Genomic DNA, 46,701 nt, shown 5'->3' with positions numbered 1-46,701 from the left:
GAACCCGCCAAGTCGGGCCCTGCCCCCGAAGCGCCCCGCCGCGGCGGCGGTTCGAAGGGCGGAGCCGGAGCGAAACCCGCGGCCAAGGGAGCCAAGGCCAAGAAGGCCGACGCCACCCCCAACGTGGCCGGGGCGTCCCCCGAAGCAGGCCTGCGCACGGCCTCACGGCTCAAGCCCCACCAGGCGCTCAAGGTGATGGGCGGCGTGGACAGCGCCGTCGACCGGACCGTGGGTGACGAGCACCAGAAGCTCTCCTCCGAACCACCGAACACGCAACGCCCGTCCGGTGCGCCGCGAACCCTCGAGGGCAAGCCGAAAACCGATGCACCCGCGGAGTACTCGAACGCGCCCGCGCAGAAGACCAACGCTCCTGAGAAGAAGAACGCCGAGGTCAAGGACCAGAAGAAGCCCGAAGGCAAGATCCCGGCCGAGGAGGTCGAGGAACCCTCCGGCTGGGACACGCTGCTCATGGGCCTCGGGTACGCGATCGGCAAGTTCGCCAGCTTGTTCGACTCCGACGTCAAACCCGAGGACCTCGCGGCCACCTTCGCCGGCATGCCCACGCAGGACGAGGCCCTCAAGGAGGCCAAGGCCGGAACCGCGCCCGGCGTGGAGATGAAGGGCAAGTCCGACGAGAAGACCCGCGACCAGGACAAGAAGGTCGACGGCAAGGGCGAGGAGACCGTCAAGACCGCCCGCGACGACTCGGGCCGTCGCATGGGCGAGGACCAGGTCTATCCCAACGCCCCCAAGGAAGAGCTCAAGGGCAAGGTCCCCGGCCGCGAGCGAAGCAAGGGCGGCGCCAAGCCCGAAGGTGCCGGTACCGGCGCCGTGCCGGAGGACGCCGCCTCCGAAGTCGCCGAGCACGAGCGCGGCAAGCAGTTCAAGTCCTCGTTCAGCAAGGGCGAGCAGGGACTCGCCGATGCCAAGCGCAACAAGGACAAGAACACCCGCGAGTCCAAGCGCAAGCACCAGCAGTCCGTCGACAGCGAGACGACGAAGAACACCGGCAAGCAAAGCTCGCAGCGGCAGAAGACGACCAGCGAGGTGTCCGGCCAGCGGGACAAGTGGCGCACCGATCAGGACGAGGAGCTCAAGAAGCTCGGTTCCAAGAAGTCCGACAAGCGCACCAAGGCCGAGCGGGACGTCGACAAGCAGGAGAAGGACACCGACGACAAGGCCGACAAGCGCAAGAGGGACGACGGCGACAAGATCCGGAAGAAGGGCCAGGACGCCGAGTCCAGCGCCAAGACCAAGCGGACCGAGACCAAGAACGAGTCCGGCAACTGGGTCGAGGAAGCCTTCGAATACATCAAGCAGAAGTTCATCGAACTGCGCGACAAAATCTTGTCGATCCTGCGGGAAGCGCGCAACAAGATCATCGAGTTCGTCGAGAACTTCAAGTTCGACATCGAGAAGATGATCAACGACATCCGCGACGCGATCATCAACCTGATCACGAAGGTCATCGAGGAACTGGTCGAGCTGGCCAAGGCCATGGTCCGCGCGATCGTCGAGCTCGCCAACAAGATCCGCAAGTTCATCACCGATCTCATCGAAGCCGCGATCGCCCTGGTCCAGAAGCTGGCCGAACAGCTCAAGCAAATCATCACCGATCTGCTCAACGCGATCGCCAAGCTGCTCAACGACATCCTCAACCTGCTGAAGAAGGCCTGGGACGCCGCCGTCAAGGCGGTGAAGGACGCGGTCAAAGCCGTCATGGACTTCGCCTCGAAGCTGCTCAGCGGGCTCGGCCAGTTCATGATGATCGCCGCCGACTTCCTCCGCGACCCTGGCGGCTGGCTGTCAGGTCTGAAGGGCTCCGCCGAGGACGGCGCTCAGAACCACCTGTTCAAGCAAGTGGTCGGCGCGGTGAAGAACTGGTTCAACCAGAAGATCGAAGAGATCATCGGCCTGCCGAAGGAGATCTTCAACCGCCTCATCAAGGGCGGAGTGACGCTGGCGTGGATGGCCAAGCAGGTCTGGGACGCGATCGTCCCGCAGCTGCCGTTCATCATCGGCGAGATCGTCATCACCAAGGTCGTCGCCAAGCTCATCCCAGGCGCCGGCTGGGTCCTGGCGGTCATCGACTTCCTGCAAACTGCCATCGGAGCCCTCGGCGAGATCATGCGCGCCTTCGGTGCCGTGCTGACGTGGCTGAAGAACGTCCGCAAGGGCGGAGCAGGCGTCCTGTTCGCCAAGGCAGTGGCCGCAGGCATCGTCGCCGTGCTGGAGCTGGCGTATGAATTCCTCCTCGACGGCATCGGCAAGTACGTCGGCAAAGTCGGCGACCGCCTGAAAGGCATGGCCGAGAAGATCGCCACCAAGGGCCGTCGGAAGAAGAAGCCCGGCCACGGCGCCGAAGGTGAAGACTCTTCCCGCGGCCACCAACGTCCCCGCCAGCGCACGAACAGCTCCGGGCCCGACAACACCCGCCCCGGCGAAGGCCGCCGCGACAGCAGGGGGCGACGTAGCGACGAAGGCGACAACGGGGATCGACGCACTGACGAGCGCCGAAACGACACCGGCCGCCGAGACAACAGCCGCGACGAGAAGGACCGCGAGCGCCAGGACGACCGAACCTCCCCGAGCTCAGCCGCCCGCCAGGCCGCACACAAGCCGGGCGGCAAACCCGGCCCGGACCGAGACACCGCGAAGCCCGAACGCACCCACAACGACCGCGGCAGAAACGAGAACGACCAAGACCGCCGACGCCGCGAGGACAACGACCGAGACCAACGCCCGGACAAGGACAACCCGGACTTCCGAGACCGCAAACCCACCGACCGAGACGACTCCCCAGCAGCCAAGGACAAGGACGGCAACCCCAAGGGCAAGCGCGACGAAGACAAACCCGACACCAAACCCACCCCCAACGCCAAACCGAAGCCCAAGGCCGACAAACCTCAAAAACCGCGGGAGGACACGGGCACCACAAAGGACCGGCAGAAGAACGACAGGAACGAAGACGACACCGGACCGAAGAACGACGATAAGGGCACCACCAACCGCAAGGACGATGACGACCCCGGACACGAGGCCAAGGACAAAGACTCCAACGAGCGCAAAAACGACGACTCAAACGACAAAAGGGAAAGAGACAAGGACGACGACCGACGCGACAAGCGCAAGAACTCCAACAGCAAAGACAACACGAACAAGACAAGACCCCCCAGGAGAGACAACCGAAACAAAGCCAAAGAAGACGATCGAGAAAGGCGCAGGATAAAGGAAGATAGAAGAGGCGAGGAAGAATCGAACGGATTTAAATCCGCCCGACTTGCCCTAATCGTCGCACGCATCCGGCGCGCCCTGCGCCCGCGACTCTCCCAGGGCCTTCCACAGCCACTGCACAAGGGACTTCTTCGAGCATTTCGTCGATGGTATCGACTCACTTCACTCGTACGAGCCGGGTCCACCAGATTCCAGGACGTCGCCACACTCAACCCAAGTCTGCCCGTGACGTCCGGCGAACACTCAGCCACCGACGAGAAGGACTACCTCAAGATTCCAGAAGATCCAGCACTCCCTCCAACAAGGATTCCAGACTTTTCCGACAACAAGCTTGCGCGCAACTTCAAGGCCGAGTACATCAGCAAAAGATTCGTCGGAAGCCACGGCCAGACGGCCGGGAAGGCAAATAAGCAGCTGGAGCCAATCGGGTTTCGACACCTGAACAAGTACGACCTGAACACCGATAGCAGCAATCGCTGGGTTCGAATGCACCTACTAACAGAAAGGCTCGGAGGACCCGCGAAGGGTTCCAACCTTGTTCCAGCCAGAAGCAGAATAAACACGAACTTCAAAAATAGTATAGAAAAATTTCCAGAATCGCACGTGCGCTCCGGCAGCAAGAAGCCCGCGTGGTACAAGATCGACGTCAATTACCACAACGGAAGTGTTCCGGGATTCCCTAGCCATCTTCGAGCCGAATGGGGCGTATACGAACCCGATCCAGATAAGCAAAAGTGGAAAGAAAAACCCGCACCACACCACCGCAGCCACAGCAGGAGCGACCTCGAAAAGCCACCACAGCCAAGCATCGAGAACAGGTGCTACGTCAACCACGACGGAAAGAACCGAATCCGGCGGATGCTTGACGTTCCGGATTCCTTTGCCAAACTAATCGTCGCGGCAGTCAAGAGCAAGAACAGGAACCTTAGAAGCACCACCCAGCTCCTACGTGCCATGGACGACGTCCACAAGAAGCGGAAACGCTCGTTGCCGAACTACACGAACAACAAGCAGAATGTAATCGATGCAGCAGCCAACCGACACTTGATATTCAATAAGAAGCCGTAAGGACGAGCAGCCACAAGGAAGCACAATGCGCGACCTGACCGACACCGAACAGGCGCATCTCGAATCATTCAATGAGATCCGCGAATGCGAATACGTCGTTGTCGATTTCGAACACGAGGGAGTATGGGGAGAAGAATTCGGCGACCTTGCCAGCGTCTTTGAGGACCTCCCGGACTGGGAAGGCACAATACTGGATCCCAGCCTCGCACAGGGGGTGGTCGGAATCTCGGAGCTGTCATCCTGCTGGCATACGGTTGACACGCGACGACACCTCAGCGGAGAATTTTCGATCACGGAGTTCTATGAATGCCTCCTTCGGCGTCCGCCTGACCTCGGATGGGACGGCTCACCTCCAGACGAGATTCGGTTCTTTTCAGAACTCCGAGTAATCGACGACACTCCACGCGCCGCAAACGGGCTGATGGGAGCCGTCCGCATCCAGAAGGACGTCAACCCTCTGGAAATATGGTATTACGACAAGGATTTGAGTCGAACCCCGGGATTCGACCTTGATTACCTGCGCATGGATCTCGACTATCACGGATACCTGGACGCCCTCCTGCTCACCAAAGGGACATTTGGCTGGCAATATCTATTCACTGAAGCACCCCTGCACAACGAACGCTTTCGAGAAATAGCCGCAGACCTGAAGTACATGCTCGAATTGTTCCCCAACATTTTCCCCGATCACGACTACACGGATCTGGCCAAACGTCTGGAGGATCGACTGTGACCCGGTACGCCGACATACCCAAGCCGATCCGATCCGGGATCGTGGTCGTCGATCCTGAGCGGGGGACGCCGCAGCGGGTGATCGTGTTGCAGTTCAACCCCGACTCGCTGGAACGCTCCGTGTCGCCGCAGTCTGCCGGAGGTGAAGGGGATTCCGGCGGTGGGGGCAGTGGGAGCGGGGACAAGAACGAAGCGCTGCGACTGAAGGGGCCTGCTCAGGAGTCTTGGAAGTTCACTGCTGAGTTGGATGCCACCGATCAGCTGGATGTAACTGCTCCCCACGGGATTCATCCTCAGCTGGCCACGTTGGAGATGCTGGTGCAGCCCTCGACCGCTCAGCTTCGGGAGCACAGTCGGTTGGCGAAGAACGGGGCGATCGAGATCAGTCCGATCGAGATGCCGTTGACGTTGTTCACCTGGGGGAGCAAGCGGGTGGTGCCCGTGAAGCTGTCCGAGTTCTCCATCAACGAGTCGGCTTTCGACGTCAACCTGAACCCGATCCGGGCGAGCCTGAGCTTGAGCGTGAAGTTGCTGACGATCAGCGACCTTCCCGCCGGGCACAGGGGTGCCGAGTTGTACATGGCGCACCTGGCGCAGAAGGAGCGGATGGCCGGTGTCGCGGCGCCCGGGTCGTTGGGCGCGTTGGGGCTGAGCACCGCGGACATGGGAAGGTAGGCCGTGATCGAGCCGTTCGAGAGCGCACTCGACGACATTCCCGGGTCGCACCCGTACCCGCGCTCCAGCCGGTATCACGACGCCGAGGTCGCCGTGCACCGCCGGCCCGACGGGACCGAGGTGCGCTACGTGAAGCGCCGGCTCATCCCGAAGAACGACGACAGCACCTCGCCGCACGTGGTCGCTGACGGGGAACGGCCGGATCACTTGGGGCAGCGGTACTTCGGCGATCCCGGCCAGTGGTGGCGGATCGCCGACGCCAACCCCGTGCTCGACCCGCGCGAGCTCACCGACGAACCCGGCAAGGTCATCGGCGTACCGGACGGGTTGGGCCATGTCTGAGATCCCCATCGGGCGCGGACCCGTGCACCTGAACCTGCTGATGGGCCCGAAGCTCGCGCGCCCCGTGCCCGGCGAGGTGATGCAGGCGCTGCTGTCGGCGCAGATCACCAGCACCGCCGGTGAGCGCAGCGGTTTTCAGCTGGCCTTCGACCTCACCAAGAAGGGCCGGATCATCGAGCGGCTGCTGCCGGAGGGGTTCTTCGGCCCGAAGACCCGCATCATCGTGGTCGTCACCATCAAGGGCACGCCGTTCGTGCTGCTGGACGGGCTGATCGTGCGCAACGAGGTCGGGTCCAGCAACCAGCCCGGCCAGTCGACGCTGACCATCACCGGCGAGGACCTCACGCTGCTGCTCGACCTCGAAGAGCGGGCCGAGCGCTACCCGAACCTGGCGCCCTCGCAGCGGGCCGAGCGGATTCTGGGCCGCTACTCCGATTACGGCATCGAGCCGCGCATCGTGCGCGAGCAGGTGCACCAGCCGCCGCGAGAGCAGCTGCGGGTCGACTACCAGTCCAGCACCGACCTGTCCTACATCAACGATCTGGCGCACGCCAACGGCTTCACCTTCTACCTCGAACCCGGCCCCCGACCGGGCCGCTCCACCGCCTACTGGGGGCCGGAGAAGCGGCTCGGGCAGCGGCAGCACGCGCTGAGCGTCAACATGGGTGCCGATTCCACTGTGGACCAGCTGACGTTCGCCTACGACGGGACGGCGCGCGAGCAGCCCGAGGCGCGGGTGCAGGATCCGCGGACCCGGGACGTGACGCTGCTGCCCGACCCCGACATCGGTCCGCTGCGCCCACCGCTGGCGCGCCGCGCCTCCCCCGCGCTGAAGCGAAAGGCGTTGCCCGGCACCGCCAAGATGGATTTCGAGCGCGCCCGCGCGCGGGCGCTCGCGCAAGCCGCGACCTCGGCGGACGCGATCAACGGGTCCGGTCAACTCGACGTCAACCGGCACGGCTACCTGCTGCGGCCCCGTGAACTGGTCGGGGTGCGCGGGGCGGGTGTGACCTACGACGGCGACTACTACGTCAAGTCCGTCACCCACAACATCCGGGTCGGTTCCTACCAGCAGAACTTCACGCTCTCCCGCGAGGGACTCGTCGCCGACAGCGACCGGGTCCGCCCCTAGGAGGACCGCACATGGCCGACGCACCCAACGCCCGCTTCCTCGGCAAGTTCCGGGGTCGCGTGATGGACAACGCCGATCCGCTGGGCATCGGCCGGATCACCGCGCAGGTGCCCGACGTGCTCGGGGACCTGACCTCGACGTGGGCGTTGCCGTGCCTGCCGTTCACCGGGCGCGAGGCCGGGCAGTTCGTGGTTCCCGAGGTCGGCGCCGGGGTCTGGGTGGAGTTCGAGCAGGGCGATCCGAGCTTCCCGATCTGGACCGGCTGCTGGTACGGCGAACGCGCGGAACTGCCTCCGGACGCCCAGAACCAGGACAAACCCGTGGTCCTCCAGACCCCCGGCGATCACAAGCTGCTCATGTCGGACGTGCCCGGCGGCGAGGGAATCCTGCTGCGGGCGCCGGGCGGGGCGTACGTGCAGATCGACGAGAAGGGCGTGACGATCGGCAGCGGTCGCGGCGCGCTCATCGAACTCGTGGGGGACGAGGTCATCATCAACCAGGGCCGGCTGACCGTGCCCAGAAGGCAGTAGGGGGACGCCTTGACCGGGAATCTCATCGACGCCACCACCGGATTGCAGTGCCCGCACGGCGGCCGGATCGTCACCGCCAACTCCTCCTCGACGGTGCTGGTCGACGGCCGGGCGGTGCGCACCGCGTCGGACGCCTTCACCGTGGTCGGCTGCCCGTTGGTGATCGACAGCACCCGCGATCCGTGCCTGACCGTGCGCTGGAACCCGCCGTCGCAGGCGGTTCTCGTCGACGGCGTGCCGGTGCTGCTGGACTCCACCGACGGGCAGTGCTTCGGCGCGAACCTCGTCCCGCGCGGCAGGCCCGTGGCACGCGGCGGATCGGGGGTGAGCTGCCGGTGAACCGCATCGACATCGCCTTCCCCTACCGGCCGGATCGGCGCGGGCGCACCGCGCGGGCCGGCCACGACGAGCACGTGCGCGACCTCATCGAGCAGCTGCTGTTCACCAACCCCGGCGAGCGGGTGATGCGGCCCGACTTCGGCTGCGGCCTGCTCGACGCGGTGTTCGCGCCGAACAGCCCGGAACTGACCGCGACGCTGGAGCTGTCGGTGCACGCCGCCGTGGAGCGCTGGCTCGGTGACCTGGTGGAGGTCGAGTCGCTGGACATCGTGCCGGACGCCGAAACCGTGCGGGTCGGGCTCCGCTACCGGGTGCGGGCCACCGGGACGCGCCGCGACGAGGTCTTCGAAGGGCGGGGTGCGGGATGAGCGGCGCCGACGAACTGCTCTGCCGCGGGGACGGCAGGCGCGAGAAGGTCCGCGAGCGGCACCTCGGCGGCGTGGACGCGGTCGAGGTCGCCGACGACGGGCGCACGCTGGTGGTGACGTTCATCGGCAAGGCGCCGCGCGGTGTGGGCCCGGAGAACGTGCGCATCGACGGCGGCCGCCGCATCACCGGGATCACCGCGGTGCGGGTGTCGGTGCGGCGCGAGGAGGACCCGGAGCTCGACGACCTGATGCACGTCGTGCTCGACCGCACCGGGGACACCACCCGATACCGTCTGTCCATCGTGGACACCGATCCGCACGGGCGTCCGGGAACCGAGCCGTTCCCTGGTTTCGACCAGCGCTACTGCGGCGCCGAGTTCTCCTTCCGACCGGGCGGCCCCACGCCTTTCGACTGCGCCGGGGAACCGCCGTGCGAGCCCGACGTGCCGGCCGCGCCGCTGATCGACTACACCGCGCGGGACTACGACGCGCTGCGCCGCGTGCTGCTGGACCGGCTCGCGCTCACCACCCCGGGCTGGACCGAGCGCCTGGCTCCCGACCTGGGGATGACGCTGGTCGAGCTGCTCGCCTACACCGGTGACCAGCTCGGTTACCAGCAGGACGCGGTCGCCACCGAGGCCTACCTGGACACCGCGCGGCGCCGCATTTCGGTGCGCAGGCACGTGCGGCTGATCGACTACCCGATCCACGACGGCTGCAACGCCCGCGCGTTCGTGGCCGTCGAGACCGCCGAGGACGTGGTGCTGGAGAGCGGAACGTTCCGGTTCGCCGCCATCGACCCGTGTCCGCGCGGACCGCACGACCCGCCCGAGCCCGGCCCGGTGCTCGACGAGGCGGGTCTGGCCGATCTCGACGACCGGGACGCGGTGGAGATCTTCGAAACGGTCGGCGACGATGCGCTGCCGTTGCGCCGGGCGCACAACGAGATCCGCTTCTGGACCTGGGGCGATGAGCTGTGCCGGATCCCCGCGGGCGCGAGGTCGGCGACGTTGCGCGACGAGTGGGCCGACGAGGACCGCGCCGAACGGGCGTTGCGGCTGCGGCCCGGTGACCTGCTCGTGCTCGAAGAGGTCCGGGGCGCGCGCACTGGAACACCGGGCGACGCCGATCCGGCGCACCGGCAGGCCGTGCGGCTGACCTCGGTGACGCCGGTCGTCGACGAGCTGCTGGACCAGCCGGTTCTGGAGGTGGGGTGGGCGCGCGAGGACGCGCTGCGCTTCGCCCTGTGCCTGTCCATCCGAGCCGGTATCAACTGCGAGCCGGTGAGCGACGTGAGCGTGGCGCGCGGCAACGTGGTGCTGGCCGACCACGGGCGCCGCGTCCGCCCGGACACCGTCGTGGTGCCGCCGGAACCGGCGGTGCCTGCGTCCTGCGAGCCCGGGTTCGGCTGCTTCGACCGCACCGACGGCAACGAACCCGCCGAGCTGGTCGCGGCGCTGGTCGACAAGACCCGGCGTCGCACGCTGGTCGCCAAGGACGTCCAGGCGCTGCACGAGATCTTCGGGGAACCGGCGACCACCCGCGCCGGGATCGGGCTGGAGAACGCCGGACGCCGCCGCCAGCGGGTGGTGCCCAGCACCGCGCACGCGCAGGCCGACGCGCTGCGCCGCCTGCTGGCGCAGTCGGTCTACCCAGGCATCCCGCCGCGCTTCCGGGCCGCCCTGACCCGCTCCCCCGTCGTGCAGGCCGCACCGTTCCCCGATCCAGCGCACATCGCGGCCGGGCAAGCCTCGCGCCTGGCGGCCATCCCGGGCCGGGTCCGGCGGCGGCTCGTGGAGTTGTGGCGCAGCGCCCGCGAGAACGGTCTCTCCGACGCCGAGATCGAAGAGATCACGACGCTTTTCGGCGGCCGCTTCGCCGAACCCCTTCGGGAGCACCCGGTTGCGGTGTTGCGTGAGCTGCTGCACCGCGACGACGAGCTGCTGGCCGTCAAGCGGCGCCGGCTGGAGGTGCTGACCGCGCGGGCTCGGGCGGGCACGGTGCTCGGCGCCGACATCGCCTGGGAGATCGCGCACGACTGGGGTCTCGCCCACGCCGAAGGCCTCGAACCGGCCGAGCCGGTGCTGCACGGTCCCGCCGCGGCCGTCACCCAGGACCCGCGGGCCGCACTGCCCGCCGTGCGCGTGCACGACGGTGAGCGGGTGTGGACACCGCGGCGCGACCTGCTCGACTCCGGTCCGCGCGACCGGCACTTCGTCGGCGAGCTCGACGACGACGGCAGGCTGGTGCTGCGCTTCGGCGACGGGCGCTGCGGTGCGGCGCCGAAACCCGGTGCACGACTGGAGATCCACTACCGCCTGGGCGGTGGGGCCGTCGGCAACCTCGGCGCCGAGGCGATCAACCACCTCGTGCTGCGCACCCCGGAAACCGGGCGACTGCCTGCGGCGACGGTCCGCAACCCGCTCCCGGCGGTCGGCGGCACCGAGCCGGAACCGGTCGAGCAGGTCCGCCAGCTCGCACCGCTTGACCTGCGCCGCACCCGGCTGCGCGCGGTCACCGCCGAGGACTACGCCGCGCTGGCCGCCGAGGTTCCCGGGGTGCAGCGGGCGGCGGCCGAACTGCGGTGGACCGGCGCGCGGCAGCAGGTGCACGTCGCCGTCGACGCGCTCGGCAGCGGCGACCCCGGCGCTGACCTGCTCGCCGAGGTGCGCGATCACCTGCAGCGCTCCCGCCGCATCGGGCACCAGCTGATCGTGCGGCCCGCGGTGGAGGTGCCGCTGGACATCGCGCTGCGGGTGTGCGCGGCGCCGGGACATCAGCGCGGGCAGATCATCGCCGACCTCAAGCGCGCCTTCGGGCGCGGCCGGACCGGTTTCTTCCACCCCGACGCGCTCGGGTTCGGCGAACCGGTGCGGCTGAGCAGGATCGTGGCGACCGCGACCGCCGTGCCCGGGGTGATCGACGCGCGCGTCACCCGGCTGCGGCGGCTGTTCCACGCCGACGCCGGGGAGCTCGAGGAAGGCCTGCTGCGCGTGCGCGGCCTGGAGGTCGCCTGCTGCGACAACGACCCCGAACACCCCGAGAACGGTGTGTTCGAGCTGGAAATCGGAGGTGAGCGATGAGCTGCGCCTGCGGCTGCGGCGGTCACGACGAGCGCCGCGCACCGGCCCCGCCGCACAACCCGCCGGGACGCACCGCCCTGCAGCTGCGGGTCGGTGAGCACGGCACGTTCCTGGCCGCGATGCTGGACCGGCTCGCCTCGCCCGCTCACCCGGCGCTGCGGGCGCTGACCGTGCGCACGCCCGACGACCCGTCGATCGGCCTGCTCGACGCCTCGGCCGTCCTCGGCGACCTGCTGACGTTCCACTCCGAGCGCTTCGCCGACGAGGGCTACCTGGGCACCGCCGACGACGAGCGTTCCCTGACGCTGCTGGGCAGGCTCGTCGGGCACCGGCCCCGGCCGGGCGTCGCCGCCGACACCTACCTGGCCTACACCGTCGATCGGGATCCGCGCGGCGACGACCCGCCGGTGCTGATCTCACGGGGCGCGCGCAGCAACAGCGTGCCCAGCGCGACCGAGGGCGATCCGCAGACGTTCGAGACGAGCCGGGACCTCACCGCGCGCTGGTCGTGCAACCGGCTGCGGGTGCGCCGCCGCAGGCCCGGCCTGCTTACCGCGGAGGACCTGCGGACCCGCTCGGAGTTGTACGTGGCCGGCACAGCGAATGCGCTGCGGTCCGGGCAGAAGCTGCTGTTCGACTTCGGTCAGGAGCGGTTGCTGCTGCCGGTCGGCGAGGTGCGGGTGGACCGCGAGGAGGACATCACCGCGATCACGCTGCCGCGGTCGCCGAAGCCGACACTGGCCGAACTCCTCGCCGAACTCGGCCAGTGGCTGGCCCCGGCGACGGGCGAGCCCACGCCCGATCATCCGAACCCGCGCCCGGTCAGCGCGCTGGTCGACGCGGTCGAGGTGCAGTTGCTGGCGCCGCTGCGGTCCGAACTGCCGGGCATCATCTCGCCCGCCCAGCTCGCCCAGCGGCTGGTCGCTCCGCTGGAGCGGCTCACCGAGGCCGAGGTGCTGGCCGACCCGCACCCAAGGGTCGCCGACTGGTTCGCCCGGCTGCGCGCGATGGTCGCCGAACTGCGCGAACGAGCCCTCGACCTGGCACCGGTCGCGCCACCTCCGCCCGGCCCGGACATCCCCGACTCCCCCACCGAGCGCCTGCTGCGGGCGCTTCCCGCCCGCGAAGCCGGGGAAACGGTCTCCCGGACCGCACCCGAACCGCGCCGAGGGGCTGTCCGGCACGCGCCGCCCGGTGTGCTCGGCGAACTGCTGGCGATGCGGGTGACGGCCACGCCGTTCGGGGCGACCGCACCGCTGCAGCCGGTGCAGGACGAGGGCGGCCGGGTGCTGCGCCAGACCGACTGGCCGCTGCCCGGCGCGACCCGCACCGGCGTTCGCATCGCGATGGACGCGGCCGGCAAGGAGCTGGTGCGCGCGGAGTTCCAGCGCACCGAGCCCGCAGGCTCGTGGCAGCACGTCGAATCGCTGCCCGCCGAAGACGTCTCGTTCGACCTCGGCGCCGGGCGGGTGGAGCTCTCCAGCAGGCGGGAGACGATTCTGAGCCGGTTGCGGCCGGGAGGCGGCGAGCAGCGGCCCGGTGTGCTGGTGCGGTTGCTGCCGCAGCTGCCTGCGTGCGCGCTGTTCGTGTCCCGGCCCGACGAGCAGGGGCGGGTGCACGTCAGCGTGCGCAACGGGGCTCCGCTGGAGCTGGACCTGGCGCCGCAGGAGGAGAAGACCACGCCGTTCGGGCCGTACCAGGTGACGGTGCGCTACGGCGCGGGCAGCGAACCCGCCAACGTCGAGATCGCCCTGTCGACCGGCGCCGATGCCGGTGGCCGCACCGCGCTGCCGCTGGACGGGGTGCACGACGAGATCGCCGTGGGCAGCCGGGTGGTCGTGGAACGACCCCGCAAGGGCGCGCCCGGCGGCGTTCCGGGTGACGCGCGGCTGGCGTTCGTCGTCACCCAGGTCGTCGCGGTCGGCACGATGTCCTATGCCCAGTACGGCATCACCGGCCGGGGAACGGTGCTCACCCTCGCCGACCCGTGGCTCGACGAGCACGACACGCAGCTGTCGCACATTCGCGACACCACCGTGCACGCCGGTGGGCAGCCGCTGCGCCCGGCGGACGAGCCGGTCGAGGAGGACCTGCACGGCAACACCGTCGAACTCGCGGACCCGCACGACACCCTCACGCCCGGCAGGCACATCATCGTCGCCGGTGAACGCGCCGACGCACCCGCGCGGGCGGTGGAGGTCGCGGTGATCGCCGAGGTCGAGCACTACTCGGACCCGGCGCTGCCCGGCGACCACCGGCACACCGTGCTCACCCTGACCGAGGACCTCGCGCACCGCTACCGGCGGGATTCGGTGGTGGTGCACGGCAACGTCGTTCCCGCCACGCACGGCGAGAGTCGCGACGAGACCATCGGCGGTGGCGACGCGGCGCGCACGCACCAGAGCTTCACGCTCTGGCAGGCGCCGCTGACCTGGCTGCCCGCCGACAACCCGCTGGGTGCCACGCCGTCGTTGGAGATCCGGGTCGACGGGCTGCTGTGGCACGCCGTGGACAGCCTCGCCGGGCGGGGTCCCGACGAGCGGGTCTACGTCACCGGCAGCACCGCCGACGGCCGCACGACGGTGACCTTCGGCGACGGGGTGCACGGCGCACGGCTGCCCACCGGGCACGAGAACGTGCGCGCCCGCTACCGGTTCGGCACCGGCCGGGCCGCGAACGTGGGCGCCGACCGCATCACCCAGGCCGTGACCCGGCCGCTGGGGGTGACCGGGGTGACCAACCCGCTTCCCGCCACCGGTGGGGCCGACGCCGACGGTCCCGCGCTGACCCGGCGCACGGTGCCGCTCGCGGTCTCGGCCCTGGACCGCCTGGTGTCGGTGCGGGACTACGAGGACTTCGCCCGGTCCCGGGCCGGAGTCGGCCGGGCCTCGGCGCGGAGGGTTTTCGACGGCAGGCGCGAGGTGTTGCACGTGACCGTCGCGGGCGTCGACGACATCCCGATCGGCGAGGACTCCGGTGTGCTGCGCTCGCTGCGGGCGGCGCTGCTGAAGTACGGCGACCCGGAACTGCCGGTGCGGGTCGAGCCGCGCGAGCTGGTGCTGCTGGTGGTGTCGGCGAAGGTCAAACTGCTGCCCGACCACTCGTGGGAGTGGGCGGGTCCGCGCGTGCGCCGGGCGCTGCTGGACGAACTCGGTCATGCCGGAAGGGAACTCGGACAGCCGGCGCACCTCTCGGAGGTGCTGGTCGCGGCCCAGTCGGCGCCCGGTGTGTCCTACGTGGACGTCGACGTGTTCGGCGGCGTGCCTGCCGCCGTCAGCCCGGGGCAGCGGGCGGACTCGCGCCAGGTGCTGGCCGCCCCGGCCACGACGGTGCCCGCCCGACCGGCCGAGCACGTCGAGGAGCGCTACCGGGTCACCGACCCGAACGGCGAGACGCTGACCGCGATCGCCGCGCGCAACGGCATCTCGCTCACCCGGCTGCTGCGGCTCAACCCCGACATCACCGACACCGGCGCACTCCCGCCCGGTCGAACCGTTTTCGTCCACCGCGGCATCCGTCCCGCGCAGCTGGCACTGCTGGCACCGGACATCGCCGACACGCTGATCCTCACGGAGGTGCGATGAGCAGGGATCCGGATGCGCTCGCGCGGCTGCTGCCGGAATGGCACCGGATGCGCGACGCCGACCACGGCGAACCGCTGCGCGAGCTCCTCGACGTCATCGGCGAGCAGCTCGACCGGGTGCGCGAGGGCGTCGAGCAGCAGTACGACGACTGGTTCGTCGAGACCGCCGCCGAGTGGGTGCTGCCCTACCTCGGCGAACTCGTCGGGTACCGCGGGCTTCCCGGCTACGAGCGGGTGTCCAGCGGCGGACTGCGTGACGGCGGCGATCCCGGCCTGGCGCGGCGACGGCTCGCCGCAGCCCTCGCGCCGCGACGCGACGTGGCCGCCACCGTCGGCAACCGGCGTCGCAAGGGCACTTTGGCGCTGCTGGAGGAGTTGGCGGCGGACGTCGCGGGCTGGCCCGCCCGCGCGGTCGAGCTCTCCCAGCTGACCGCCCACCACCAGCCCGTGCGGTTGCTGTCCCCGCACGTCCCGGTGAGCGGAGCGACCGCGGACCTGCGCGACGGTGCCGCCCTCGACCTCGCCGACGGGCCGTTCAGCGCCGTGACGCGCAGCGCCGACGTGCGCCGCGCGGACTCGCGGCACCGCCCCGGCGGGCTCACCCCGGCCGGGGTCGCGCTGTTCGCGTGGCGGCTCGCCCCGCACTCGGTGACCCGCGCCCCGGCGCACTGCATCGACCGCACCCACGGCCACTACACGTTCTCGGTGCTGGGCAACGACACTCCGCTGGTCACCAGACCCGTTCCCGAGCCGTCGACCAGCCACATCGCCACCATCGACAACGTGCCGGCCAGGCTGCGGCGCAGGCAGGTCGCCGACCGGCTCGCCGACTACTACGGGCCGGGCAAGAGCTTCGCGCTGCACCTCGACGGGCGCAAGCGGCCGATCCCGCCGTCGGCGATCGTCATCGCCGACCTCGCCGACTGGCGCTACCGGCCCCGCTACGGGCAGGTCGCGGTGGACCCGGAGCTGGGACGCATCGCGTTCAACGCGCGCGAAGCACCGCACGACGGTGTGTCGGTGACCTACCACCACGCCTTCTCCGACGAGCTGGGCGGCGGCGAGTACCCGCGCGATCCCGGAACCGAGCCGGGCGCAATCGTTCTCCGCGTCGGCCCGGGCCTCGACCACGAGCTGATCGCCGATGCCTACCGCGCCTGGCGGGAACACCCCGGCAAGGCCCCCGGCGTCATCGAGATCGCCCACAGCGGAACCCACCACGAGCAGCTCGACTTCGAGCTGGGCGCCGGTGACCGGCTGGTGCTGCGCGCCGCCGACGGTCACCGCCCGGTCCTGCGGCTACCCGACACCTACAGCAACCGGCCCGACGCGCTCACCGTCCAGGTCTCCGGCAGAGCCGCCAGGAACCGGCCGCGTCTGGAACTCGACGGCCTGCTGATCACCGGCCGCGGGATCCGCGTCACCGGGCCGCTGGGCGAACTGGCGCTGCGGCACTGCACTCTCGTGCCCGGCTGGTCGCTGGAGGCCGGGTGCGAGCCGCAGTGGCCCGCCGAACCGAGCCTGCTGCTGGAGCGCACCACGGCCTGCGTGCGCGTCGAGCGGTGCGTGGTGGGCAGCATCAGCGTCATCGGCGACGAGGTCAGCACCGATCCGCTGCCGATCCACGTGCGCGACAGCGTCATCGACGCCACCGCCCATGAGCTGCCCGCGGTCTCGGCGCCCGATCACCGGCACGCGCACGCCACCCTGCACCTGCACCGCTGCACGGTGTTCGGCGAGGTGCACGCGCACGCCGTGCGCTTGGCCGAGGCCAGCATCGTCACCGGTGTGCTGCGGGTCGCCCGACGCGGCATCGGATGCCTTCGCCACACCTTCGTCCCGCCCGGGTCCCGCACGCCCGAACGGCACCGCTGCCCCGCCGATCTCGCGCAGGTGCGGCCGGTGTTCGCCTCGTGCCGCTACGGGACACCGGAGTACGCGCGGCTGGCCGACGGATGCCCGCCGGAGATCCGGCGCGGCGCCGAGGACGGCTTCGAACTCGGCGTGTTCCACGACCTCTACGAACCGCAGCGGGAGGACAACCTGCGCGCCCGCATCGCCGAACACACTCCCGCCCGCTGCGACGCGGGCCTGATCTTCGTCTCCTGAAAGGACGAGCCATGCACGCAGACCTGTCCCGCATCACCTTCCACCCGGACCGCGGCTACTCGGCGGTGATCGCCCAGCAGGGCCGTGTCCAGCTCGACGCCGACGCCAACGAGCAAATGCTCACCCAGCTCCACCAGCACCGGGTGGCGCTGACCGACCTCATCGGCCAGCACGGCGGGCCGGACGGCTCGGCCGGGTTCAAGATCGCGCGCGTGCCCGGCCGCAACGGGCTCGATGACCTGACCATCGGTCCCGGGCACTACTACGTCGCCGGCGTCCTGTGCGAGGCGACCCGGCCCGAGCCCGGCGTCGCCGTGCCCGACGAGGGCACCCCGCTTCCCCCGGCACCGGAGCAGCCGGACACCTGGACCTACTGGGACCAGCCCGACGCCTTCCGCGACCCCGAGGTTCCCGGCGACCGGCTGCCCGCCGAGACGCCGTACATGGTCTACCTGGAGGTGTGGGAGCGAGTGGTCACCGCCGCCGAGTCGCCCGACCTGCGGGAGGTGGCGCTGGCGGCCGAGACCTCGGCACGCCTCAAGGTGGTCTGGCAGGTGCTGGCCCTGCCGGCCTCCGAGCTGCGGGTCCGCAACGCCGACGCGTCGATGGAGGCGCTGCAGGGCGCCTTCGACGAGTGGGCGACCGGCAGGACCGCCAAGGCCGCGCGGATGGCCGCCCGCGCGCAGCGGCCCGACGACGCCGACGACCCGTGCGTGCTGCGGCCCGACGCGCGCTACCGGGGACCCGAGAACCAGCTGTACCGGGTGGAGATCCACGAAGGAGGTCCGGCCGCGGAGGCCACGTTCAAGTGGTCGCGGGAGAACGGCTCGGTCGTGTTCGCCGTCGACGACGTCGACGGCACCTGGGTGAGCCTGGGGTCGCTGGGCGGCGACACCAAGCTGGATCTCGACGTCGGCGACGTCGTGGAGTTCGTCGACACCGCCTACACCTGCCGCCGCGAACCGGCCGAGCTGCTGCGCGTCGAGGAGCTGGACCTGCCCGAGCGGCGAGTGCGTCTTTCGGCCGAGCCGGCCATCGGGCACCGTCCCGAGCTGCACCCGTTCCTGCGGCGGTGGGACCAGCGGGAGCTCGCGGAGCCCGCCAGGCCGATGCGCGGCGGCGCGCTGCCGGTCGAGGAGGGGCGGTGGATCCCCCTCGAGGACGGTGTGGAGGTGTTCTTCGACCCCACCGACCCGGCCGGTCCCGGCTACCGCCACGGCGACCACTGGCTGGTGCCGGCGCGCACCGCCACCGGCGACGTGGACTGGCCCACCGACCCCGCCGGCCGCCCGCTGCTGCGGCCGCCGCTGGGCGTCGTCGAGCACTACGCCCCGCTCGCCTGGGTGACCGGTCCCGGTCAGGTCGTGGACATGCGGCTGACCTTCGGCATGACCCAGCCCGACGTGCGCCGCCCCGGATGACCGGTCGCCGGATCAGCCGCCGTACTTGGGGGCTCCGACCGAGAAGGGAGCGCCGAAGGGGTCTTCGAGCTCAGCGATGCGGCCGTAGGGCATGTCGAAGGGAGAGGCCGCGGTGCCTCCGGCTTCGGCCGCTCGTGCGGCGGTGGCGTCGGCGTCCTCGACCATGAACAGCGTTCCCCACGAGGACGTGGTGGCTTCGGGATCGCCGAGGACGCCGCCGATCTCGTGGCCGTCCGGGCGGCGCAGGAACGTGAAGTCGCCTTCGCCGAGGTGCCCTTCGCTGTCCAGGCTGAAGCCGAAGACCTTCGTGTAGAACTCTCGGGCCGGTCCCGGGTTCGGGGTGACGAGATCGTTGCGCAGCAACGTGTTCGGCTCGTTGACGAGTCGGGCCCCGATGTGGCGGTTGCCGTGCCAGAGACCGAACTGCCCGCCGACCGGGTCCTCGAGGATCGCCATCCGGCCCTTGTCCATCACGTCCATGGGTGGGGTGATCACTCGGCCGTCGGCCGCCTCCGCCTTGGACACGGTTCCGGCGACGTCATCGGTGGCGAAGTAGACGTTCCACCAGAACTCGGTCGCCCCGGGGTCGTGGTGGGGCATGAGCGCGGCGACTTCCCTGCCCCGGACCAGGCACATCGTGTAGCGGCCCACCTCCTCGGGCCCCACGTCGAACTCCCACCCGAGAACGGCGCCGTAGAACTCCATCGCACGTTCGAGGTCCGGGATCCCCAGATCGATCCACGCGGGCGTCCCGTTGGGCTGCACCGCATCCACTTCCGCCATGACTTCTCCTCATGTGCCGGGCTCTGCCACGACGGTAACCAGCAGCCCCGACACATCGCCCACCGAAGCGCGGGAGTGTCATCCCGGGTACCCGCGGAGGAATTCTCCGTTCTTGATCGGCGACCAGGCCCGCAGCCACGTGTCGGGGTTGCTCAGGTCCGGGGTGGCGGTGGCGTTGCGGACGACGGGCACCCGCATGAGCACCCCGAAGTTGTCCGAGTCGGCGAACCGGTGCCTGAGGCACTCGTGGTTGCGCTCGCGCAGCTCGGGGTCGGTGAGGCAGCGGACCGCGCCGAACCCGCCGCGGGTGAACACCCCGCTGCACAAGGTCAGGCTGCGCCGCACGTTGTAGGGGTTGGGGAAGCGCGCCAGCATGCCCACGTCCTCGATCAACCGGTCGTCGTGCAGCCTCGGCCTGTACTGCCGGGACTCCTCAGCGACCTCGAAGACCTCTCCGTGCCCGAGGTCGTCGACCTCGACCTGGCGCACCGGGAGGCCGAAGCGGACCTGGCGCCGCATCGGGTTCATCGCCGGGCTCCCCAGCAGCACCAGGTGCGCCTGCAGGTCGTGGGGGTCGATGCGGCGCGCGATGTCGAACCGCACGTCAGACGCGGGGTTCAGCGCCCGTACGTGCCCGTAGAGCTCGATCAACGAGTCACCGTCGGCGTAGGAGGACATCCCGATGTAGTTGCGCCGCTCGGGCGAGGCCAGCGGCGAGAGGTTCCGCGCGGGAACGCGCCCGGTGAGGATGCGCACCGGACCACCGTCCGGGAACCTCCAGAAGTCCGAGAGCCCCTGAGCCGACGTGAACTCCTCCGCGTGGGACCGCAGCGCGTCCAGCTCCTCCTTGAGCTTCGCGCGGACCCGGCGCTCCTCCTCGGTGAGCGAGGCCGGTGGGGGGAGCTTCCCGTTCCTCGCCGGGCTCTCGGCCGCGAAGAAGGTCGCGTAGTCGCCGAGCCGGGGCGGTGGCGGCACCTTCACCCCGCCTTCCCACTGCGAGACGCTGGAAACCGCAACGCCGAGCACCCGCGCGAGCTTCCCCTGGGTCAGGCCGTGCCCTCGGCGCAGTGCCCGCAACCGTGCGCCGAGACCGGACCGCTGTGCACCCACCACCGCCGCCTCCTCGCGATCAGGTCTTCGGTCGCCACTCGTAGAGCCGGTTCGCCGGGTTCTGCAGGTCGGGTGTGCCGGTCACGTGCCGCATCACCGGAACCCGCATCAGCACCCCGAAGCGGTCGAGGTCCTCGACGTTGTCGTGGAGGTAGGCGAGGTTGCGGTCCTTGGCCTGCGGATCGGTCAGGCAGCGCACCGCGCCGAACCCACCTCTGGTGAACACACCGCTGCAGAAGGTCAGCGTGCGGCGGATGTTGTTCGGGTTCGGGATGCGGGCCAGCAGTCCGACGTCCTCGACCAGCTGATCACCGCGGAAGCCCGGTTTGAGCCTGCGCTCGCCGTCGATCTCGAAGACGGAACCGTCGGGGACGTCCTCGTCGGGGACCTGCCGGACCGGCCACTCGGCGGTCAGCCACTCCACCCACGGGTTGGCGGCGCCGCTGCCCAGGAACACCAGGTGGGCGCGCAGGTCGTCGTCGCCGAGGTTCTCGAGCCGGATCTCCACCTCCGAACGAGGGTTGGCGGCTCGCACCGTCCCGAAGAGCTCCACCGCGGCGTCGAGGTCGGCGCAGCGGGCCAGCGACAGGAAGTTCGGCTCGCTGGGGGTGCCCAGCGGCGACCAGTGCTCCTCGCTGAGCCCGCCGGTGACGATGAGAACCGGCCCCCCGTCGGGGAAGTGCCAGAAGTCTCGGATCGCTTCGACTCCCACGGGACCGCGCGCCTCGTCCAGCGTCGTCCGCAGGCGATCGAGCTCCCGCTTGAGCCGCAGGCGTTCTTCGCGCTGTTCGCCGGTGAGCTGGTTCTCCGGCGGGACACCGCCGGTGGTGGCGTCGGCGGCGAAGAACGTCGCGTAATCGGCCAACCGGGTGAACGGCGGCAGTTTCGCCCCGCTTTCCCAGGAGGAGATGCTCGACACCGCGACGCCGAGGGACCGCCCCAGTCGAAGTTGCGTCATGCCGCGGGATTCGCGCAGCTCGCGAAGTCGCGAACCGAGCCGTGCGCTTCCGCACTGGTTCCTGGGACGGGCCATCGCGCCGTCTCCTTCACTCCGTTCGGAACATTTCACCGAACTTCACCGAACCACTGAAGACCAGCAAATACTGACACTTGGAGCGCATGACGGCAAGTCGTTGCCCCACAGGGACATTGACGGCCTGTTGAGGTGATCGCATACTGACGTCGTCGCGTTTCACCTGGCGGAGAAGAACTTCGACGAAGAAGTGAAATTTCACCGCGGGAGGGCGCTGGGCGTCTCGGATCACCGGAGACGCGGTCGACGGATCGTCGGCCGGACATGCGAACGCCCCCGGAAATCGTTTGGCCACGACCGGGGGCGCTGCGCGCACTCACGACAACCCTCACAACGGGGAACACCCGTGAAGGGAGCTCGCATGTTCACGATACTCCCGGAGGTGCTGGCGGCAAACGACCCACCGGTCGTCACCCCTGACACCGCTTCCTCCGTCCTGCAAGGAATGCTGTTCGGCATCCTGGTCGCGTTGTTCGCGGCAGCGGTGGTGCTGGCTCGGGCGATGTCCGGGCTGGCGACCATCGCCCGGTCGGTGCTCGGCCCGCCCGCCGCCGTGTTCACCGTGCTGTCGGTCCTCGCCCTCGTCCTCCTGGCGGGGAACGCGGGAGCCGTTCCGTGATCCACCACCCGATCCGCACCTGGCGGGCCCGCCGAACCCGGGTCCGCCTCCGGTGCGATCGAATCACCACCTGCGAGTTCGCCCTGGAAGGCAACTCGTCGGTAACAGATGCGGACCGACCCCTCCCGATTTGTCCGAACCTCATTGCGCAGGTGCGTGACCTCGATTACGTTCCGGCCATGCCTGCCGCGATCTCCTCCGAATTCCGCTCGGTCCCCGACATGCTGCGCGATCGCGTCCAGCGGTCGGGCGACAACGAGGCGTTCCGCTATCCGGAAGGCGAGCAGTGGCGCTCGCTGACCTGGTCGCAGACCTGGGAAAGGGCTCGGGCGATCGCGCTGGGGTTGCACGCGATCGGCCTCGGGTCGCAGCAGCGGTGCGGAATCCTGGCCGGCACGCGGATCGACTGGATCCTCGCCGACATGGGCATCATGTGCGCCGGTGGCGCCACCACGACGATCTACCCCACCACCACGGCCGAGGGCTGCGCCTACATCATCTCCGACTCCGGTTCGACGATCGTCTTCGCCGAGGACGACGAGCAGATCGCCAAGCTGCGCGAACAGCGGGAAGACCTGCCCGAGCTGACCCGCGTCATCACCTTCGACGGCACCGCCGACGGCGACTGGGTGCTGAGCCTGGCCGACTTGGAGGCCCAGGGCCGCGCCAAGCACGAGGCCGAGCCGGAGCTGTTCGACCAGCTGGTCGAGGCGGTCGGCATCGACGACCTGGCGACGCTCATCTACACCTCCGGCACCACCGGCAACCCCAAGGGCGTGCGGCTCGCCCAGTCGAACTGGGTCTACGTGGCCGAGGCGATGCACGCCACCGGCGAGATGACCGCCGAGGACGTGCAGTACCTGTGGCTGCCGCTGTCGCACGTGTTCGGCAAGGTCCTGCAGGTCGGTCAGATCCGCACCGGCTACCTCACCGCTGTGGACGGCCGGATCGACAAGATCGTGGACAACCTCGGCGAGGTGCGGCCGACGTTCGTGGCCGGCGCGCCGCGGATCTTCGAGAAGATCTACAACAAGGTCGTCGTGCAGGCCAAGGAGGGCGGCGAGCTCAAGTACAAGATCTTCCGCTGGGCCTGCGCCGTGGGTCTGGAGATCTCCCGACTCCAGCAGAGCGGGCAGCAGCCGGGTCTGGGGCTGAAGGTGCAGTACGCCATCGCCGACAAGCTCGTGTTCTCCAAGCTGCGCGAGAAGTTCGGCGGCAGGCTGCGCTTCTTCATCTCCGGCAGCGCCGCGCTGGCACCGGACATCGCGCGCTTCTTCCACGCCGCGGGCGTGCTGATCGCCGAGGGCTACGGGCTGACCGAAACCACCGCGGCGAGCTTCGTCAACCGCACCAACGACTTCCGCATCGGCACGGTGGGCCAGCCGCTGCCCGGCACCGAGGTCCGCATCGCCGAGGACGGCGAGGTGCTGCTGCGCGGTGGCGGTGTGATGCGCGGTTACCACAACATGCCGGAGGCGACCGCCGAGGTGCTCACGGCCGAGGGCTGGTTCCACACCGGCGACATCGGCGAGCTCGACGAGCAGGGCCGGCTGCGCATCACCGACCGCAAGAAGGACCTGATCAAGACCTCCGGCGGCAAGTACGTGGCTCCGCAGTCGGTGGAAGGCAAGTTCAAGGCGCTGTGCCCGTACGTGAGCAACGTGGTGGTCTTCGGCGACAAGCGGCCCTACTGCGCCGCGCTGGTCACCCTCGACGAGGAATCGATCGTCGAGTGGGCGCAGGCCAACGACCTCGGCGGGCTGTCCTACGAGGAGCTGGCCGCGCATCCCAAGGCGCACGAGATGGTGGCCGCCGCGGTCGAGGACCTCAACGCGACGCTGAACCGGCACGAGACGATCAAGAAGTTCGCGATCCTGCCGCGCGAGCTGACCATCGAGCACAACGAGGTCACGCCGAGCCTGAAGATCAAGCGGAAGGCGGTGGCCGACAACCACGTCGAGGCCATCGAGCAGCTGTACCCGAACACGGTCGAGACGCTGTAGAGAATCGCTCGAACGGGCCACGCCGATGAGGCCAGTTCCTCCGGCGTGGCCCTTTCGCATGTCGGTGGGCGGGCGCACCATGCAGAGGTGTCGAAGCTTGGCAGCCTGTGGAAGGGCGTGGTGCGCACCTGGGATGTGTGCCGCGAAGCCGAGGAGCGCAGGCAGTTGATGTGCCGACCGTGGGAGGAGACGATCCTGCACTGGTCACGGCAGGAGGACGGCTGGGCGCTGCACGGCGAGTACCTGCCGCCGGACACGCGGCGGCGCTACGGCTCCACCAAGTGGGGCTGGTGCCCCCGAGCCGACGGCTGATCCGCACTCGCGGAACGGGATTCGCGAAAGGGGACCACTACTCCGTCAGCGTGTCATGTGTTGTGCCTACCACGCGACAGCCTTACTGTACAGGAATGAACAGGACTGGACAGGTTCCCTTCGGGAAACGTGACCGGTTGATCGCCGAGCTCACCGAGCAGATCCGCTCGGGGCGCCTCGCGCGCGGCGAGCAGTTGCCGGGCGAGAACCAGATCGCGGAGAAGTACCAGGTCAGTCGCGGCACCGTGCGCAGCGCCCTGTCGGAGTTGCAGCGCCAGGAGCTCATCGCCACCCGCAGCGGCGTCGGCTCCTTCGTCACCTTCGACGGCATCACCCTCGACCAGACGGTCGGCTGGGCCACCGCGTTCGCCGACTCCGGGTTCGACATCAGCACCGAACTGCTGGGCCTCGAACTCACCACCGATGCCGAGCTCACCGAGCGCTTCGAACTCGACGAGTTCATCGCCATACGCCGCTTGCGCCGGGACCCGGCCGTCGGGCCGGTGTCGGTGGAGACCTCTGTGATCCCGGCGATCGGCGAACTGCGCGAGCTGCCCGAGAAGGGGCTGCTCGAAGGCTCCATAACGGCCACCCTGCTCTCGGCCGGGCTGGTCGCCGGCGCCGGCGACCAGCGCATCGGCACCCGCGCCCTGTCCGCCCGGATGGCCGCGCTGCTCGAACGCCCCGAAGGCGAGCTGTTCCTGCAGGCGGTGCGCACCAGCGTCACCGCCGACGGTCAGCTCGTCGAGCAGGTCACCAGCCTGCTCGACCCGAACCGGTTCCAGTTCCACCTGACGTTTGGCCGCCCATGAGCACACGCGACCGCGCGCTCGGCGCTTTCTACGGACTGGCGATCGGCGATGCCCTGGGCATGCCGACGCAATCGATGTCCCGCGAGGACATCGTCACCCACTACGGCTTCATCCGATCGCTGCGCGACGCCGTCGCCGAGCAGCCGATCTCGCCGAACCTGCCCGCGGGCACCATCACCGACGACACCGAGCAGGCGGTGCTGGTCGCCGACCTGCTCATCGGCGGCTCCGGCACGATCGACCCGATGGTCTTCGGAAAGGCGCTGCTGGACTGGGAAGCCGGGATGGTCGCGCGGGGACTGGCGGACCTGCTCGGGCCGTCCACCAAGCGCGCGCTGAAGCTGCTCGAATCCGGGACCGATCCGGAGGAGGCCGGTCGCGGCGGCACCACCAACGGCGCGGCCATGCGCATCACCCCGGTCGCCATCGCCACTCACCCCGAGCTCGACGGGCTGGTGGAGGCGGTCGCGGCGGCGAGCAAGCTCACGCACAACACCAACGTCGGCATCGCGGGTGCTTCCGCCGTGGCCGCCGCCGTGTCGGCGGGCATCGACGGCGCCGACCTGTCCACCGCGCTCGATCAGGGCGAACACGCCGCCGCGCTCGGCGCCCGCAAGGGCTGGTGGTGCGCGGGCGGCGACATCGCCTGCCGAATCCGGTGGGCCCGTCGCTGGGTTCGGGGCATGGACCGAACCACCCTGTCCTACGCTGTTTCCAAGGTCATCGGAACGTCCGTCGCCGTCCAGGAATCCGTGGTCGCCGCCTTCGCCATCGCCGAGGCGCTGGGTGACACACCGGTCGAAGCACTGACCACGGCCGCGGGTCTCGGCGGTGACACCGACACCATCGCCGCCGTGCTCGGGGCGATGCTCGGTGCGCAGCACGGGCTTTCCGGTTTCCCCGTGGACCTGCTCACCAAGGTGCGCGAGGTCAACGCGCTCGACCTGGAACCGGTCGTGGACGGTCTGCTCGAACTGAGGAGTCAGTTCAGCGTGCGGGCGTAGCCCCTGCCCTGAGGTGTGGGACTCAGCTCGCACCGACGCGTGTTCTCAGCGGTTCTGTGGTGAGGACGTTACAAGGAATTCGGCAGCTGGAGGAGATCGCATGGTCCGCGAGGCCACGACCGAGAACGCGGGAAGCGCCCTGGAGACGCGCGGGATCGAGCCGGTCCCGGAGGAGGAGCGCACCGGCCATCCGATGCAGCTGTTCTGGGTCTGGTTCGCCGCCAACATCTCGATCCTGGGCTTACCCCTGGGCGCGACCCTCGTCGCCGAGGGGCTGGCATTCTGGCAGGCGGCGATCGTCGCGGTCATCGGTTCGGTCGGGTCGTTCGCGATCGTCGGCGTGGTCTCGATCGCCGGACGCCGCGGCGGCGCACCGGGTTTGACGCTCTCCCGCGCGGTCTTCGGCGTGCACGGCAACGCCGGACCGACCGTGGTGTCACTGATCTCCCGCCTGGGCTGGGAAACCGTCAACACCACCACGGCCGCGTTCGCGCTGCTGTCGCTGTGCGCGATCCTGTTCGGCACCGCAGGTGACGCCAAGGCGACACCGGTGCTGACCATCGTCTGCATCGCGGTTTTCGAGCTGCTGACCATGGTGGTCTCCGGCCTCGGCCACAAGGTCCTGGTGGCCGTGCAGCGCTGGGCCACCTGGGTTTTCGGCGCGCTGAACATCGTGGTCGCGATCAGCCTGGTCGCCACCATCGACTGGCACGCGGTCGGCGCGGCCTCCCCAGCCCCGATCGGCGTGGTGATCGCGGGCATCGGCACGATCGCCGCCGGTACCGGCATCGGCTGGGCGAACGCCTCGGCGGACATGTCGCGGTACCAGTCGCCCGCCGTCAAGGCCGGTTCGCTGGTCGCCTCGGCCGCCGTGGGCGCGGGCATCCCGCTGATCCTGCTGATCTCGCTGGGTTCTCTGCTCTCCGCGGGTGATCCGGCGCTGGCCGAGGCCGGCGACCCGGTGGCGGCGATCCGCGCGATGCTGCCCGCTTGGATGGCCGTTCCCTACCTGATCGCCGCGGTCGGCGGACTGCTCCTGTCCAACCACCTGTCGGTGTACTCGGCGGGGCTGTCGACGCTAACCATGGGCATCAACATCAAGCGGGTCTACGCGGTCGCCGTGGACGTGGTCGTGACGTTCCTCGGCTCGATCTACTTCATGCTCGTGGCCGACAGCTTCTACGACCCGTTCGTCACCTTCATCAGCCTGCTGGCCATCCCGATCACCGCGTGGCTGGGCGTGTTCCTGACCGACATGCTGCACCGCAAGACCTACGACCCGGCCGGGTTGATGGACATGCGCAGCACCAGCTCCTACTGGTACCGGGGCGGGGTCGAGCCGCGCGCGCTCTTCGCGTGGGCGCTGGCCATCGTGGTCGGATACCTGTTCAGCAGCAACGACTTCTTCACCGGTCTGCTCGCCGAGACCTGGCTGGGTGAGAACGGGCTGGGCTGGGTGATCACCTTCATGATCTCCGCCGGCGTCTACGCGCTGCTGGGCGGCAGCCGCAAGGTCGCGACATGACCGGCCGCCTGGTGCACACCGGCCAGGTCGTGCTGGACTTGGTGATGCGGGTGCCGTCGCTGCCGCCGACGGGCGGTGACGTGCTCGCCGAGAGCACCGAACTGCTGCCGGGCGGCGGGTTCAACGTGATGGCCGCCGCCGCGCGATCGGGCGCGGAGGTTGTCTACGCGGGCGCGCACGGCACCGGGCGCTTCGCCGATCAGGCGCGAGAAGCGCTGCGCGCCGAGGGGATCGAGGCCGCGCAGCCGCAGCAGCCCGACTCGGACAACGGGATCTGCGTGGCCCTGGTGGAGCTCGGTGGTGAGCGCACGTTCGTCACCGGCGTCGGCGCGGAGGGCCGGCTGCTGCCGGAGCAGCTGGCGCAGGTGCGCACCGAAGCGGCCGACATCGTCTACCTCAGCGGCTACAGCCTGCTGCACCCCTCCAACCGCGAAGCGCTGCTGGCCTGGCTGCCGGGGGTTCGTTCGCGGGTGCTGCTCGATCCGTGCCCGCTGGTCGCCGACATCCCCGCCGACGTGCTCGACGCGGTCCTGCCGAGGGTGGACGTGCTCAGCTGCAACGCCGAGGAGGCCCGCGTCCTCGCGGGCGGGCCCGACTCCGAGGGCGCGGCCGGGAAGTTGGCCGGTCGGCTGGGCGGTTCGGCCGCGGTCGTCCTGCGCGACGGCCCGTCGGGCTGCCTGCTCACCGTCGGCGGTGCGACGCAACGCATCCCAGGCTTCCCGGTCACCCCGGTGGACACCAACGGGGCCGGCGACACCCACTGCGGTGTCCTCGCCGCGATGCTCCTGGAAGGCGCGGACCTGCCGACCGCCGCGCTGCGCGCCAACGCGGCCGCGGCGCTGTCGGTCCAGCACCGAGGCCCGGCCACCTCACCGCAGCGGGGAGAGCTGGACGAGTTCCTCACCGGCCGCGCCTGATCGCGAGCAGGACCGCTGCCACGATGCACCCGGCGCCGACACCGACCAGCGAGCCGGATTCGGTGAGCACAGCACCGAAACCGCCCACGCCCCAGAACGCTCCTGCGCGACCAACTCCCCGAAGCCCAACACTTCCCCGGCCCGACGCACCACGTCACCCCGGATTCCCGCGGAAACCCGGCGCTCCGGTTCGGGAACTGCGAAGCTTGGTGCGGGAGGTGTTGTGATGATCCGCTTGGCCAGGGAGGACGACCTTCCGCTGCTGCGGGAGGTGGAGCGGGACGCGGGCAGGCAGTTCGCCGACGTCGGGATGGACTTGGTGGCCTCCGACGGACCTCCGCCGCTGGCTGTGCTGCGGGAGTTCCAGGAGGCCGGGCGGGCGTGGGTCGCGGTCGTCGAGGACGTGCCGGTGGCGTACCTGATCGCCGCGGCCGTCGACGGGTGCGCGCACGTCGAGCAGGTCTCCGTGCACCCGGACCACGCCGGTCGGCGAATCGGGTTCAGGCTCATCGAAACCCTCGCCGCGTGGGCGCGGGATCGAGGCCTGCCGGCGCTGACGCTGACCACCTTCACCGAGGTCGCCTGGAACGGGCCCTACTACCTGCGCTGCGGGTTCCGGTACCTGACCGACGACGAGCTCACTCCAGGACTGCGGGATATCCGGGCGGCCGAGGCGGTCGCCGGGCTGGACGCGTGGCCGAGGGCCTGCATGCGACGCGAACTGTAGGCGGACCTTGCGGGTGCCGGTCCGGGATTGCAGACTTCGTCCTCATGTCGAATCCCATGCGTTTTGCCCTCGTGTCGGCGTTGATCACCGTGGTGACAGCGCTCGGGCTCGTCGCTCCGGCGGGCGCGGCGCGCGAGATCGACCCGCGGCCGAGCACCGAGGAACTGGCCCGGCAGCTGCTCGACCTGCAGGTCCGCAGCCGCGGTGAGGTCCGGGTGACGCCGATCGGCGCCAGCAACCAGCAGCGGCCGGTGTGGAGCGCGCGGGTCGGGCACGGTCCGCAGCGCATCCTCTACGTCACCCAGCAGCACGGCGACGAACCGCTGGGAACGCCTGCGGCCCTTGAATTCCTGCGCGAGGTCGGCGTCGGGAACGACCAGCACCAGCGCTGGCTGCGCGAGCAGGTGACCGTCGACGTGGTGGTGCGGGCCAACCCCGACGGCCACGAGCACAACTGGCGCTACAACTACGACCCGGACGCCGATCCGGAGTTCGGCGAAGCGGGCAAGGGCTACGACATCAACTGCTACCACGACCCCGCGGTGGCACCGGAGGACAACCCGGCGACCGAGGCCGGTCTGATCCGGCGGCACCACGCCGAATTCGAGCCGCACATCTCGGTCGACTACCACATGCAGGGCCGCTACGTCGGCGGCGACGGACGTGAGATCACCGGATCGCTGATGTGGCCGACAGCCCCGGGAGTCGCCGAAGAACCGCTGAACCTGGCCAAGCAGGTCTCGGTGGTCGCGCGGTCGGCGATGGAGGCCGGTGGCGCCAACGTCTCCCAGTACCCGGGCGGCGACTACCAGGGAATCGCCCGCAACGCCTACGGCCTGCTGGGCAGCGGCAGCGTGCTCATCGAGCTCAGCGACATGGGTCCGGAGCACGAGCAGTTCCAGATCAGCTCGGCGCTGGCCTCCATGCACGCCATCGCCGAGGCCACGGCCGACGGCTCGGTCACCGCGGTCGACCCTGCCGAGGCCGACGCCATCCCGCCCCGCGGCGAGCCCATCCCGGGAGCCACCGCCCGAGCCGGCGATTGAGCGGAGGGCGTTCGGACTTCGCGGGAAATCGGGGAACTCTCGCCAGATTCGGATCCACTCGCCCGGCGAGGGAGACGACCGTTGTGGTGCCGTCTTGGAGCACTCGGTCGTCGCAGCGCCAGGTGACCGCGCGGGAGAGCACTTGGCGTTCGACGTCGGTACCTGCGTCCGAGGTCGGGCCGAGTCGCGGTGGGTCCATTGAAGTCCGGTTCCCGGTACCAACGGAAATCGGGGTTCTGACTTCCATTGAAGACCCTGATGACGTCCTGCTCGATGATGGGTCCTTGATCGAGCTGCTCGGTGACGTGGTGGGCGGTTGCGCCGCAGGCACAGCACCTGGACGCCGACGGCAACGCGGTGGGCCTGTCGCTGTTCACCGGCCTCAGCGCCGACGAACGCACCGGGCTGTCGCTGTTCACGGTCGCACCCGCCGTTCCGCTGGGCGCGGAGGTCCGGGTGGTGTGGGGCGAGCCGGACGGTGGCACCCGCAAGGCCACCGTTCAGCCCCACGAGCAGTTCTCGGTCCGCGCCGTCGTCAGCCCGACGCCCTACTCGAAGGTCGTCCGGAGAGCTACCACCCGGGCTGGCGGTCGGCTGCGGTGCGAGCCCGTGGGCAGTTCTGGCCCGTGATCGATACCCGATGTGTCCGGTCGGTTCGGCCCAGGACCGACCGCGTGTGGCGGGAGCTTCTCACCCGTTGACGATCCGCCGCAGCCAGGCGGTCCGGGCTTGGGCGGCGGACTTGCTCAGCCGTGCACCGGGGAACATCCGGAAACCGTGGAAACCGCCGGGCCAGACGTGCAGTTCGGCGACCCCACCGGCCTGCCAGATCCGGGTGGCGAAGGCGACGTCCTCATCGCGGAAGGTCTCCGCGGACCCGACGTCGATGAACGTCGGCGGCAGCCCGGACAGGTCCTCGGCGCGCGCGGGAGCCGCGTAGGGCGAGACCTCGTCGCCGCCGCGGGAATCGCCGAGCAGCGCGGTCCAACCGACCTCGTTGGCCTGCTGGTCCCAGATGCCCAGCCCGCGCATCTGGTGCGCCGACGTGGTGTCGTTGCGGTCGTCGAGCATCGGGGCCTGCAACAGCAGCCCGATGGTCTTCGGCCCGTCGAGGTCCCGGCTCATCAGCGCCACTGCGGCGGCCAGTCCGCCGCCCGCGCTGCCGCCGGTCATGACGATCCGCTCGGTGTCGAAGCCGTGATCCGCGCCGTGCTCAGCGATCCAGCTCAGCCCGGCGTAGCAGTCCTGCACGGGCGCGGGGTGCGGGTTCTCCGGCGCTACCCGGTAGTCCACCGACACGATCGCGCACCCCAGCTCGCGGCCCCACTCGGTGGCCATGACGTCGAGGGCCTGCCGGTGATCACCCATGATCATGCCGCCGCCGTGGATCGAGTAGACGACCGGCAGCGGACCGGTCGCCTCGGACGGGCGCACGATCACCACCGGCACCTCGGGAGCGCCCTGCGGCCCGGGAACCGCGCGGTGTTCGACGGTGAACCCGTCCGCCTGGAGCTGCTCATCGGCGGTGAACTGCCGCGACATCTCCCGCAGCTTCGGAACGTCCTCCAACCTGAAACCCGCGCCGGTGTCGGGCATGGCCTCCAGGAAGACCTCCAGCTCCGGGTCGAACGGGACCGGCGGCGCGGCCTCACTCATCACGCATTCCTCACAGCTCTCGACGCGGCCGGTCGCACCGCGCTCCTCGAACGATTCAACCACCGCCCGCAAGCGGTTTCAGCACGCCGCACGCGCGGGGACCAGAGCGGCCTCGAGGGACTCGTCCTCGCCGGGAAGGAACGCCGCGATGCTCAGCGCGGCCAGGGCGGCGAGGCAGCCGATGCCCATGATCACCTGGAAGCCGGCCTGCGAGGGCACGGTGATCGGTCCGAAGTCGGTGGTCATCTGCGCGAGCACTGCCCCGGCCACCGCGCTGGACACCGAGGTCCCGATGGAGCGCATCAGGGTGTTGAGGCTGTTGGCCGCCGCGGTTTCCGACACCGGCACGGCACCCATGATCAGCGCGGGCATCGCTCCGTAGGCCAGGCCGATCCCGGCGCCGATGACGCTGGAGACGACGATCAGCTGCCACAGCTGCGACATGAGCACCACGCCCAAGCCGTACCCGACGGCGACGACCACCGCACCGATCATCAGCGTCACCTTCGGCCCGCGGGCCTTCGAGGTGCGGGCCGAGACCGGCGACATCGCCATCATCACCAGACCGGAGGGCGCCATCACGATGCCGACGGCGAGCATGGTCTGCCCCAGGCCGTAGCCGGTGCCGGTGGGCAGTTGCAGGACCTGCGGGAGCACCAGCGACATCGCGAACATGGCGAAGCCGAAGACCGCCGAGGCGATGTTGGTCAGCAGCACCTGGCGGCGGGTGATGGTGCGCAGGTCCACCAGCGGCGCGGCGACGCGCAGCTCCCACCATCCCCACGCGCCGAACACCACGACGCCCGCCGCGGCGAGTACGAGCGTGGTCGCGCTCCCCCAGCCCCAGCTCGCGCCCTTGGACACGACCAGCAGCAGGCAGATCAGCCCGGCCGAGAGCCCGAGCGCGCCGAGCGGGTCGAACCGCCCACCGGAGCGCACCGGCGACTCCGGCACGAAGGTCACCACGAGCGCGGTGGCCAGCGCGCCGAGCGCGGCCGAGGTCCAGAACAGCACGTGCCAGTCGGTGCGCTCGGCGAGGAACGCGGCCGCGGGCAGGCCGAGCGCACCGCCGACGCCCAGGGAGGCGCTCATCAGCGAGGTCGCCGAGCCGAGCCGCTCGGCGGGCAGCTCGTCGCGCATGATGCTGATGCCCAGCGCGATCACGCCGGAGGACAGTCCCTGCATGACGCGGCCCATCACGATCATCGGCAGCGATTCGCTCATACCGCAGATCGCCGAGCCGAGGATGAGCATCGCGAGGCTGATCAGCAGCATCCGCCTCTTGCCGTGCATGTCGCCGAGGCGTCCGACGACCGGGGTGGCCACGGCTCCGGCGAGCAGCGTCGCGGTGACCGCCCAGGCGGTGTCGGCCGCGGAGGCGTGCAGCAGGCCGGGGAGCATCGGCACCAGCGGGATCACCGTGGTCTGGGTCATCGCGACCGAGATGCCGGCGAATGCCAGCACCAGGACCACGCGGTTCGATCGATCTTCCCCTGGAGCAGCGGATTCCTCCGCTTCGCCGGGAATTGCTCGCATGCTCGGGGAACCTCTCGTTCGCACTGCCCGGTGTCGTCTCATGGACAGCCTAAGTCAGTCAGTTGACTTAATCCAATCGACCCCGCTACTTTCAGGTCAGCAAGACCACGATCACGAGGAAGGTCGGCATGACCTACACGCTGCACCAGGCCGACGAGGCGGAGATCCCCGAATACCCGATGACCCGCGCTTCGGGTTGCCCCTTCGATCCGCCGCCGCGGCTCAAGGCCCTGCAGGAAGAGGGACCGGTCCACCGGGTGCGGCTCGCCGACGGCACCACACCGTGGCTGGTGACCCGGTACGCCGACCAGCGCGCGGTGCTCGCCGACCCGCGCGTCAGCTCCGACGCCGACCTGCCCGGCTACCCGCGCGGCATGCCCGCGCAGCCCGGCGGCTCGAAGATCAGCTTCATCCTGATGGACGACCCGGAGCACGCGCGGCAGCGCCGGATGGTGACCGCGCCGTTCACCGTCAAGCGCATCGAAGCGATGCGACCCGCGGTGCAGAAGATCGTCGACGACCAGATCGACGCCATGCTCACCGGGCCGAAACCGGTGGACCTCGTCGAGGCGTTCGCGTTGCCGGTGCCGTCGCTGGTGATCTGCGAACTGCTCGGCGTCCCCTACACCGACCACGACTTCTTCCAGGACAACAGCAAGGTCGTCATCCGCCGGGATGCCACGCCCGAGCAGCGCGCCGAGGCGATGGGCAGACTCACCGGCTACCTGGACGACCTCGTCGGCCGCAAGCTCGAAAACCCCGGCGACGACCTGCTTTCCGGGCTGTGCGAACGGGTGGAGGCCGGTGATCTCGAGCGCTCGGACGTCGCGCAGATGGGCGTGCTGCTGCTCATCGCCGGGCACGAGACGACCGCGAACATGATCGCCCTGGGCACCCTGGCGCTGCTGGAGCACCCGGAGCAGCTGGCGCTGCTGCGCGAGACCGAGGACCCCGGGGTCGTGGCCGGCGCGGTCGAGGAGATGCTGCGCTACCTGCACATCACGCACAACGGGCGCCGCCGGGTCGCGCTGGAGGACATCGAGGTCGGCGGGCAGCTGATCCGCGCGGGCGAGGGCGTCATCATGCCCAACGACATCGGCAACCGGGACCCGGAGGTCTTCGACGACCCCGACCGCCTCGACCTCACCCGCGACGCCCGCAGGCACGTCGCGTTCGGCTTCGGCGTCCACCAGTGCCTGGGCCAGCCGCTGGCCAGGATGGAGCTGCAGGTCGTCCACAGCACGCTGCACAAGCGGGTTCCGACGCTGCGAGCTGTTCCCGGGCTCGACGAGATCCCGTTCAAGCACAACGGCGCCGTCTACGGCGTCTACGAGCTGCCCGTCACCTGGTGAACCCGAAAACACCGATGCGAAACGGAAAACCGCCCATGAAGGTCATCCTCGACCAGGACAGGTGCGTCGCCTCCGGCCAGTGCGTCATGGCCGCCGAGGACGTCTTCGACCAGCGCGACGAGGACGGCATCGCGGTTGTGCTCACCGACTCCCCCAGCGCCGAACTCGCCGACGACGTCCACCACGCGGCTGCGGTCTGCCCGGCCCTGGCCATCACCGTCGAGGGCTGAGCCCCCCGACGTCGAGAGCCGCGGCGCTCCTCAGCCCCAGACCTCGGCGGCCTCCACCTGAGCCGGAGCTTGGCGATCTGGTCCTCGTAGGCGAGGGCATGTCCCTCCACTTGGACGCGAAAACCCGCACTGCGGGGTCGGCAGAGCTGGTCGAGCTCGATGTGCTCGGTGGATCCGGCGCTTGCGGTCGTCCTCGCTCTCCAGCTCACCGCGCTCGGTGGTGACCAACCCCAGCACGACGCGCTCGTTGCTGGGGACGTAGCGCAGCGGCTCGAACCGCCCGAGCGGTGGTCGTCCAACTCCAGGAAGGAGCCGTCGACGTCGAGTTCGCCGAACAGCGCCTCGGCGACGAAGTCGTATCCACCCTCCGCCACCCACGACGACCGGTAGTTCCCCCGGCACAGGTGAGTCGTGATGGCCATGCCCTCCGGTCGGTCGGTCAGCGCGGCGTTGATCTGCTCGATGTAGCGCAGGTGCTGGTGCTCGGCGTCCTCGCCGCACTCGGCGATGACCGCTCGCTGCTTCTCGTCGTTGAGGTAGGCCAGGCTGGTGTCGTCGAGCTGCAGGATGAAGTCCTGGTGCCAGCAGGCGCGGCGGAAATCGCCGGTCGGTGGGCGATTCCAGGCCGACCTCGCGCTGCGCCTGCACGACCTCGCGGATCGCTCCGACCTCGATGCCGCGCAGCTCGGGGGCGTCGATGCGGCCGTCGGCGTGGTCCTGCCTGGCCTGGTGCAGCCGCTGAGGGCGCAACAGGTCGGTGCGATGACCCACCACCGCCTCGGCGGATGTCCCGACGACACCACGACGAACGTCCCGAACCTGAGCGCGCGCACGCGGGGGTGACGTTGTCGCAGTTCCGTCAGCACCGGGCAGTTCCGGCCCGAACCGTCCATGAACCGCCGGGTCAGTTCGGACCAGACCTGTCCCCGGCCCAGCACCGCGAACCGGAGCGGGTGGGGTCAGGAGCGGTGGAAGCCCGCGTAGTCGTGGGCGGCCGCTTCGTCGCAGAGGGCCGCGTAGTGGGCGAGACCGCCGGCGTAGGGCATGAAGACCCGGGGTTTGCCAGGGACGTTGGCGCCGAGGTACCAGGAGCTCTTCGCCTGCGGGAGCAGCGTCCGGTTCGCCGCGGCCTGGACCTCCTCGCCCCAGGCCCGCTCGGCCTCCTCGGTGGCCTCGATGCGCTCGAACCCGTCGTCACGCAGATCTCCCAGGCAGCGCGCGATCCAGTCGACGTGCTGCTCGATCGAGGTCGGCATGTTGGTCAGCACCGACGGGCTGCCCGGCCCGGTGATGATGAACAGGTTCGGGAACCCGGCCACCTGGAGGCCCAGGTAGCTACGCGGACCGTCCCGCCACTTCTCCGCGAGGGTGCCGTTCGTGCCGCGGACGTCGATGCCGAGCATCGGCCCCGTCATCGCGTCGAAGCCGGTGGCGAACACCAGCGCGTCCAGCGGGTGTTCGACCTCCGTGGTGCGCAGCCCGCGCCTGGTGACCTCGACGATCGGCGTCTCGCGGACGTCGACGAGCGTGACGTCGTCGCGGTTGTAGGTCTCGAAGTACCCGGTGTCGATGGGTGGGCGCTTGGCGGCGAACGGGTGGTCGTGCGGCAGCAGCCGCTCCGCGACCTCCGGATCGCGCACGATCTCCCGGATCTTCTCCCGGATGAACTCCGCAGCCGTGTCGTTGGCGTCCTCGCTGCTCAGCAGGTCGTTGAAGGCCGCGCGGAAGCGCAGGCCACCGCGCCGCCAGGCCGCCTCGTAGACCTCCCGCCGCTGGTCCGGCGGGGTGTCCACGGCGTTGCGCGACGAGATGCGGAACGGGTGTCCGTTGCTGGTCTCCCGTTGCAGCGCGCGGATCTCGGCGTACTCAGCGCGCACCGCGGCCTGGAACCTCTCGTCCAACGGCGCGTTCCGCGCAGGGACGCTGAAGTTCGGCGTCCGCTGGAACACCGTCAGGTGCGCGGCCTGCTCGGCGATGACCGGGATCGCCTGGATGCCGGTCGACCCGGTGCCGATGACACCGACCCGCTTGCCGGTGAAGTCCACCTCCTCGTGCGGCCACCGACCCGTGTGGTACCGATCTCCGGAGAAGGCGTCGAGGCCGGGGAGTTCTGGCACGTTCGCCGACGACAGGCACCCGACCGCGCCGATCAGGAACCGCGCCGAAAGCTCGTCCCCCCGCTCGGTGCGCACCGTCCAGCCGTCGTCGAAGGACGCCGCGGTGACCCGGGTGCCCAACCGGATGTCGCGGCGCAGGTCGAAGCGGTCGGCGACGTGGTCGAGGTAGGCCAGGATCTCCGGCTGGCGCGGGTACCGCTCGCTCCAGCGCCACTCCTGCTGCAGGTCGTCGTCGAAGGAGAAGGGCTGCGCAGGGCGTTTCGGTGAGCCGTTCACCACGCTAACCGCCCGAACCGGGCATGGCCATGGTGAAGCAGACCGCCGTTCCCTCCAGCACGGTCGTGCCGTCGTCGCGGTTGACGGTGGTGGTCAGCTTCGTGATGGGCTTGTCGTCGCGGACCTCGTCGACCTGCACGCGGCCGGTGATGGTGTCGCCCGGCCGGACCGGCGCGGTGAAGTTCCAATTCACGTTGAGGAACACCGTTCCCGGTCCGGGCAGCTTCTCGGCCACAACGGCGTTGAGCACCGCGCTGGTCACCCCGCCCTGCACCACGATCTCGCCGAACTGCGAGGACTCGGCCGCCTCGACGTCGTAGTGCAGCGGGTTGCGGTCGCCGCTGATCTGGGTGAACAAGCGGATGTCGGTCGGTCCGATGGTGCGGGACAGCTCGGCGGTCTCGCCGACCTGGGGTTTGCCGTTGGGCCACACGTCGCTCATCACGCCTCCGTAGATCTGCCGGACTACCCCGTGATTACCAGCGCGAGCGGCGCGGTTCCACTCACCGCGCCCGGCGCGAGCCCAGCCTGCCCATCGCGATCGCCCCGATGAACGGTCCCGGCGCCAGCATCAGGAACGCGAACCGCCAGCCCACGGCGTCGGCCAGCAGGGGGACCAGCTGGATGCTGACCACGGTCAGGGCGAATCCGATCGCGGTCTGCGCGGTCAGCGCGGTGCCCACGAAGCGCGGGTCGGCGGCCTCGCTCAGCGACGTGGAGAACACGCCCGAGTCGGCGATCACCGCTGCGCCCCACACCACGCAGAACGCCACCAGCACGGCAGGCCCGGCGTCGAAGGCCAGCGGCGAGAGGACGCAGCACGCACCGCTGATCACCAGCGCGGCCACCGCCGCCGGGGAACGCCCGTAGCGGTCGGCTCCCCAACCGCCGAGCAGGCAGCCGATGGCACCGGCGATGCCGATGGTGACGAACACCGTGATCCCGGTCGAGGAAGGCAGGTCCCTGCCCGCCTCGCTGGCCAGCAGGAACGTCGGGATCCACGTCCACAGCGCGTAGAGCTCCCACATGTGCCCGAAGTAGCCGAGGTTGGCCAGCCGGGGTCCGCGCTCGGTGAACATCGTCAGCGCGTAGCGAGGGTTGTGCACCGCCGCCGAGGCCGCGAGGTGCGGTCCGGGCCGCACGGCGGTCACCGCCACCAGCGCCCCGAGCAGCCCGGTGCAGGCGGCGGCGACCAGCACCGCGCGCCACGGCAGCGACCCGAGGCCGCCGATGAGGTGCGGCAGCGACGAGCCGGTGGTCAGCGCCGCGATCAGCAGTCCCATCGCCAGCCCACGTCCCCGGCTCGGCGCCCAGGATGCCATCAGCTTCATCCCGACCGGGTACACCCCGGCCAGGCACATGCCGGTCAGGAACCGCAGCGGGATCGCCGCGGCCATGCCGTCGACCAGGCCCGCGAGCAGCAACGTCCACCCGGCGGCGAGCGCCGCGCTGACGGCCAGCAACAGGTGCGGGCGGATCCGGTCGGCGAGGTTCAGCAGCGACGACCCGACGGCACCTGCGACGAACCCGAGCTGCACCGATCCGGTCAGCCACACCGCTGCCGCGGCGCTGATCCCCCACTCCTGGCGGAGCGTGGGAACCACGGCGGACACGGAGAACCACACGGCCAGCCCGAAGACCTGGACCACGGCGATCGCTCCGCGCTGCACACCCGAACGCATGCCCCGGAGTCTGCCTCACCGAACCCGGTTGACCCCACGGGCGCGGGGTGCTTGTGTCGGAGCGTGCTGGACAAGGAACGGATCGTGGAAGCGCTCGCCGCCGAGTGGGACGCGCTGGACCGGGTGCTGACCGGGCTAGACGACGCGCAGTGGGAGAAGGACACGCCCCTGCCGGGCTGGCGGGTGCGGGACGTCGCCGCGCACCTCATCGGCACCGAGCTGATGCTCAGCGGGGAGCCGACCCCGGACGTCGGCGGGGACGTCGAGTCGTTGCCGCACGTGCACAACGACATCGGTGCCCGCAACGAGCGCTACGTGGCGCACTTCCGGTCGCAGCCCCACGAGGCCGTGCTGGCGAAGTTCCGGGAGGTCACCGCCGCGCGGCTGGCGTCGCTGCGAGCGATGCCGGACGAGGAGTTCCACGCACCGGCAAGGACTCCCGCCGGTGAGTCCACCTACGCGCGGTTCATGCGGATCCGGGTGTTCGACTGCTGGATGCACGAGCAGGACATCCGCGACGCCGTCGGCCTGCCCGGTGGCGAGCAGGGCGCGTGCGCGGAGCTGTCGATCGACGAGATCACCACGGCCTTGGGCTTCGTCGTCGGCAAGCGCGGTGGCGCACCGGACGGCTCCAGCGTCACCTTCGACCTCGGCTCCCGCGCCCTGCACGTCGTGGTGGACGGCCGGGCGGAGGTCGTCGAGTCGCTGCCCGGGGAGGCCGCGGTCCGCATCACGCTGCCGCTGGGCGTGTTCACCCGGCTCTGCGGCGGCCGCGTCGATCCCGAGGAGGCCAGGCCCTCGGTCTCCTTCGACGGAGACGAGGTGCTCGGCGAGCAACTCGTCAAGCACCTCGCGTTCACCATCTAGTCGAGGTGGAAGACCTCTTCGATGGGCCGCATCGCCTCGTCGGGCGCGATGGTCCCGTCGAAGAGGTCGCCCATCTGCGCCTGCCAGCGGGTGTTGACGCCCTTCTCCGCCATGGCCGCGCGGGACGCCTCGAAGTCCTCGCACTCCAGGTAGCCGATGAGGGTTCCGTCGGGCCGCAGGAACAGCGAGTAGTTGCGCCAGCCGGTGTCGTGCAGCGCCTGGCGCATCTCCGGCCACACCGCGCGGTGCCGTTGCCGGTACTCGCCGACGCGGTCGGGTTTGACGTGCAGGACGAAGCAGATGCGCTGCATCACTTGGCCCATCCCTGCTCCTGCTCGATCTCCTCCAGCGTCAGCCCTTCGGTCTTCGGGCCCCAGATGACGCCGATGACACCGCTGATCACGATGAACGCGGTCAGGATGTAGGCCAGCGTCTGGAACCCGGTAGCCGTGATGATCGGGACGAAGAAGCTCCAGAACCCGAGACCGATGCGCACGACGGCGAACATCAGGCCCTGCGCGGTGCTGCGCAGCTTGGTCGGGAAGAGCTCACCGGACCAGATCTGGAAGAAGTGCTGGGCCCCGAAACCGCCGCCGATGCCGATCGCCACGATGTAGCCGAGCGCGGTGCCGAAGTTCAGCGGCAGCACGGCCAGCAGCAGCATGCCGCCCGCCTGGATCACGGTGGACAGCGCCAGCATCAACCGCCTGTTGAACCGGTCGTTGAACGGCATGAACACCAGCACGGTGAACACCGCGACCAGCAGGAAGTACAGGCACTGGAGGCCGACGCTGGCGGCGTCGCTCTGGCTGCCGAACGCCTTGAGCAGGTACGGGGTGTAGAAGCCGTTGGTGCCGGCGAAGAGGTTCCAGATGCCGTACATGCCGATGAGCATCAGCGACAGCCGCAGGCCCTTGCCGGTGAGCAGCGGACGCAGCGCGGCACTCCACTTCACCGGGCCGGTGTCGGTGGTTTCCTGCTCCCAGCGCGCGGATTCGCCGATGCCGTGGCGCATCCACCAGGTGATCAGCGCGGCGACGAACAGGCTCGCGAAGAGGAGGCGCATGCCGAGCATTCCGAGCGGTTGCAGCGCGAGTCCCAGCGCCAGGGTCACGATCGGCCCCAACGACCACAGGACTTGCGACAGACCGCCGAGCTTGCCGCGCTTGCGGGCCGGGGAGAACTCGGTGATCAAGCTCCACGAGGCCGGGATGTCAGCGCCGACGGCGAGACCGACCAGGATGTACCCGACGAACAGCATCCAGGTGTCGACGGCGAAGATCAGCCAGAGCGTGCCGAACATGTACAGCAGCAGGTCGTAGGCGTAGATCTTCTTGCGCCCGTACCGGTCGCAGATGTAGCCACCGACGAGCGCGCCCACGCCTGCCGAGATGGCGTTGGAGCTCAGCGCGCCGAGCAGGCCGACGGTGCTGTCGGTGAGCCCGTACGCCTGAACCCACACGCTCAGCGCGACGGAGCCGGCGACGATGGAGCCCGCGTCGATGTAGCTGGCCATCGCCGCTACGAACGACCATTTCCAGTGCTGTCCTGACGAGGCGTGCTCGCTCTGCTGGACGCCTGCGGATGAAGTCATCGTTGTCCTTCATGCAGCTCATCGACGTCGTCCGCACCCGGGTCGCGGACGGCGTTGAAACGTTTTATGTTGCGAGCACACTAGAGAGCGCCCCCACACCCGTCAAGCGTCCGAACGGACGAGTGCAGCTCGCGCAAAACTTCTTCGAGAGATTTGACGTCCGCCAGGTGCGCGGCATACCGTGAATACTGATTAAAACGTTTCAAGCATGGCTGATGCGCACTGGAGCGACGATGGCCGACCGCAAGACCGTCAAGGCGGCGCTGACCGAGCAGCGGATCGAAACCCCCTCCTGGGCCTACGGGAACTCCGGGACGCGGTTCAAGACCTTCTCGCAGGAGGGCATTCCGCGCGACCCGTTCGAGAAGCTCGACGACGCCGCCCAGGTGCACGCCTTCACCGGCATCGCCCCCAGCGTCGCGCTGCACATCCCCTGGGACCGGGTCGACGACTACGCCGCGCTGGGCGCGCACGCCGAATCCCTGGGGTTGACGCTGGGCGCGATCAACCCGAACACCTTCCAGGAGGACGAGTACAAGCTCGGCAGCATCTGCAACCCCGACCCGGCGGTTCGCCGGAAGGCGCAGGCACATCTGCTGGAGTGCGTCGACATCATGGACGCCACGGGTTCCGACGCGCTGAGCCTGTGGTTCGCCGACGGGCTCAACTACCCCGGGCAGGACTCCCTCGCTGAGCGCCAGCAGCGCCTGTCGGAGGCCCTGCGCGTGGCCTACGACCGGTTGGGGCAGGACCAGCGGATGCTGCTGGAGTACAAGTTCTTCGAGCCCGCGTTCTACGCCACCGACCTCCCTGACTGGGGAACCTCCTACGCCCACTGCCTGGACCTGGGCGAGCGCGCGCAGGTGCTGGTCGACACCGGGCATCACGCGCCCGGCACCAACATCGAGTTCATCGTGGCGTTCCTGCTCGGGCGCGGGCGGCTGGGCGGATTCCACTTCAACAGCCGCTTCTACGCCGACGACGACCTGATGGTCGGTGCCGCGGACCCGTTCCAGCTGTTCCGGATCATGCACGAGATCGTGCGCGCCGGTGCCCTGGAGGAATCGGCGAACGTCGCGTTCATGCTCGACCAGTGCCACAACCTGGAGCCGAAGATCCCCGCGCTGATCCGCTCGGTGCTCAACGTCCAGGAGGCCACCGCGAAGGCCCTGCTGGTGGACGGCGACGCCCTGGCCGGGGCGCAGCGCGAGGGCGACGTCCTCGGCGCCAACGCGGTGCTGATGGACGCCTACAACACCGACGTCCGCCCGCTGCTGGCCGAAGTCCGCGCGGACATGGGCATCGACCCCGACCCGATCGCCGCCTACCACCGCTCCGGCTACGCGGAGAAGATCGTCGCCGGTCGCAAGGACGGCACCCCCGCGGGTTGGGGTGCCTGAGAGGTTCCCGTTCCGCAGAGCACGGAGAGGTTTGACATGAGCTCGACGCATCCCGAAGTGGCTGCGCTGCTTGCGCGTTCGCACGAACTGGGCGCGGACCCCCGCAACACCAACTACGCCGGGGGCAACGCCTCGGCCAAGGACGAGGAGACGGACCCGGTGACCGGCAGGCCGGTTCCGCTGATGTGGGTCAAGGGTTCCGGTGGTGATCTGGGGACGCTGACCGAGTCGGGGCTGGCGGTGTTGCGGTTGGACCGGCTGCGGGCGCTGGTCGACGTCTACCCGGGCGTGGACCGCGAGGACGAGGTGGTCGGCGCCTTCGACCACTGCCTGCACGGAAAGGGCGGCGCGGTACCGTCGATCGACACCGCCATGCACGGATTGGTCGAGGCAGCCCACATCGACCACCTGCACCCCGACGCCGGCATCGCGCTGGCCACCGCAACCGATGGGCAGGCGCTGACCGCGGAGTGCTTCGGCGACCTGGTCGCGTGGGTTCCCTGGCGGCGACCCGGTTTCCAGCTCGGCTTGGACATCGCCGCGATCAAGGAGGCGAACCCGCGTGCCATCGGCGTGGTGCTGGGCGGTCACGGGATCACCGCGTGGGGCGCGACCAGCGAGGAGTGCGCGCGCAACTCGCTGCACATCATCCGCACCGCGGAGAGGTTCATCGCCGAACGCGGCAAACCGGAGCCGTTCGGGCCGGTGATCGAGGGCTTCGAGCCGCTGCCGGAGGAGCAGCGCAGGCGGCGCGCGTCCGAGCTGGCGCCGGTGATCCGCGGTCTGGCCTCCACCGACCACCCGCAGGTCGGGCACTTCGACGACGCGCCGGAGGTGCTGGAGTTCTTGGCGCGCGAGAACCACCCGCGCCTGGCGGCGCTGGGCACCTCCTGCCCGGACCACTTCCTGCGCACCAAGGTCCGCCCGCTGGTGCTCGACCTGGGGCCCGACGCCGAGTTCGACGAGGTGGTGGCCCGGCTGGCGGAGCTCCACGAGACCTACCGGGAGGACTACCGCGCCTACTACGACCGGTTCGCCGAACCCGACTCTCCTGCGATGCGCGGTGCGGACCCGGCGATCGTGCTGGTGCCGGGGATCGGCATGTTCTCCTTCGGCAAGGACGCGCAGACCGCGCGCGTGGCCGCCGAGTTCTACCGCAACGCGATCAACGTGATGCGCGGCGCGGAGTCGATCTCCACCTACCAGCCGATCGACGAGGCGGAGAAGTTCCGCATCGAGTACTGGGCGCTGGAGGAGGCCAAGCTCGCCCGGATGCCCCGGCCCAAGCCGTTGGCGACCCGCGTCGCGCTGGTCACCGGGGCGGGCTCGGGGATCGGGAAGGCCACCGCGCAACGGCTCTCGGCCGAGGGCGCGTGCGTGGTGCTGGCCGATCTCGACCTCGACAACGCCCAGGCGCTGGCCGACGAGCTCGGCGGACCGGACAAGGCCGTCGCGGTGCGCGTCGACGTCACCGACGAGGAGCAGATCGCGGCGGCTTTCCGGGCCGCGGCGCTGGCCTTCGGCGGCGTGGACCTGGTGGTCAACAACGCGGGACTGTCGATCTCGAAGCCGCTTCTGGACACCACGGTCGCCGACTGGGACCTGCAGCACGACGTGATGGCGCGCGGCTCGTTCCTGGCCTCGCGGGAGGCGGCGCGCGTGATGATCGCGCAGGGCATGGGCGGCGACATCGTCTACATCGCCAGCAAGAACTCGGTGTTCGCGGGCCCGAACAACGTCGCCTACGGCGCGACGAAGGCCGATCAGGCGCACCAGGTGCGGCTGCTGGCCGCGGAGCTGGGTGAGCACGGAATCCGCGTCAACGGCGTCAACCCCGACGGCGTGGTGCGCGGGTCGGGCATCTTCGCCGGTGGTTGGGGCGCGCAGCGGGCGAAGGTCTACGGCGTGGAGGAGGACGAGCTCGGCGAGTTCTACGCGCAGCGCACCATCCTCAAGCGCGAGGTGCTGCCCGAGCACGTGGCGGCTGCGGTGTTCGCGCTGGTGGGCGGGGATCTCACGCACACCACGGGACTGCACGTGCCGGTCGACGCGGGTGTCGCCGCGGCGTTCCTGCGCTGAGGGAGTGCGCGGATGACGATGGGGTCGCCGACCTTCGCGGCGGTGGATCTGGGCGCTTCCAGCGGGCGGGTCGTCCTCGGGCGGCTCACCGCCGGGCGGCTGGAGACCACGGAGCTGCACCGGTTCGCCAACGGCCCGGTACCGCTGCCGGACGGGTTGCACTGGGACGCGGTCGGGTTGTTCCGCGAAGTGCTCGCCGGTCTGCGCAAGGCCGGTGGGCCGGTGTCGGTCGGGGTGGATTCCTGGGCGGTCGACTACGGGCTGCTGGACTCCTCGGGTGCGCTGCTGGGCGAGCCGTTCCACTACCGGGACTCGCGGACCGATTCGGTCGCGGAGTCCTTCGTGGACTCGGTCGGCGCTCCGGAGTTGTTCGCCCGCAACGGTTTGCAGTTCCTCCCGTTCAACACGATCTTCCAGCTCGCCGCGTCGAAGGGCGCGGCGCTGGAGGTGGCGGAAGTGCTGCTGCTGATCCCGGACCTGATCGGGTACTGGCTGACCGGGCAGGTGGGAGCGGAGTTGACCAACGCCTCCACCACCGGTCTGCTGGACGCGCGGACGCACGAGTGGTCACCGGAGCTGGCGCGGGCCGCGGGCATCGACCCGTCGCTTCTGCCCGCGCTGCGCAGACCGGGCGACGTCGTCGGCGAGCTGCTGCCGTCGGTGGCCGGGGAAACGGGTTCGACCGGCACGTCGGTGGTGGCGGTCGGTTCGCACGACACCGCCTCGGCGGTGGTCGGGGTCCCCGCCCGGTCCCCGAACTTCGCCTACGTGTGCACCGGCACCTGGTCGCTGACCGGACTGGAGCTGCCCGCCCCGGTTCTCACCGACCAGGCCCGCCGTGCGAACTTCACCAACGAGCTCGGCATCGACGGCACGGTCCGCTTCCTGCGCAACATCATGGGCCTGTGGCTGCTCCAGGAGAGCCTCCGCACCTGGGGGCTGACGTCGGAAGACCTGCCCGGCCTGCTCGCCGATGCGGCGCGCGCGGAACCGCTGACCGCGGTCGTCGACGCCGAGGACACCCGTTTCCTGGCGCCCGGCGACATGCCGGCCCGCATCGCCGAGTCCTGCCGCGAGACCGATCAGCCGGTTCCGGGAACGCGAGGCGCCTTGGTCCGCTGCATCCTCGAAAGCCTCGCGCTGGCCCACCGCCGCGCCATCCGCGAGGCCGCCGAGCTCTCCGGCCGTGACGTCGACGTCGTCCACCTGGTCGGCGGCGGCGCCCGCAACGAACTGCTCTGCCAGTTCACAGCCGATGCCCTGGGAATCCCGGTCGTGGCAGGCCCGGTCGAAGCCACGGCAACCGGGAACCTCCTCACCCAGGCCAGAGCGGCCGGCCAAGTCGCGGACCTCCCCGAGATCCGCCACCTCGTCGCACGCTCCCACCCCCTCCGCCACCACACCC

Annotated in this window: 39 protein-coding genes and 2 pseudogenes; 29 read left to right on the top strand and 12 right to left on the bottom strand. The window is 69.8% G+C overall.

Annotated features, from left to right (window positions below; translation table 11 throughout):
* The first annotated feature begins 204 nt into the window (after nt 1-204).
* From E1161_RS27365 to E1161_RS23465, 12 genes are all read left to right on the top strand, one after another.
* Entirely contained in the window at nt 205-4,302 is a 4,098-nt protein-coding gene (locus tag E1161_RS27365) for a hypothetical protein (RefSeq protein WP_207920369.1), read from the top strand.
* Between the two features lie 25 nt (nt 4,303-4,327).
* Nucleotides 4,328-5,035, top strand: a complete 708-nt coding sequence (locus tag E1161_RS23515; protein ID WP_132626866.1) for a hypothetical protein — start codon at nt 4,328-4,330, stop codon at nt 5,033-5,035.
* A gap of 356 nt (nt 5,036-5,391) precedes the next feature.
* Nucleotides 5,392-5,709 carry a hypothetical protein gene (locus E1161_RS28220; RefSeq protein ID WP_235875254.1) on the top strand — a complete coding sequence of 106 codons (318 nt, stop codon included), beginning with the start codon at nt 5,392-5,394 and terminating at the stop codon, nt 5,707-5,709.
* Nucleotides 5,710-5,712: 3 nt separating this feature from the next.
* A complete protein-coding gene (locus E1161_RS23505; RefSeq protein WP_132626862.1) occupies nt 5,713-6,051 on the top strand; it encodes a hypothetical protein in 339 nt (112 codons plus the stop codon).
* Nucleotides 6,044-7,183 carry a hypothetical protein gene (locus E1161_RS23500; RefSeq protein ID WP_132626860.1) on the top strand — a complete coding sequence of 380 codons (1,140 nt, stop codon included), beginning with the start codon at nt 6,044-6,046 and terminating at the stop codon, nt 7,181-7,183. The genes E1161_RS23505 and E1161_RS23500 overlap by 8 nt, the downstream gene beginning before the upstream one ends.
* An 11-nt stretch (nt 7,184-7,194) precedes the next feature.
* Nucleotides 7,195-7,713 carry a phage baseplate assembly protein V gene (locus E1161_RS23495; protein ID WP_132626858.1) on the top strand — a complete coding sequence of 173 codons (519 nt, stop codon included), beginning with the start codon at nt 7,195-7,197 and terminating at the stop codon, nt 7,711-7,713.
* A gap of 9 nt (nt 7,714-7,722) precedes the next feature.
* Nucleotides 7,723-8,052, top strand: coding sequence for a hypothetical protein (locus tag E1161_RS23490; RefSeq protein ID WP_132626856.1), 330 nt, complete (start codon nt 7,723-7,725; stop codon nt 8,050-8,052).
* On the top strand, nt 8,049-8,420 hold the full coding sequence (locus E1161_RS23485) for a GPW/gp25 family protein (protein ID WP_132626854.1): 372 nt from the start codon (nt 8,049-8,051) through the stop codon (nt 8,418-8,420). The genes E1161_RS23490 and E1161_RS23485 overlap by 4 nt, the downstream gene beginning before the upstream one ends.
* A complete protein-coding gene (locus E1161_RS23480) occupies nt 8,417-11,503 on the top strand; it encodes a putative baseplate assembly protein (protein ID WP_132626852.1) in 3,087 nt (1,028 codons plus the stop codon). The genes E1161_RS23485 and E1161_RS23480 overlap by 4 nt, the downstream gene beginning before the upstream one ends.
* Nucleotides 11,500-15,087: a putative baseplate assembly protein gene (locus E1161_RS23475; RefSeq protein ID WP_132626850.1), complete on the top strand. Its 3,588-nt coding sequence runs from the start codon at nt 11,500-11,502 to the stop codon at nt 15,085-15,087. The genes E1161_RS23480 and E1161_RS23475 overlap by 4 nt, the downstream gene beginning before the upstream one ends.
* Entirely contained in the window at nt 15,084-17,195 is a 2,112-nt protein-coding gene (locus E1161_RS23470) for a hypothetical protein (RefSeq protein WP_132626848.1), read from the top strand. Before E1161_RS23475 ends, E1161_RS23470 begins: the two co-directional genes overlap by 4 nt.
* A gap of 11 nt (nt 17,196-17,206) precedes the next feature.
* Entirely contained in the window at nt 17,207-18,616 is a 1,410-nt protein-coding gene (locus E1161_RS23465; protein WP_207920368.1) for a DUF6519 domain-containing protein, read from the top strand.
* Nucleotides 18,617-18,628: 12 nt separating this feature from the next.
* Here E1161_RS23465 and E1161_RS23460 read toward each other — a convergent pair whose 3' ends face one another.
* The 3 genes from E1161_RS23460 to E1161_RS23450 all read right to left on the bottom strand — a co-directional run bounded on the left by E1161_RS23460 (nt 18,629) and on the right by E1161_RS23450 (nt 21,542).
* Nucleotides 18,629-19,399 carry a VOC family protein gene (locus tag E1161_RS23460; RefSeq protein ID WP_132626846.1) on the bottom strand — a complete coding sequence of 257 codons (771 nt, stop codon included), beginning with the start codon at nt 19,397-19,399 and terminating at the stop codon, nt 18,629-18,631.
* 78 nt (nt 19,400-19,477) lie between these two features.
* Nucleotides 19,478-20,509, bottom strand: coding sequence for a helix-turn-helix domain-containing protein (locus E1161_RS23455; protein ID WP_165939918.1), 1,032 nt, complete (start codon nt 20,507-20,509; stop codon nt 19,478-19,480).
* 19 nt (nt 20,510-20,528) lie between these two features.
* A complete protein-coding gene (locus E1161_RS23450) occupies nt 20,529-21,542 on the bottom strand; it encodes a helix-turn-helix domain-containing protein (RefSeq protein ID WP_132626842.1) in 1,014 nt (337 codons plus the stop codon).
* 361 nt (nt 21,543-21,903) lie between these two features.
* On the opposite strand from E1161_RS23450, the gene E1161_RS23445 reads away from it, so the two are divergent.
* From E1161_RS23445 to E1161_RS23405, 9 genes are all read left to right on the top strand, one after another.
* Nucleotides 21,904-22,161 carry a hypothetical protein gene (locus E1161_RS23445; protein WP_132626840.1) on the top strand — a complete coding sequence of 86 codons (258 nt, stop codon included), beginning with the start codon at nt 21,904-21,906 and terminating at the stop codon, nt 22,159-22,161.
* A 179-nt stretch (nt 22,162-22,340) separates the two neighbouring features.
* Complete coding sequence (locus E1161_RS23440; protein ID WP_132626838.1) at nt 22,341-24,164, top strand: AMP-dependent synthetase/ligase; 1,824 nt, start codon at nt 22,341-22,343, stop codon at nt 24,162-24,164.
* A gap of 87 nt (nt 24,165-24,251) precedes the next feature.
* Nucleotides 24,252-24,476 carry a hypothetical protein gene (locus E1161_RS23435; RefSeq protein ID WP_132626836.1) on the top strand — a complete coding sequence of 75 codons (225 nt, stop codon included), beginning with the start codon at nt 24,252-24,254 and terminating at the stop codon, nt 24,474-24,476.
* Between the two features lie 95 nt (nt 24,477-24,571).
* Nucleotides 24,572-25,288 (top strand): GntR family transcriptional regulator, encoded by a 717-nt coding sequence (locus tag E1161_RS23430; protein ID WP_132626834.1) that lies wholly within the window; start codon nt 24,572-24,574, stop codon nt 25,286-25,288.
* Nucleotides 25,285-26,292, top strand: coding sequence for an ADP-ribosylglycohydrolase family protein (locus E1161_RS23425; protein ID WP_132626832.1), 1,008 nt, complete (start codon nt 25,285-25,287; stop codon nt 26,290-26,292). Before E1161_RS23430 ends, E1161_RS23425 begins: the two co-directional genes overlap by 4 nt.
* A gap of 100 nt (nt 26,293-26,392) precedes the next feature.
* Nucleotides 26,393-27,817, top strand: coding sequence for a purine-cytosine permease family protein (locus E1161_RS23420; protein WP_132626830.1), 1,425 nt, complete (start codon nt 26,393-26,395; stop codon nt 27,815-27,817).
* Nucleotides 27,814-28,734 (top strand): PfkB family carbohydrate kinase, encoded by a 921-nt coding sequence (locus E1161_RS23415; RefSeq protein WP_132626828.1) that lies wholly within the window; start codon nt 27,814-27,816, stop codon nt 28,732-28,734. Before E1161_RS23420 ends, E1161_RS23415 begins: the two co-directional genes overlap by 4 nt.
* A gap of 163 nt (nt 28,735-28,897) precedes the next feature.
* On the top strand, nt 28,898-29,461 hold the full coding sequence (locus E1161_RS23410) for a GNAT family N-acetyltransferase (protein WP_408012030.1): 564 nt from the start codon (nt 28,898-28,900) through the stop codon (nt 29,459-29,461).
* 56 nt (nt 29,462-29,517) lie between these two features.
* Entirely contained in the window at nt 29,518-30,507 is a 990-nt protein-coding gene (locus E1161_RS23405) for a M14 family zinc carboxypeptidase (protein ID WP_235875253.1), read from the top strand.
* Nucleotides 30,508-30,580: 73 nt separating this feature from the next.
* Here the strand turns inward: E1161_RS23405 and E1161_RS28215 are convergent.
* Nucleotides 30,581-30,830 (bottom strand): annotated as a pseudogene (locus tag E1161_RS28215) (hypothetical protein); the annotation flags it as partial.
* Between E1161_RS28215 and E1161_RS23400 the strand changes: the two are divergent.
* Nucleotides 30,808-31,137 (top strand): hypothetical protein, encoded by a 330-nt coding sequence (locus E1161_RS23400; protein ID WP_235875255.1) that lies wholly within the window; start codon nt 30,808-30,810, stop codon nt 31,135-31,137. The pseudogene E1161_RS28215 and the gene E1161_RS23400 sit on opposite strands and share 23 nt — an antisense overlap.
* A 60-nt stretch (nt 31,138-31,197) precedes the next feature.
* Here the strand turns inward: E1161_RS23400 and E1161_RS23395 are convergent, their stop codons facing one another.
* On the bottom strand, nt 31,198-32,163 hold the full coding sequence (locus E1161_RS23395) for an alpha/beta hydrolase (RefSeq protein WP_132626822.1): 966 nt from the start codon (nt 32,161-32,163) through the stop codon (nt 31,198-31,200).
* Between the two features lie 78 nt (nt 32,164-32,241).
* Nucleotides 32,242-33,699, bottom strand: coding sequence for an MFS transporter (locus E1161_RS23390; RefSeq protein WP_132626820.1), 1,458 nt, complete (start codon nt 33,697-33,699; stop codon nt 32,242-32,244).
* 128 nt (nt 33,700-33,827) lie between these two features.
* Between E1161_RS23390 and E1161_RS23385 the strand changes: the two genes are divergently transcribed.
* Both E1161_RS23385 and E1161_RS23380 read left to right on the top strand, forming a co-directional pair.
* The gene (locus E1161_RS23385; protein ID WP_132626818.1) at nt 33,828-35,051 is read left to right on the top strand and encodes a cytochrome P450; all 1,224 of its coding nucleotides are present in this window, start codon (nt 33,828-33,830) and stop codon (nt 35,049-35,051) included.
* A 35-nt stretch (nt 35,052-35,086) separates the two neighbouring features.
* On the top strand, nt 35,087-35,281 hold the full coding sequence (locus E1161_RS23380; RefSeq protein ID WP_132626816.1) for a ferredoxin: 195 nt from the start codon (nt 35,087-35,089) through the stop codon (nt 35,279-35,281).
* A gap of 30 nt (nt 35,282-35,311) precedes the next feature.
* On the opposite strand, the pseudogene E1161_RS28210 reads toward E1161_RS23380, so the two are convergent.
* The 4 genes and pseudogenes from E1161_RS28210 to E1161_RS23360 all read right to left on the bottom strand — a co-directional run bounded on the left by E1161_RS28210 (nt 35,312) and on the right by E1161_RS23360 (nt 39,356).
* Nucleotides 35,312-36,055: pseudogene (locus E1161_RS28210) on the bottom strand (hypothetical protein).
* Nucleotides 36,056-36,240: 185 nt separating this feature from the next.
* Nucleotides 36,241-37,674: a flavin-containing monooxygenase gene (locus E1161_RS23370; RefSeq protein WP_235875252.1), complete on the bottom strand. Its 1,434-nt coding sequence runs from the start codon at nt 37,672-37,674 to the stop codon at nt 36,241-36,243.
* Between the two features lie 4 nt (nt 37,675-37,678).
* Nucleotides 37,679-38,116, bottom strand: a complete 438-nt coding sequence (locus tag E1161_RS23365; RefSeq protein WP_132626812.1) for a MaoC family dehydratase — start codon at nt 38,114-38,116, stop codon at nt 37,679-37,681.
* Nucleotides 38,117-38,177: 61 nt separating this feature from the next.
* On the bottom strand, nt 38,178-39,356 hold the full coding sequence (locus E1161_RS23360) for an MFS transporter (protein ID WP_132626810.1): 1,179 nt from the start codon (nt 39,354-39,356) through the stop codon (nt 38,178-38,180).
* Nucleotides 39,357-39,419: 63 nt separating this feature from the next.
* On the opposite strand from E1161_RS23360, the gene E1161_RS23355 reads away from it, so the two are divergent.
* Nucleotides 39,420-40,223 (top strand): maleylpyruvate isomerase family mycothiol-dependent enzyme, encoded by an 804-nt coding sequence (locus E1161_RS23355; RefSeq protein WP_235875251.1) that lies wholly within the window; start codon nt 39,420-39,422, stop codon nt 40,221-40,223.
* Here E1161_RS23355 and E1161_RS23350 read toward each other — a convergent pair.
* On the bottom strand, nt 40,220-40,534 hold the full coding sequence (locus E1161_RS23350) for an L-rhamnose mutarotase (protein WP_132626872.1): 315 nt from the start codon (nt 40,532-40,534) through the stop codon (nt 40,220-40,222). The two genes, E1161_RS23355 and E1161_RS23350, sit on opposite strands and share 4 nt — an antisense overlap.
* Nucleotides 40,534-41,817 (bottom strand): MFS transporter, encoded by a 1,284-nt coding sequence (locus E1161_RS23345; RefSeq protein ID WP_132626806.1) that lies wholly within the window; start codon nt 41,815-41,817, stop codon nt 40,534-40,536. The genes E1161_RS23350 and E1161_RS23345 overlap by 1 nt, the downstream gene beginning before the upstream one ends.
* Before the next feature lie 11 nt (nt 41,818-41,828).
* On the opposite strand from E1161_RS23345, the gene E1161_RS27360 reads away from it, so the two are divergent.
* The 4 genes from E1161_RS27360 to E1161_RS23330 all read left to right on the top strand — a co-directional run.
* The gene (locus E1161_RS27360) at nt 41,829-42,002 is read left to right on the top strand and encodes a hypothetical protein (RefSeq protein ID WP_165939917.1); all 174 of its coding nucleotides are present in this window, start codon (nt 41,829-41,831) and stop codon (nt 42,000-42,002) included.
* A 48-nt stretch (nt 42,003-42,050) separates the two neighbouring features.
* Nucleotides 42,051-43,217: an L-rhamnose isomerase gene (gene rhaI, locus E1161_RS23340; protein WP_132626870.1), complete on the top strand. Its 1,167-nt coding sequence runs from the start codon at nt 42,051-42,053 to the stop codon at nt 43,215-43,217.
* A 36-nt stretch (nt 43,218-43,253) separates the two neighbouring features.
* Nucleotides 43,254-45,296 carry a bifunctional aldolase/short-chain dehydrogenase gene (locus tag E1161_RS23335; RefSeq protein WP_132626804.1) on the top strand — a complete coding sequence of 681 codons (2,043 nt, stop codon included), beginning with the start codon at nt 43,254-43,256 and terminating at the stop codon, nt 45,294-45,296.
* A gap of 18 nt (nt 45,297-45,314) precedes the next feature.
* The coding region (locus tag E1161_RS23330) for a rhamnulokinase (RefSeq protein WP_132626868.1) at nt 45,315-46,701 on the top strand (1,387 nt) is incomplete at its 3' end.

This window comes from Saccharopolyspora aridisoli (genome assembly GCF_004348445.1).
Classification (GTDB): domain Bacteria; phylum Actinomycetota; class Actinomycetes; order Mycobacteriales; family Pseudonocardiaceae; genus Saccharopolyspora; species Saccharopolyspora aridisoli.
This window is presented reverse-complemented; position numbering and strand designations above follow the sequence as displayed.

What these genes read in the sequence shown, in the direction of transcription:
- E1161_RS23515 (WP_132626866.1), top strand. Translation starts at nt 4,328, where the DNA reads ATGCGCGACCTGACCGACACCGAACAGGCGCATCTCGAATCATTCAAT.
- rhaI (WP_132626870.1), top strand. Translation starts at nt 42,051, where the DNA reads ATGGCCGACCGCAAGACCGTCAAGGCGGCGCTGACCGAGCAGCGGATC.
- E1161_RS23405 (WP_235875253.1), top strand. Translation starts at nt 29,518, where the DNA reads ATGCGTTTTGCCCTCGTGTCGGCGTTGATCACCGTGGTGACAGCGCTC.
- E1161_RS23430 (WP_132626834.1), top strand. Translation starts at nt 24,572, where the DNA reads ATGAACAGGACTGGACAGGTTCCCTTCGGGAAACGTGACCGGTTGATC.
- E1161_RS23360 (WP_132626810.1), bottom strand. Translation starts at nt 39,356, where the DNA reads ATGCGTTCGGGTGTGCAGCGCGGAGCGATCGCCGTGGTCCAGGTCTTC.
- E1161_RS23420 (WP_132626830.1), top strand. Translation starts at nt 26,393, where the DNA reads ATGGTCCGCGAGGCCACGACCGAGAACGCGGGAAGCGCCCTGGAGACG.
- E1161_RS23480 (WP_132626852.1), top strand. Translation starts at nt 8,417, where the DNA reads ATGAGCGGCGCCGACGAACTGCTCTGCCGCGGGGACGGCAGGCGCGAG.
- E1161_RS23395 (WP_132626822.1), bottom strand. Translation starts at nt 32,163, where the DNA reads ATGAGTGAGGCCGCGCCGCCGGTCCCGTTCGACCCGGAGCTGGAGGTC.
- E1161_RS23475 (WP_132626850.1), top strand. Translation starts at nt 11,500, where the DNA reads ATGAGCTGCGCCTGCGGCTGCGGCGGTCACGACGAGCGCCGCGCACCG.
- E1161_RS23465 (WP_207920368.1), top strand. Translation starts at nt 17,207, where the DNA reads ATGCACGCAGACCTGTCCCGCATCACCTTCCACCCGGACCGCGGCTAC.
- E1161_RS23350 (WP_132626872.1), bottom strand. Translation starts at nt 40,534, where the DNA reads ATGCAGCGCATCTGCTTCGTCCTGCACGTCAAACCCGACCGCGTCGGC.
- E1161_RS23495 (WP_132626858.1), top strand. Translation starts at nt 7,195, where the DNA reads ATGGCCGACGCACCCAACGCCCGCTTCCTCGGCAAGTTCCGGGGTCGC.
- E1161_RS23335 (WP_132626804.1), top strand. Translation starts at nt 43,254, where the DNA reads ATGAGCTCGACGCATCCCGAAGTGGCTGCGCTGCTTGCGCGTTCGCAC.
- E1161_RS23470 (WP_132626848.1), top strand. Translation starts at nt 15,084, where the DNA reads ATGAGCAGGGATCCGGATGCGCTCGCGCGGCTGCTGCCGGAATGGCAC.
- E1161_RS23450 (WP_132626842.1), bottom strand. Translation starts at nt 21,542, where the DNA reads ATGGCCCGTCCCAGGAACCAGTGCGGAAGCGCACGGCTCGGTTCGCGA.
- E1161_RS23500 (WP_132626860.1), top strand. Translation starts at nt 6,044, where the DNA reads ATGTCTGAGATCCCCATCGGGCGCGGACCCGTGCACCTGAACCTGCTG.
- E1161_RS23390 (WP_132626820.1), bottom strand. Translation starts at nt 33,699, where the DNA reads ATGCGAGCAATTCCCGGCGAAGCGGAGGAATCCGCTGCTCCAGGGGAA.
- E1161_RS23380 (WP_132626816.1), top strand. Translation starts at nt 35,087, where the DNA reads ATGAAGGTCATCCTCGACCAGGACAGGTGCGTCGCCTCCGGCCAGTGC.
- E1161_RS23425 (WP_132626832.1), top strand. Translation starts at nt 25,285, where the DNA reads ATGAGCACACGCGACCGCGCGCTCGGCGCTTTCTACGGACTGGCGATC.
- E1161_RS23365 (WP_132626812.1), bottom strand. Translation starts at nt 38,116, where the DNA reads ATGAGCGACGTGTGGCCCAACGGCAAACCCCAGGTCGGCGAGACCGCC.
- E1161_RS23345 (WP_132626806.1), bottom strand. Translation starts at nt 41,817, where the DNA reads ATGACTTCATCCGCAGGCGTCCAGCAGAGCGAGCACGCCTCGTCAGGA.
- E1161_RS23440 (WP_132626838.1), top strand. Translation starts at nt 22,341, where the DNA reads ATGCCTGCCGCGATCTCCTCCGAATTCCGCTCGGTCCCCGACATGCTG.
- E1161_RS23460 (WP_132626846.1), bottom strand. Translation starts at nt 19,399, where the DNA reads ATGGCGGAAGTGGATGCGGTGCAGCCCAACGGGACGCCCGCGTGGATC.
- E1161_RS23445 (WP_132626840.1), top strand. Translation starts at nt 21,904, where the DNA reads ATGTTCACGATACTCCCGGAGGTGCTGGCGGCAAACGACCCACCGGTC.
- E1161_RS23415 (WP_132626828.1), top strand. Translation starts at nt 27,814, where the DNA reads ATGACCGGCCGCCTGGTGCACACCGGCCAGGTCGTGCTGGACTTGGTG.
- E1161_RS23385 (WP_132626818.1), top strand. Translation starts at nt 33,828, where the DNA reads ATGACCTACACGCTGCACCAGGCCGACGAGGCGGAGATCCCCGAATAC.
- E1161_RS27360 (WP_165939917.1), top strand. Translation starts at nt 41,829, where the DNA reads ATGCAGCTCATCGACGTCGTCCGCACCCGGGTCGCGGACGGCGTTGAA.